This window comes from Chryseobacterium contaminans (assembly GCF_001684955.1).
Lineage (GTDB): Bacteria > Bacteroidota > Bacteroidia > Flavobacteriales > Weeksellaceae > Chryseobacterium > Chryseobacterium contaminans.
In genome coordinates, this window is record NZ_MAYF01000079.1 from 1 (window position 1) to 50,407 (window position 50,407).

A 50,407-nucleotide genomic window follows, 5' to 3' on the forward strand; every position below is an offset into this window, starting at 1 on the left:
AGGCGGATCTATATAAATAAGCTTCACTTTTCCTGCAAATTCCTTTTTCAGAGAATGTAGTGCTAGCAGATTATTTCCTTTGATAATTAAATTATCGGTAATCGTTCCATTTTCATCCCTATTAAATTGATCAAAATGATGTTCTCCATTTTTATCAAACCGTTTGACATTCGTCAGGACTTTTGGATCCAATAGTTCTGTAATTTCATCCTGCGCCAGCACTTCATTAAAGAAGATCTCTTCTCGTTTATCTTCTTCACGGCTTTGGCCGCCTTCCAGAATACAGTCTTTGAATGGCCAGACCAATGAAACTTCGTTGCGCTGCTTCAAATGCTTACCATCAATTGTTAAACCTACTTTGTTTTTGAATTGGGTATAACTGTCATTCAGATAGTTTTTCTGCTCAAGGAACTGAATAAAAAGATTTTGTTTAAATACCCAGATATCTTTTACTTTGATGAAAAATTTTTCTTTCAGATCTGTGTCTTCCAAAAGTAATCCGATGAGTTCTTCATCAAAATTTTGTGCCTTGTTGAGGACTACCCATTTTTTAATTTCTCCGTTATCAGAAACGTAATTAGGTTCTTTCTTGATTTGGTTTTCAAGGGTTTGATAGAGTTTCATGGTATTAAGTTTTATTTCCTCAAATCTACTATGGTCAGGTGATCAGACATTACGGCTTCCCGTAAATCCAAATATCAATAGTGAATTTTGCTTTGCAAGTGAATGCTCAAATTGTTATAGTATAAAAAACCGCAGTTCTGATGGGTAGCCAATTATCATTAAAACCTCACAAAAGGCTTCGACTCCGCTCAGCCTGACAGTATACTCATCAACAGGACAGTACCAGAGTTGTCATGCTGAGCGGAGTCGAAGCATCTCGCTTTATTAAAAATTGAGATTCTTCACTTCGCTACGCTCCGTTCAGAATGACAGCAATTCTAAATTAAAGAAGGGCAATAATTCATCCTCACTCTCAAACTCTATCATTCTCAAACCCTCCCACTCTAGAACTCTCAAACCCTAAAATTCACTACCTTTGCAGCATGGAACTACAATCAATTTATCAAAAGCTGCAGATTCAGGATATGAATCAGATGCAGAAATCTACTTACAAAGCCTCTGAAAACAATACGGATATTGTATTGCTCTCTCCTACCGGATCAGGAAAAACGCTTGCTTTTTTATTTCCGGTGCTCAGAAATCTGAAAAAGGATGTTCAGGGTGTTCAGGCATTAATATTGGTTCCTGCCAGAGAATTGGCCTTGCAGATTGAGCAGGTTTTCAAATCGATGGGAACAGATTTTAAGGTTTCCGTTTGCTATGGTGGACATGATAAAAAGATTGAAGTCAATAATTTAATTGAAGCTCCGGCTGTTCTAATCGGAACTCCGGGAAGAGTTACTTATCACGTAAGAAACAATAATTTTGACCCGAAAACAGTTAAGACTTTGGTTCTGGATGAGTTTGATAAAGCCTTGGAATTGGGCTTTCATGATGATATGGAGTTCATCTGTAATTCTTTAAAAGGACTTTCTCAAAGAGTTTTAACATCTGCAACAGCGATGGATGAAATTCCTGCCTTTACAGGATTAAAAGATGAGAAAATCATCAGCTTCCTTAAAGAAAATGATGTGAAACCGGATCTTCAGCTGAGAAAAGTAATGACCATTCCGGAAGAAAAACTGGATACCTTATTCAATCTGGTTTGTAAAATCGGGAATAAAAGGACGCTGATCTTCTGCAACCACCGTGATGCGGTAGACCGTATTTCTGAGCTTCTTCATCAGATGGGAATCGACAGAGAAACCTTCCATGGCGGAATGGAACAGGATGAAAGGGAACGCGCCTTATTAAAATTCAGAAATGATTCTGCAAGGATCCTTATCACAACAGATTTAGCTGCCCGCGGACTGGATATTCCTGAAGTGGAATCTATTGTACATTATCAGCTTCCTCCAAAAGAAGATGCTTTCATCCACAGAAACGGGCGTACCGCAAGGATGAATGCCAAAGGTTTTGTATACCTCATCATGAATGAAGATGATAATTTTCCGTTCATCAAGAATGATACTCCTGAAGAAAGTGTTGCAGGATTTACTAAGGTTCCGCAAAAAACACCTTTCCAGACGATTTACATCAGTGCAGGAAAAAAAGATAAGGTCAATAAGGTAGATATTGTAGGATATCTGCTTAAAAAAGGAGAATTACAGAAAGAAGATGTGGGCGTTATTGAAGTAAAAGACACTACTTCTTATGTTGCAGTTTCCAGAAATAAGGTGAACGCTGTTCTGAGAAAACTTCAGAATGAAAGGTTGAAAGGGAAAAAAGTGAAAATGGAAGTAGCTTATTAAAGCTTCTACTAATAATATGTCATTGCGAACGAAGTGAAGCAATCTCATCTTTATAATCATGTTTAATAATAAGAGATTGCTTCGTCGCTAATGACAAAAAATTATTTTATTCCTCTTACTCTCATCGGAAAAGTATATACCGATTTTGAAGCGGTAATGAATAGAATATCATTATTTTCTCCTCCGAAAGTAACATTGGAGGTCCATTTTTCAGGAATGGGAATATGATAAATCTTCTTTCCTTCTCGGTTAAAAACATGTACTCCGTCTCCGGTTAAATATAGGTTTCCGTGTTTATCCAATGTCATTCCATCTGAACCCATTTCACAGAATAATTTTTTCTCGGATAGTTTTCCTTCTCCCAGAATATCATACACATAGGTTTTGCCAGCATCAATGTCTGAAAGGTATAATTTTCTCAGCTTTTCACTTCCTACAATTCCGTTAGGTTGGGTAAAAGTATCTAACTTACTGATTTTACCATTCTTATTCCTGTAATACAAACTTTTATTAGGGATTTCCTGTTTAAAATTGATCCAGTAATCTCTTTCATATAAAGGATCTGTGAAATACATCCCACCAAAAGCATCATTCCAGACATCGTTAGGCCCATTCAGCCTTTTGCCTTCAAAACCTTTGAATAAAACTTCTATTTTTTTATCTTTTGAGATCTTCCACATCTCTCCGTTATCATCCGAACAGGTAATCAGGAAACCGTCTTTATCAAAGTGCGTTCCGTTTGCCCTCCCCGTTTTATCTAAGAATTCTATAATCTGATTGCTTTTCCAGTCCCAGTAATAGATCTTATCATTAGGCTGATCGGTAAAATATACATTTCCCTCCTGATCTGCTGATGGGCCCTCTGTAAAGCTAAACTTATCAGAAACCATTTTGGGTTTTACACCTTCATAAAACATTTTACTACTATTTACTGATTGACAGTTTACCAATGCGAAAACCAAACCAATCAGTCCTACTTTACTGATATGCTTCATTATTTATTTTTAGATCTGCAATTTACAACATGCTTTATCGGTTTCAAAGGTATTTTCTCATTTTGATTCAATATATTTTAAAATACAAAATGTCCTAATTGTCCTATTTTTGAAGTAGATCATATTAGGAGTCGACAGATATAATCCAGAGCTTTGCAGTTGAGGAATCGATACCGTTTAGTTATAGAAATTCAGTTGAGGAAACAGGTATTGATCCGGATGAAGAATATTACCAAAATACTTTTATAGCATACGATAATGAGCGCAGAGTCCAACAACATCAAATCCCTGGAAATTGAAAATGAAGATTTCAGAAATTCGGTAGGAACAATGGATGAAACCGGAAAAAGAAAATGGATCTTCCCCAGAAAACCGAAAGGAAAATATACGAATTACAGAAACTACACCAGCTACGCTTTATTGGCTCTTTTCTTTGGATTACCTTTTATAAAGATCAATAACAATCCGTTCTTTTTATTTAACGTTATTGACAGAAAATTTTTTATCATCGGGCAGCCGTTTTACCTTCAGGACTTTTTCATTCTTGCTTTGGGAGCGGTTACTTCTGTGATCTTCGTCATGCTGTTTACGGTGGTTTTCGGAAGAATATTCTGCGGCTGGCTGTGTCCTCAGACTTTATTTATGGAAATGGTATTCCGTAAAATAGAATACTGGATTGAAGGCGACCGAAATAAACAAATGAAGCTCGACAGACAGGAATGGGATGCTGAAAAGATAAGAAAAAGACTTACAAAATGGGCTGTATTTATCCTCATTTCTATGGTCATCTCTACCTTTATGTTCATGTATATTGTAGGCTATGAGCAGGTTTTTCAGATTATGATTGACGGTCCTGCTGAACATCCTTTAAAGTTCATCACGATGATCTTTTTCACGATGACTTTTTATTTTGTTTTTGCGTGGCTACGTGAGCAGGTATGTACTCTTGTTTGCCCTTACGGAAGGCTTCAGGGAGTTTTAATTGATAAACAGACGATCAACGTATATTACGATTTCAAAAGAGGAGAAGGCCGTTCCAAATGGAGAAATAATGAAGACAGAAAAACGGCTGGCAAGGGAGATTGTATAGATTGTAATCAATGCGTTGTAGTCTGTCCTACAGGAATTGACATCAGAAACGGGCAGCAATTGGAATGTGTGAACTGTACTGCATGTATTGATGCCTGCGATGAAGTAATGGATAAAGTTGGTCTTCCAAAAGGATTAATCCGTTATGCGACTGAATCTGAAATTGAGAATCAGGAGAAATTCAAATTCACTTCGAGAATGAAGGCTACTACGGTCATTTTGGTTCTGTTAGTTGGTTTCCTTGGCTTTTTAATGTATGACCGTGGATCTATGGAAGCGAAATTTATTAAACCGGCGGGTTCTACGTTCTTCATTAAAGATGGTAAAATCACCAATACCTTCATTTATACTCTTCTGAATAAATCGAACGAGAAAAAGACGCTAACCATTAAAGTTATTAGTCCTGAAGATGCTGAGATTACTTATTTCGGATCTGAAAAAATTATCCTGAAGGGTGACCAGATCTTAAAAGGAAACATCAATATCTCTTTCCCTGAAGACAAAATCAAATTTTCAAAACAAAATATGGTTATTGGTGTTTTTGATGAAGAAGGAAAAATGGTAGATTCATTTGAAACTACATTTGAAGGACCTTTTAAACTAGCGCTGTAATATAGAGAGAAATACAGGATTTGGGGTTCTAAGTTTATAAAACCATTAACTAATAACCTATTGTACAATAAAAGAATTAAAGACCTGCCATTATACAACCTTTAAGTCTTGAGCTTCAACCCAAATTAGGCCTTATATTTCCTCATAAACTGAGTAGGAGTCATTCCGGAATTTTTCCGGAATACTCTTACAAAGTAAGAATACTCTTCATACCCTAATCTGAAAGCAATTTCAACAAGGTTTTCATCAAGGTACATCAACATTCTTTTGGCTTCCAGCACTACCCTTTCTGTAATCACTTCTGTAGCTGTTTTCTGTACTACCGCCTGTACGGTTCTGTTCAGATGCTTGGATGAAATACCTAATAAAGAAGCGTAATAAGCTATTGATTTATGTTCTGTAAAATGCTGTTCAATAAGACTTTCAAAATCCTGATAGTGTTTAAAATAAGAAAGTCCGGCAGAAGAGGTCAGTGTATCGAAATCCTTTGAAAACAAACGGGTTGAATTGATGAAAACCTGAGACATTAGTGATAAAATAAGTCCGTTTTTCATCAAACTATTAGATTGATGTTCTCTTTCCAGCTCCTGAAATAAATAAATGTTCTTCTCTAATTCTACTGCATCCAGCTGTAATTTTCTTGGAAAAGACACGGATCCGAAAAAAGGAAAATTCCTCAGCTTCTGATTCACATAATGCATCTCATAAAATTCCTGGGAACAAAAGAAAATGTACCCATCTATATCTTCCGAAAGCTCCCAACTGTGAATCTGCCCTGGTGAAAGAAAGAATAAGCTTCCTTCTGAAACCTCATATCTTTGGAAATCAATTTCATGGACACCACTTCCCTGGGTGAAAAGAACAGTTGCGTAAAAATTATGTCTGTGAGGCTTTTCTATGTGCTGATGCCCCACAATCAAATGGTCTTTCATGGTATTAAAATAAAAATCCGAAGGATCATTACCCTGAAAAAGATCAATATGAAGAACAGAAATAGAATTCATCCTGAAAATAAATGAATGATAAAAGTACTATAAATAAAGCCAAGCCACAAATCCAATACAAAAAAGGACCGGCTATTGCCGATCCTTTTCATTCTATGTAATACTTATTTATTTAATCACCAGTTTACTATTGTAGACTCCTTTTGAAGAGCTTATGCTGATTACATATACTCCTTTTGGTGCATTAATATTCAGTTCTTTGGTATTATTTCCTTCACTCTGATAAGCTGATGAATGAATCAGTCTTCCGCTTGCATCCAATACATTCACTTTCACTTCACCTTTTATATTCTGAGATTTAATAAAGAAATGACCATCACTTGGGTTTGGATATACTTTAATATCATCGGCTAAAGGAGAAGATGCTTCTCTTGTGGCCAAAGTACCTGTCTCACGGGTACATACCTGAAGACTCCATCCTGTAATGGTTCCTGCATCTCCTGTAAAATTATCTGATGCGAATAATTTCCACTGTCCCTGTGCTGGATGTCCTACAAAAATACCTAATGTTTCATTAGACTTCACTTCCCCCTGAATTGGAGTTGCACAGGTAGCAGCAGAACCTGCATCACTAAAGGTAGCTTGAATATTATCCTGGGAGCCACATTGCCTGTTCCAAACAAGAGCGGATGTTCCCATTGGTCCCTCTATTCCTATTGACAGATCTTTTACATAAGGGTGGGTAACTACAGGGCTAACTTTAATTTTGGTAATAATTCCTGTATTATTAACCATTAAAGGAACTGAAACCATAGGTGATGAAATAGCTGCATCTCCACCCGGGCCATCAGTAATTGGTACCGGATTACCATTATAGGTATATGTTGCACAGCTTTCTCCTGTAACTGAATAATCAATTACAAAACTTGGGCTCACAGCATAGTAAATATTATTAACGGCTTCTATCAAAATAAAAGCATTCGCTGAGGTAGAACCTGCAGGAATAGTTATTTGTTCAGTACCATCGTTAGGAGTATTAGCTGCAATAACAGTAAAAGTCTGCCCTCCGTCTTTTGATAATTTAATATTAACATTTTCCGTATTAACAGGAGCCTGATTGGTATTAGCAACACCCCAGGTTACAGTAAATACTCCTCCGGAACTCAATGACTGTCCAAATGTTGGTGCAGTAACCTTAAATGGTCCAGAATCTGCGTTTACAGTCACAAGCATTCCATCTCTATTTGTTTGCGGATCTAATGGACTATTATTTCTTACCGTAATATCAAAATTAAGACTTCTTCCTACACTAGATACGGTTTCCCATTTTGTCGTTAAGACTCCAGCCAATACTTTATTAAAGTCCGGAAAATATCTTGTTAAGGAACTTATGGGTTTCACAGATCTAAAAGTAGGCCCAGATGGTTTTGCAGCATAAGGAATGGAATTACTAGCAAACTGGCCTGCCGCCGGGTCCATTTGTTCCCATGTATAAGTGTATGAAGAACTATTAGTATCAGCCGTGGTTCCTTTTAATACAAAAGGTGTAGATTTAGGAATTGTATAATCTGCTCCAGCACTTACAGATGGAGCTGCCCCAGTAAAAGGAGTATTAACCCCACAAGTAATACTGTTGATTTTATTTTTTATTTCAGTGATATTGAAAGATTGATAATAATCATCCGAATTAAACTGAACATCATAGCTATTAGTAATCCCTGTATAAGCCATAATTGAGGAGCCGCTTCCTGGCTCTACCAGAGAGTTCGGATCACCTGAGCCATTTTTATAACTGTAAGAGTGATTGGCTCCCAGCTGATGCCCCATTTCATGAGCTACATAATCTATGTCAAAGTTGTCTCCTTCCGGATAGTTACTTGCCGTCCATCCTTTTGCTTTTGTAGCATTATCACATATATCTCCCGGCGCATAACCATTTCCATCTTCTCTATCAAATATATGCCCCATGTCATAATTTTCTGACCCTATTTTTGTATCAATATCACTTTGTACACCTGATATTTCGTCTCCTTGAGGATAGGGGTCGGTAGCTGCACTTGTATAAATAATAAGGTCATTATTGGCAACTAAATTGAAATGAAGGGATAAGTCTTTTTCAAAAACGCTGTTCATACGCGTAAGGCTCGCATTCATTGCAGCTAGTACAACTGCTTTCTTCTCAGCTTCAGTAGCTGTGGCAGGAAGAGCTGCTCCGGTTATATGATATTCTGCGTACTCATGGGTACAAGCTATAGCCAATCTGAAAGTATTAAAACCGGCCGTCTTTTTATTTACAGCATTGTTTTTTTTTTCAAGAGTACTTTCTATTGCTTTCTCTGTTGTGGAGCATTCAAAAGGTTCTTTATCCTGCCCTCTTCTTGCATTGGAATCGAAAACAGCATATACTGTTCTGTCTTCTGTATAAGGTTCAATAAACTCTGACATTCCTGAACGGGTGATCATGGAAGAAAATCCCACTGGTGAGAGGCTGAATCTTAAATATACGCTAGGATCTTCCAAAGCAGTTCCTACATAGGATTTAATATCAGGATATTTTGCCTGTAATTCAGGAGCCATATTAGAATACTCCCAAACCTGGAACTTTTCCAGCTTACCTTTAGCATTAGGAAGAGAAATAACTGCTCCTTTTTGACCTGAAAGACGGGCAGGTGCATTTTTCAGAAGTTGTTGGAGCTGATTGGCATCAAGTGAATAAAGTCCTGAAAATTCGAGTTTTTCCTGAGATTTTTTAACTTTTTGGGCCCTAATTTCGGTCCTCTTCCACTGTGAAAATCCCAGGAAAGGAATCATCAGTGCGAAAATAAAGAAATAATGTTTCATATCATTGTAGTTTTTTGTGTTTCATTAAGTTATAAAAAATATCATTTATTTTATATTTTTTTCACAACATAAGGATATTTTTATTTACTGATTAAAAATTCAGGTTATAGCAGTACTTTGCAAGATATATTTGGATGAAACTTTAAAAAATTTTTATCTTTGAAGTTTAGGAGCTGTAAAATGAAAATAAACTTACCTGATAAACTGTATTATTCCATAGGAGAAGTCGCTAAAGCATTCGATGTAAACACTTCATTAATACGCTATTGGGAACAGGAGTTTCCTATCATCAAACCTAAAAAGAATAAAAAAGGAAACCGCTATTTTACTCCTGAGGATATCAAGAACCTGCAGATGATCTATCATTTGGTTAAAGAAAAAGGATATACGCTGGATGGAGCGCGTGTTGCTTTAACTACCAACAGTAAAATTTCTGAAACCATCACTATTATTGACCGCCTTGAGTTTGTAAAAGCTGAACTTTTAAAGCTGAAAGAATCACTGGGTGATAGAGACACTGAATAATTTCTTCTACTTTTCTTTAAATCATTCTACGCCAAAGAATATAAGGTATTAATTTTTAACAGATTACACTTTTCTATATTCTAAATTCAACCATTTCAACAGCCACTATTGTCATGTGTGGTTTTTATCAATATGTTTATGCTTTATACACATAATGAGAAAAAACTATTACCAAAAACTGGCTTTTATGGTCATTTTACTGACTATTTTATTGGCTTTTCAGAAGTATACCAGCAGGGATAAAGAATCTTTTCCTGAGGCAAAATTTATTACCACTTCTTCAACTACTCACAATCTAGCAGATTTTGATCCTAATGTTTTAACTCCGGAACGGTGGCAAAAGCTTGGCTTTTCTGAAAAACAGGCATCTATTATTCTTAAATATAAAGAGATTGTAGGCGGAACTTTCACATCGAAAGAGCAGCTCAAAAAATGCTATGCAATTTCTGATGAAAAATTTGAAGAAATAAAACCTTTCATACTTCTTCCTGAGTTTTCTGCAAAGGATAATTCAAAACGCTTTAACAGCTTTGAAAAGAAAGAGATCATAGTAACCGGAAAGTTCAACCCTGATCTCAAAACTGTTCATGATTGGATCAAAATGGGGTTCAGTGAAAAGCAGGCCGAAGCTATTCTAAAATATAAAAGTTATCTTGGCGGAAGCTTTATCAGCAAAGAAAAATTCAGAGAATGCTTTATCATTTCCCCGGAAAATTACAACAAACTAGTGCCTTATTTATTGTTACCTGCGAAAACTCCTGAGAGTTTTAAGATGTCTGCCACTCAATATTCTGAAAAAATAAAAGTAAAATATTATAATTTTGATCCGAACCGTTTGGATGCTGAGGGTTGGAAAGCACTTGGCTTTTCTGAAAAACAGGCCCAAACTATTGTTAATTACCGTGATAAAAATCTCCGCGGCAGTTTTAAAAATATAGATGATATTCAAAAATGTTTTGTGATTTCTTCAGAAAAATTCCAGGAGATGAAATCTTTTATAAAGCTTAATCCGGAAACTATAAAGAAAGAGGATATACAGCAGGAAAAAACGGATTTTTCAAAAACAGATCTCAATACTATTACTTTTAAACAGCTTATAGAGTTTGGACTGGATGAAAAGAGTGCCGGTTCCATGATTGGCTTTAGAAAAAAGCTGAGAGGTTTTGTTATCAAACAGCAGATTCTGGACACTTATGATATTGATAAGGAATTGGTTCAAAAATTAATATCCATTGCACCGTTAGATGCTTCCAATGTGCCTAAATATAGCTTAGTGGAAGCTCCTGAAGATTGGCTGAAAGACCATCCCTATTTCAAATATTCTGCAGATAAAATTATTTTCTACAGGACAACCTATCCTGATGATAAGAAAATTCTAAAGTTTTTGAAATTAAAACCTGAATATGAAGAAAGAATGAAACTATACTTAAAATAAGACGATCACTAAATATATTATTTAAACAGTTAATCATATCAACAAAAAACTCCCCAAACAAGTACTTTTATTTTGGGGAGTTTTACTCTGAAATATTCGTTTATTTTTAATGATGCATATAATTACTGGGGCCATTGGTTCCTTCGATGGATTCCGGAAGCATTCCGTATTTAGAACGTAAGTTAACAGTTCCCAGCGTTTTTCCCGTTTCAATCTCAATGACACTAATGGTTCCTGAATTCAGGTTAGGAAGATCCAGCAGGTTATTTTGTACTGCTACTACTTCTTTTCCTTTTTTGGTTTTAAAGAAAACCATATGATGGGCTCCTTTATCTGCAGTAAGAGTTTTTAAAAGTTTTAGATTGGGAAGATTACTGATATCAAATACCAGAACTTTTCCAGGATCTGCAAAGCTTACATAAAGCCGGTTGTTATCATCAATATACATTTCGAGTGTCCAGCCTAATCCCTGTTTACTGCCATCAAATATTTTGGTAAAAGCATCATATTTCTTGGTTGTAGCATTGTAGGGAGCAATCCAGATATCACCGCCAAGCATTGTTGTGGCAAGGGCATACTGCGGAAACTTACCACGGAGTAATAACACTTCGACAGGGCTGGACAAATCTGTTGGAGAGTCGGCAACCTGATAAGTTTCTTTTAATTCATATGTATTCAGATCTATTAAGGTACAGGTATTTCCAAATCCGCTGGTAAGATCCGGATGAATGGTAGAAGTAACCATCATGAGTCCTTTTTCTTCATTCACAGAAATACCATGCGGATACATGATAAACTTATTGGGATTATCCTGAATTGGAGCCTTAATGGTTTTGATAAGCTTATTATTACTGGCATTAAAGACCCCTACACTCCCATCTTTCAGACCTCCTGCTCCCCCCATAAAAGTCATAAAGAATCTTCCGTCATTGGTGAAAAATAAATTTTCTCCTACTGTATTCTCACCTGTATCAATAGGGGTTGCGCTTACTAATTTGGGCTGTCCGATCTTGTCTTTTTCCGCTTTTATTTCGTAGAGATAACTGCCTCCCAAAGCAGTTGAATACAATTTATTTTTGCTCTGGTTATAATAAAGGTGGTGAGGCAGAACGCCAACTCCTAATTCAAGTTTGCTGCTGATGTTTCCAAAATCCGGAGCTTCAGGATCAAGCTCTATCACAGCTATACCGTCCGATTGCCCTGTGAGACTTCTATAGTCAATAAAAAAAGCAGTGTCATGGGGAATCTCCTGATGATTATCGTCCTGACAATTAGATAATATCATCAGCATCATGAGGAATAAGGGAACTTTGTTGAATTTTAATTTCATGATTTTCAGTTATTTAGTTATTTACATTATAAATATAACATAATTTATACGAAAAATAGAAAATATTACACCAATATGGGAATTTTGTAAATAGTAATTCCAAAACACTCTATTCAATCTTTTACTCTATAGCTAAATAATAATCATGATGAAAATTGTATGTTGCAAAAAAATAAGCAGGAAATAATTTCCTGCTTAATAATTATAATTTTAATCGAATGTTTTACTTGAATCTGTTAACAGAGTATTTAATGTGTTCAGTTCATCCTCTGTTAAGTCTCTCCATTTTCCGATAGGGAGATCTAGTTTTATATTCATGATACGAATTCTTTTCAGTTTTTTCACTTCGTATCCCAGATATTCACACATTCTACGGATCTGTCTGTTTAAGCCTTGTGTAAGAATAATTCTGAAGTTCATTTCATCAATTTTCTCCACCTCACATTTCCTGGTAACTGTGTCCAGAATTGGAACTCCATTTCTCATTTTTTCAAGAAATCTTGGAGTAATCGGCTTATCTACACGTACCAGATATTCTTTTTCGTGGTTATTTCTTGCACGAAGGATTTTATTCACGATATCACCATCACTGGTTAAAAGAATAAGTCCTTCACTAGGCTTATCAAGTCTTCCGATCGGGAAGATTCTTTTCGGATGGTTGATATAATCTACGATATTATTCTTTTCACGCTTAGTATCTGTAGTACACACAATTCCTACAGGTTTATTGAAAGCAATATAAACAGGTTTTTCCTGTGGCTCCCTGATAGGTTTTCCGTCTACTTCCACAAGGTCTTCATCAGAAACTTTTGTTCCTAATTCAGGTATTTTACCATTAATCTTTATTCTTCCTTCCTCCAGCAGTTTATCAGCCGCTCTTCTCGAACAGTACCCTACTTCTGATAAATATTTATTAATACGTGTCTTTTCCATTAGCTTCTACCGTAGTTGGTATGATTTTTCATTCACCTTGAAATCTGAAATCGTTATTTAAAAACTGATCTGTAGCATCTTCAATTTTATAGTCTCCGATTTTGGTTCTTCTTAATTGGGTTAAATAAGCTCCTACTCCCAGTTCCTGACCAATATCATGGGCAAGACTTCTGATATAAGTTCCTTTTGAACATCCAACCGTAAAGCTTACCAAAGGAAAATCAATTTTGATATCGCTGATATAATGAATGGTTGTTTTTCTGGATTTCATTTCCACTTCCTCTCCTGCCCTTGCCAGATTATAGGCTCTTTCACCATCAATCTTTATGGCTGAATACACCGGGGGTTTTTGTTCAATCTCTCCCACAAATTTTTCCAACGCTTCTTTTACCTGCTGTTCTGTGATATGCGAAATATCCTGATGAAGAATTTCCGGTTTTTCAGTATCATAGGATTCTGTCTGAACTCCTATTTTAATCTCAGTCCAATATTCTTTCGGGGCATCCTGAATTTCAGGGATCTTTTTGGTAAATTTTCCGCAGCAGACAATCAGAAGACCTGTAGCTCTTGGATCCAGCGTTCCTGCATGTCCTATTTTAAATTTTTTAGGAAGGTCAAACTCCCTTTTCAATTTGTATTTCATTTTATTGACAGCCTGGAAGGAAGTCCAGTCCAGAGGCTTATCCAATAAAAATATGTATCCTGATTTCAGTTCTTCCGCCGTCATGAATGGATATATAAATATTTTTTATTTAAAGAAATAAAAATAGATTAATAAGGCAATTCCTACGAAAATACGGTACCATCCCCAAGGTTTGAAACCATATTTGTTAAGTACTCCGATGAAGGCTTTGATCGCGATAAGTGCTACAATAAATGCAACAACATTCCCAATTACAAAGATCATAATATGATCCTGTGAAGCCATAATCATTTCGTATCCTTTCTGAGGATTAGCCGTTTCTTTTCCCCATGTTTTTACAAAAACGGAATACACCGTTACGGCCAACATCGTAGGCACAGCAAGGAAGAAAGAGAATTCTGCAGCAGCTTTCCTCGTAAGTCCCTGTGCCATCCCGCCAATAATGGAAGCAGCACTACGGCTTGTTCCAGGCATCATAGCCAGACACTGCCAGAATCCGATGGTTACTGCATTTCTTATGGTAATTCCTTTTTCATCGTCAATCTTAGGATTTTTAAACCATTTATCAGCAAATAATAAAACCACTCCGCCTAATACCAGTACTGAAGAAATAGCAATCTGGTTTCCCAGGACGGCTTCAATTTTATCATCAAATAAATATCCAAGAACTAAAGCCGGAACTACTGCAAACGCCAACTTAAAGTAAAACTGAATATTTTTAAGATCGAAAAACTTTTTCCAATAAGCTACAACAACAGAAAGGATTGCTCCAAACTGTATGGAAACCTGAAACATTTTTAAAAATTCATCATCGGGCATTCCCAGTAAATTGGCAGTGAACCCCATGTGTGCTGTAGATGAAATAGGAAGATACTCTGTCAATCCTTCTACAATGGCAATGATAATTGCTTTAATTAAATCCATGTTCTTATAAAAAAATTAAAAGATTAAGAGATTGAGATATTTAAAGTACTGGACTCTAAATGTCTTAATCTCTTAATCTCAAAATATAAATTGTTATTTATTTTCTTTTTAAAATAGCGTAGACTTCTATAACGAAACCTATCACAACAAATAACGGAGCGATTCTGATCCTTCTGATAGAAAAGATATCGTCATTCCATGAATTGGGATCAAGCTTACCATCCACGGTATTGGCGTCAGGTCCCATCATCAAAAGAAATCCGACCACAATAAATGCCAGCCCGATCAGCATCCATTTAAAGTTCTGCTGTCCGAAATAGAACGTATTTTCCTGTGGCGCTTCTGCTTCACGTCCGAAGTCTGAAGCAGAAAATTTATTTGTTTTTTTGCTCATTATTAAGAGTAGTATAAATCGTCAACGTTTGATTTTAAGAATCTCCAGGTAGCAAATATAGTACTTAGTACGGAAATAAAAATTCCTACACCCAATACTAAGATCACTAACCAGAAATACTGATTGTTGTCCTGTACGAAAGCTGATCCGATCTGACTTGTGAAATAATACCAAACACCTCCCAAAGCAAGAAGACCAATTAAAGAACCGATAGCTCCTAAAACAATTGCCTCAATGATAAACGGTTTAAGAATAAATCTTCTTTTTGCCCCTACCAGCTGCATGGTTTTGATAATAAATCTCTTGGAGAAAATTTTCAGACGGATGGAATTGTTGATTAACACTACAGCCAATACAAGGAATAGTAATGAAAATCCGAAAATCCATTTTAAGATTCTGCTCAGGTTGTTGTAAACGTCAACCATCAAAGTACTGTCATTTTTCACATCAATGATGCCCGGAACAGACTTGATCACTTTAATTGCTTCATCAATTTTCGCAGGATCTACATATTCAGGTTTTAAAGCCACTTCAATAGATGATGGGAAGATGTTTTCCTCAAACAATGCATCACTATCAATCCCCATACTCTTTTTAGCTTCAGCAGCTGCCATGCTTCTTGAAATATAGGTTGCTTTTTTTACAGGAGCTAACGTCTGTACCTTTTTAAAAGTTTCTTCCTCCAGTTTTGCAATTTTTACAGAATCTTTAGCGTCATAGTTTTCATCAAAGTAGGCGTTCACCACCAACTGCTCTTTGATATAGTCAGAATATTTCTGGGCATTAATTAAAATAAGCCCCATTAACCCTAACAAAAATAACACTAAGGCAATACTTATCACTACTGTAATATTGCTGGACCGAAGCCTTTTCTTATTAAACTCATCTACAGATTTAGCCATTAATATTAAAATTTTTGGCTAAAATAGAAAAAATCTTCCGAAATTTGGGAACGAAAAAGAGAAAATCACTGTTAATAAAATCATAAAAAACATTGAGTGTAAAAGCAAAAAAGCATCTTGGTCAACACTTTTTGACGGATGAAAACATCGCAAGAAAAATTGTAGAAGGTCTTAGTTTTGAGAACTATAATAACATCATGGAAGTAGGCCCCGGAATGGGCGTTCTTACCAAATATCTTCTTGAAAAAGATCAGAACATTTATCTAGCCGAAATTGATACGGAATCTATAGAATACCTTAAAAACAATTATTCTAAGGTTACGGAAAATACTTTTGTGGGAGATTTCCTAAAACAGGATTTTAATTTTATCAAAGATGAGCAGATTGCTATTATCGGGAACTTCCCGTATAATATTTCGTCACAGATATTATTCCAGATTATTGACCACTATGAGCTTATCCCTGAAATGGTGGGAATGTTCCAGAAAGAGGTAGCTGAAAGAACGGCTGCTGTTCCAAGGACTAAGGATTATGGAATACTTTCTGTTCTTATCCAGGCCTATTATGATGTATCTTATATGTTTACAGTGCATGAGAATGTCTTTAATCCGCCTCCAAAAGTAAAATCAGGTGTTATCCGGATCACAAGAAATCCTAAAGAAGGTCTTGCCGGCAACGAGGTTCTTTTCAAGCAAATTGTAAAAACGGGTTTCAACCAAAGAAGAAAAAAGCTTTCCAATGCATTGAAAACGTTGAATATTCCTGAAGCATTAAAGGGCCATGAATTCTTAGATAAACGAGCGGAAGAACTGAGCGTATCTGATTTCATCCACTTTGCGAATCTTTGGAAAGAAAACCAATAGATATATAACAAAAGCTCCTTATCCAAGGAGCTTTATGTTACTGTACGGGCATTGCTGTAATGATATTTTCACTCCAGTCTGCTCCCCCAAACAATTCAAACCTTGTAGCCTTACCTGTACCGGCTGTAAATTCACTGTCACACAATCCTGCCACATAGAAATAGGTTTTGTCTGCCCCTGTATTGTTAATGATAACCACAGATCCTGTCATCATATTAAATTTGGGATTTGCTGAGTTATTCTTAGGACCTGAAAAAAGTCCGCTAATTAGTTTTCCACCAACAATATCAGCAGATAATCCTGCAATTCCAGAAACATTGGCATTAGTATCTGAAAAGGAAGACTTCAGCCATACCCAATCAGATGAAGTTAATGTTCCCGTATCCACTGGCAGCAACATAGAAACACTCACCTCCCATTTTCCCGGAGAAAGCGTAATGGATGTTCCTGTTGTTCTAAAATTTGTTGCATTAAATGGAATATTCACTCCTGCACCAATAGTTCCGGATGTTTTCTGTACTCTGTACATCTGCCAGCGTACGTTACCATTAGTATCAGAAAGTAAAACTTTACCTTCACCCTGTCCTCCGTCTACAATTTGCAGGGGTGATTTTTGTTGAGAAGAAGTACCTGAAGTATTGATAAATTTATTAGCTCCTTCTGCCGTCCCTGTAAAGGTAAGGGTATTTCCATTTTCAGTAATCGTTCTGTTAGCTGCCAAAGTACCATTATTGGTATATAAACTAATATCCCCGCTGGTATCTTTTATTTTTTGCCACAATGAGCCATTAAAATAATAATATCCTACACTGTCTATATTTACTCTCTGCCCTAAATTATTTCCGGAAGAGCTATCTGTAATATATATTAATGCTCCGTTTTGGTCTGTAGTATAGCTTGATGTAATGGCAGTAAGCTCACCGCGTGTAAGACGGGGAGCCTGTAAGCCTATCCATTGCGAGTTATTGACAATATCACCGGCAGCGTTTCTTACAACACTTATGTCCATTGTACTTTTTGGAGATGGAGTATTTATGCCCACTTGGGCAAATACTGATGACGAGAATACCAATGCAATCATGCATGACGAAATAGCCTGTTTTTTCATTATGTTTTTAAGTTAAGATACGTATGTATTTATCCTGTTCAGGTTTATATTCGGAATAATAGCCCAGCCATTACAATTGGCTTTATGAATTTCTTTAATAAACAGGAATTATTATTTTACAAATGTTTCATTTATCAGTTTAAATTGTTCTACATGTTGTAAAATCTGACTAATAAATAATTGTGTTTTTTTATAGTTTGTTAATAATTTTTGATGCAATATTACAGTGCGAAGACCGCAATGCCAATTTCAATCCGGAAGATTTAAAGAAATTATTCGATATTAAGGTTAAATTCCCCGAAATTGTCAACACAAACACAATCAACTGAAAATCAATATAAAAACACATTTTCAAATAAAAGGAATACTGAAATCATGCTATAAGAAAAAGAACAATCATCAAATAAGTCTCTTTTTTTAGACATATAAAATCAACTTGAATTTAACGTGTATTTCAAAAAATCAATACCTACTTACCAACATATTTTATCCGGCTATTAACCGCATTCCTATTTTTTTCAGGGAATAGTATAAAGGTGAAATAATTTTCAGAAACAGATATACTTCCCAGCATTCTAAAGTAATCTCATGGATAGTCAGATATCATATTCTCAAAACAAACAATATATTGGCTTCCGGATTTTTAATATCATTCTTTACCCAATTAACTTACCTGATCTTATTTATGCTGGTCTGAAAGCCAACCTATATATACAACAAAAGCTCCTAGACAGGAGCTTTATAAGTAAAAAAGCCTTTCGTTTGAAAGGCTTTTTTTGTGCATTATTCTCTGTTTTTCAACATGATCCAGCCAGACCAGTTCATCTGAGTTTTAGATTTTGGATATTCGTAAGTAAACTTATACCAATAGGTTGCAGTTGGCAGTCTTTTACCAAGTAAAGTTCCGTCCCAAACCGGAGTTTCTTTTGAGAACCTGAACACCTCAACTCCAAATCTGTCATAAACAGAACCTGTGAAATTTTTAAACTGCCCCAAAGACTTCAGATCCAAGACATCATTGATCCCATCATTATTAGGGGTAATAAAATTATTGATCTGTAATGTAAAGAAGTCAAAAGTTCCTATACAATGAGTCCCTACTCTTCTCACCAGAATTGTATAATTGGTATTATCCAGAAGTCCGGTAAACACATTAGACTCCTGCCATGTAATCCCTTGGTCAATAGAATATTCAAGACTACTTGGAGTATTGTTCATTGGAGGGTTTATTGCAGTAACTGTCAGTGTTTTTTTAGATGTCTGATAGTCTACCCCGGTCACATAAGGGATAGCGGCTCCCATCACTTGAGCTGAGAAGATCTTTTTACAGTATCCGTTATCAATTTCAACTGTATAGATTCCCCATTTATCAACGTCTATCTTTTGTGTAGTAGCTCCAGTACTCCATTTATATTTATAATTTTTTCCTGCACCTGCATCCAGGGTTACAATATCTCCGTCACATATTTCGACATCTTTTAACGGACTTTTAATTTCAGGAACTACTTCAATTCGTATAGTGGCAGGATTAAGGGATTTACATCCTTTTGCTCCTATTGCATATACACTGAACACAGTAGTCTGATGTAGTGTAACCGTTTGTATATTGCCTGTTCCCGAGAAATTATCCCAAAGATAGGTATCTCCACCTTCAGCGGTAAGTGTTACACTTTCTCCCGGGCATATTTGTATAGCGGATGTTTTTAATTTGGCAACCGGTGTCTCTTCTTTAAATAATTTTAATTCAACTATTTTTCTACAGAAACCACCATTTGAAACCACTACATATAAAATCTGGCCGTCAGTACCGTCATAATTCAGAATATTCTGGATATAATTATTATTTTCAGCCAAAGCATCTGCTTGATCTTCATAAAACTTAAATACAGCTCCCGGTGTTGTGCTAATTGTTGGTTTAATGGTACTTAAATCAAAAGTAGTAATATCGGGTGTGCTGCAGAGCAGTAATGTAGCATCATGTGCTTCCGGAGTGGTTCCTCCGTGAATTTCTATGGAAGCTTTACCCGGACAAGGGTTTCCGGGAACACTTACTTCAATAGTATAAGTTCCCGGCTGTATGGCAGTTACAACGTTGGTTGTAGCGTTAGGAATCAATGTTCCATTATAATACCATTGGTATTGCAGGTTGGGATCATTTACAGAAGCAGTAAGCACCTGAGGTACATTATCACATACATTAATGTCACTAGGTAATTTTGTTCCTCCAGGACCTAAAAGATCTACCCCAATATTAAAAGAACCTCCTTCCAGAAATACTGCGGAATCGTAACTATTGTCAAGATAATCTGCAATAACCATTTTAAAATGATATTGCTGTCCAGCTACTACGTCTGCAACAGCTGTAAGCGGAACTGTTCTTCCATTAAAATTGGTAACAACACTGGGATTATTATACCCTCCAAAATATTGCTCATTAACAGCACCACAAGAAGTTCCTATCGCCGGGTGAATGTTGGTGATACTTACCGGTCCGGCACCTCCAGGCAATACTGCCATGTTCGTATAAGGGCCGCCTGCTGTAGGTTTCAATAATATAATAAATGCATCTGCATATTTACAGGGAAATGTCCCTGTATATTCGTCAGAGGCAATCAAATAATTAAATTTAATTTGAGAGGTTGTAGGAACAAAGTCAAACTCCAGAATCACTGCATCATTCAAATCATCTGCAGGCACTCCAATAACCTGTGCAAGATCACTGTCAGTTCCTCCTCCATTGGTATCATTGTTACTGGCTTCAAAACTATTGCCTGCCTTTCTTGCATACCCTGTAGAAAGTACAATCCCGTCTTTAAAAGGAAAATTTGTAGTTCCTTTATGGAAATATCCCCAGGCTCTATCAGCTTCTCCTACAGCATGATTAGGGGTTATTTTCACATTGGTAACGTTAGGGGTAACACAAGTGTTTGTTCCTGATGAAATCAATACATCTTTCACCAATTTTTCTATTGTAAAACTGGATTCCGGATATCCAGGAGCGTTCACATCAATAAAAGCTCCTGCCTTTTTAGACTGGGCAGATGCCTGCTTTTTTATGGGCTGTCTGGGTTGTTGATTTTGAGAAAACGAAAAATTCGAGATAAATAAAAAAAACAAACAAAGCGGTAGGTATCTTGTCATAATATTTTTGTTTCAACAAATTTAATTTTTTTTTAAATATACAATACACATATTTATATTTTTTATAAAAAAACTACAACATTTCAAACAACAATTAGCAATTATAAACAATATAACCATTTTTAACAAAATGATAATTCAAATTCAAAATATAATTTATAAAATTCACCACTATTCAAAAAAACATAATAAAAATATTATCCTTATACAAAACAATAAATAGCAAAACCCCTCATCAATGAAGGGTTTTGCTATTTATTAAATATTTTCTTAAATAATTTTAATTTCTATTTTTCAATAAAATCCAACCTGACCGTTGTTCCAGTTTTTTATTTGCAGGATTTTCCCATTGAACCCTATACCAATAAGTTCCTGTAGGTAAATTAATTCCTTTCAGAGACCCTCGCCATATAACATCTCCTTTGGTTGCCTTGAAGACCTCAGCGCCATATCTATCAAAGATAGAAGCAGCAAAATCTTTATATCCACTGATTCCGCTAAAGTCTATTGTATCATTTTTACCATCCATATTAGGAGTAATCGCATTGCTCAATACAAAGGTGAAGTAATCTATGGAAGTTCCACATTTTGCATTTTTCACCCTAACCATCAAATGATACATTGTATTATCCAAAACTCCACCAAATACATTTGAGTCCTGCCACGTCAATCCATTATCTATAGAGTATTCCAATGTTCCTCCTGTTGGATTACTTGCTGTAAGCGTAAGGGTATTCTTATTATGTACCACATTGATAATTTCAGGAAGATCAGGATTAATAAGCTGCGCCGTAAAGACCTTAGAGCATACTCCATTACTGATGGTTACAGAATATGTTCCCGCAATTTTTGTAGTAATCGTCTGTGTAGTAGCTCCTGTACTCCATAGATAGGTGTAGTTTGGTCCCGCTCCGGCATCAAGGGTTCCACTATCTCCTGCACATACATATACATTTTCCAATGTAGAAACAATAGCAGGAACTACTTCAATTTTTATTTTGGCAGGATCAACAGAGCTACATCCATTCCCTCCCAGTGCATATACGGAATACTCTGTTGTAACTGTAGGGGTTACCACCTGTGTATCTCCATTTCCTGTAAGCCCTACCCAATTATAGGTAACTCCACCTGTAGCAGTAAGTGTAACAGATTCACCAGCACATATTTTAACTTTATTCGCGGAAACTCCAGCTATTGGTGGCCCTACCTGAACGGTAACAGTTGCTGGTGTAGCAGAGGCACATCCATTAGCTCCAATAGCCGTTACAGTATATGTTGTAGTGACTGTTGGAGATACAGTTTGTGTATTTCCTGTACCTGTAAGTCCATTGCCCCAAACATAGGTATTTCCGCCAGAAGCTGTTAATGTTACGGATTCTCCCTCACAGATACGGGACTGAGATGACACAAGCGCTGCAACCGGTTTTACAGTATCCTGAGTTACAGTTACCGTTGAAGTATATGAACAGTTTAGATTTCCAGGCTGAAATACATTGGTAACGGTTAATGTATATGTACCACCTGCATTAACTACAGGAGTAAGGGTATTAGCCCCAGACACAATACTTCCTCCCACAGTAGTCCAGGTAATAGTAGATCCGGCCGGTACTACAGAAGCAGATGCATTGAGTGTAACTTGAGGTGTTGTACAGGTAACAGTCTGCGGTGCAGCTATTGTTAAGGTTATTTCTGCAGTTCTCAGTAATTGAAGGGAAACTACATAACTACAACCTCCATTACTCACTCTTACATAAATTGTCTGGTTTGCTGATGTAGGTGAATAGCTTGTAGGAGCTACAATAAAATTACCATTACCGGCATTTGCATCGTTTTGGTTTACATAATAGGTAAACGTAACTCCTGTTGCTGTAGTGATCTGCCCCTCTGATTCTTTAAGATTATACGTTAATCCCGGCTGATAACATTTATGCAATATGGCATTTTGTGCTGTAAATGGTTCGGACACTTCAATAGTGATAGTAGCCGGAGTTTGAGAAGCACATCCATTAGCCCCGATAGCGGTTACACTATATGTTGTAGTAACTGTGGGAGATACGGTTTGTGTATTTCCATTCCCGGGAAGACCGCCACCCCAATTATAGGTTGCCCCTCCTGAAGCGGTAAGTGTTACGGATTCTCCTTTACAAATTTTTAACTTAGTAGCTGTAAGGGATGGATTAGGCGGAGCACTATTACCCGTCACCGTTACTGATCCTACAGCTGTACAATTAATATTTCCAGGCTGATATACCTGAGATATTGTTAACGTATATGTTCCCGGTGCATTAATGACAGGGTTTAAAGTATTTCCTCCTGAAACTATATTCCCTCCTGTAGTAACCCAGTTAAATGTTGCTCCGGCGGGATAAACTGAAGCTGAAGCATCCAGTGTAATCTGAGAATTGGCACAAGTCAATACTGTAGGAGGTACAACGGATACCGTCATTTGAGGAGCCTTCACCAAAGTCAGCTCTGCTACTTTGGCACAGAACCCATTCAACACTCTTACATATACCTTTCCTCCTGCACTCTGATAAGCTGCAGGATTAGGAATTGTATTGGCATTACCTGCATCTGCATCTGCCTGTGTTGTATAATAAGTAAAGGTTGCACCTGGTGTTGTACTTATTGCAGGCTGTGCTACAGGTAAATTAAATGTTGCATTTCCCGCAACATAGCAGGCTGTTAATGTAGCATTCTGCACAGTAGGAGAAGTTCCGCCCACAACAGTAATACTTGCTTCTCCGGGACACGAACTTCCCTGTATATACACTTTAACTGTATATACACCAGGTTGTGTTGCTGTATAGCTGGCATTGGTTGCTCCGGCAATAGGATTATTATTCAAAAACCATTGATAGGTTACATTAGGCACCTGTACAGAAGCGGTAAATGTTTGCGGTGCATTATCACACATATTTACTGAGTTGGGAAGCTTTACTCCACCCGGCCCAAGAATATTTACTCCCAAATCAAATGATCCCGCATCCAAAAACACTGCCGAATCATAATTAGCATCCTGAAAATCAGCTAATACCATTTTAAAATGGTAAGTCTGCCCAGGAACTACGGTTGCTTTTGCAGTTAAAGGAATAGTACGACCTTCAAAATTAGTTTCAATTTTAGGATTACTGTTTGTACCACCGTAATACACTTCATTCTTAGGTGAGCAATTCGGATATCCCGGACGAATATTCGTTACACTCACTGGCCCAGCCCCACCTGGAAGCACTGCTAAATTGGTATAAGTAGGGTCTCCCACTTTTTTCAAAAATAAAGCAAAACCATCTGTAATATTACATGGGAAGTTATCCTGATATTCTTTAGAAGCAAATAAATATTTAAAAGTAATTTCAGTAGAAATTGCAACAAAATCAAACTCTATATAGGTAGCGTTATTCAGTTTATCAGGAGGAATACCTAAAGCCCCTGCAAGGTCACTATCACCGCTTGGTCCAAGATCATCATTAAGATCTGCAACTGGAAAATTCCCCGCATTTTTCGCAAATCCTGTGGAAAGAATAATCCCTTTATTGAATGGGAAACCGGTAGTTGCCTTATTAAAATATCCCCAGCTTCTGTTTGGATTAGATGGTGGTAAATTAGGATATACCACTACATTGCTTACGTTGTTACTGGCACATCCCCCACCTGAAATGAGGACATCCTTTACAAGCTGAGTAATACTGTAAGATGACTCAGGATAATTGGAAGTGTTTATATCTATAAAAGCTCCGGATTTGGCAGTGGCACCATTATTTTTGGGGAGCACACTTTTTTTCACCACTCTGTTCTGGGCAAAAATAAAGCTTCCTATAAAAACAAAAAATAACACTAAAAATAAACTTCCTTTCCTCCTATTTAACATTTTATATTATTTTAAACAAAAATACTATTTTTTTTGATTGAAATTCAATTTAACATTATTTACATTATTACTAATTCAAATTTATTTATCGTAGAATATCAACTTTATTTATTTTAATATCACAAAAAAAGACTGACAAAACAGTCAGTCTTTTAATTATCATTTTAAATTATTCTATATTTTTAAGCAGGATCCAACCTGTTTTCACTGTTGGTAATTTGCTTGCAGGGTCTTCAAAGGTAACCTGATACCAGTATGATGAGGACGGCAGTCGTTTCCCCTGGAAAAAGCCATCCCAATATGGCCTTACTTTTTCAGCCCTGAACACTTCTTTTCCGTAGCGGTCAAAGATCATCCCACTGAAATTCTTATATCCGATTATTCCTCTGAAATCAATAATATCATTAATATTATCACCATTTGGAGTAATTACATTTTTCATCACAAAAGTAAAGTACTCAATAAAACCTACACAGCTTGTATTTTTCACTCTAACACGAATTGCGATGATTTCATTTTTAGGCACATTGGTAAACGTATTTGAAGTCTGCCATGTAAGCCCGTTATTCACAGAATATTCCAATATCCCATTACTAGGATTACTTGCTGTAAGGATCATGGTTCCTCTGTCATTATAATTAACATTGATAATTTCAGGAACAATAGCTTTTATAACCTGTGTTTTAAATTCCTTAGAACATACTCCATTATTAATGGTTACTGTATATTCTCCTGGCTTATTCACTGAAATAGACTGTGTTTTTTCACCAGTATTCCATTCATATGTATATTCCGGACCCGCTCCTGCATCCAAAGTAATTCTGTCTCCTTCACAGATATGACCACCCTTTAATGTAGAAACAATAGCAGGTACAACTTCTATAGTTACTTCTGCAGGTTTTGCAGACTTACATCCCTGAGCTCCGATGGCATACACAGAATACGTTGTTGTTTTCGTTGGGCTTACCGTTCTTGTTCCATCTGTAACAGAAGCGGTATCTTTCCATTCATAGGTTACTCCTCCAGTTGCTGTCATCAATACAGATTCTCCTACACAGATCTTCACTTTTGCAACATTAAGACCAGCAATCGGTGTTGCTTCCTTTTGCAGGGTTAATGTTGCCATTCTGCTACAAAACCCTCCATTCGTAACAAGAACATGCAATACCTGGCCATCTGTTCCGTCATAGGTAGTCGGATTTTTAATATAGTTGTTATTTTGAGCCTGTGCATCTGTGAGTGTAGTATAAAAACGGGTTACTGCTCCCGGTGTTGTAGTAATCATTGGGATTGCAGTCTCTAAATTAAAAGTAGTAACGGTAGGAGTTGTACAAAGCTTAAGCACAGCATCCTGTACTGTAGGGCTTGTTCCTCCAATAACAGTAATTTTAGCTTCTCCCGGACACTGACTTCCAGGGACCATTACTTTTATGGAATACACTCCCGGCTCAGTGGCAATATATGCAATATTGGTTGCTCCTGGAATTAAAACTCCATCTTTATACCATTGGAAAGTCATCCCCGGAACCAGTTCCATATGAGCTTTTAAGGTCTTAGGGGTATTATCACACATATTGATGGTAGGAGGCAGATTTGCTCCGGTTTCATCTACAATTTTAACTCCGATATCAAATGATCCTCCTTCCAGGAAAACAGCAGAATCTAAGCTATGATCTTTAGCATCTGCAATAACCATTTTGAAATGATAAGTTTCTCCGGGAATTACAGTTGCAATTGCAGTCAAAGGAATAGTTTTCCCAGCATAATTGATTCCTAAATGCGGGACATTAATCCCTCCAAAATATGCTTCATTGATTGGGCCACAAGGAAAGTTAGGTCCTGTCGGAACAATATTCGTAGCGCTCACGGGCCCTGCACTTCCAGGTAAAACCGCTAAATTAGTATAAGTAGGGTCTCCCACTTTTTTCAGTAAAAGGGCAAAAGCATCTGAGAAACCAGTACATGGATACCCGCCGGAATATTCCTCGGAAGCAAATATATAATTAAATCTTACCTGAGTAGAATTAGGAACAAAATCAAATTCAAGTGATACTGCATCTTTTAATTCTACAGTAGCGTTAGTGGCTGCAACAAGATCAGGATCACTCTCTGAACCCGTTTCTTTACTCATACTATCATTAAAGGCATTTCCTGCATCTTTTGCATAACCGGTAGTCAGTACAATTCCATCCTTAAAAGGGAAATTTGCAGTTCCTCTGTTGAAATACCCCCAAAATCTATTGGGATCAAAGATTGTATGATTAGGAGATACGGTAACGTTAGTAATATTTGCTGTTGTACAGGTACTTCCTCCATTAATCAGAATATCTTTTACCAGCTGTTCCGGAAAGTAACCTGTTGCCGGATAGGGAGGTACATTTACATCTATAAAGTTTCCGGCTTTCAAACTTGCCCCTGTAGGTTTTATTTTTGCAGGCTTTCTGCTGGGACCAACCTGTGAGAATACAGAAGAAGAAGTCAGTAAAAAAGCCAAAAGAAAAAAGTAGTGTTTAAATCTATAATGCAACATTTTAATTTGATTTTGTTCAAATGTAGCAAAAATAACAATATCAAATCAGCATTCCAGACACTTATTATTCAATTTTACATAAAAATTCACAATAAATATATTTTATTTTTAAACTAATTGCAAATAAAAAGATATTCAATCATAAAAAAGCAGACCAATAAAATTGATCTGTCTTTCTATATTTTAGAATTTTTTTTGCTAATTCCCTATTCTTCTTTTTTTAGTTCGTCAATCTCATTCCTTAATTGAGCAATAATATCCTTTAAGGCTTTTATTTCATTTTTATTTGAATTCACATTGCTTTTCAGGATAACATTTTTGGCTTTTTCATTGTGATCTTCCTCATCTTCCTCATCATTAATTTCTTCTATATCTTCCTGGATGTCTTCTATATCTTCATTAATCTCTTCAATATCCTCACTGATCTCCTCAATGTCTTCGCTGATTTCCTCGATATCTTCCTGAATATCTTCAATATCTTCACTGATTTCTTCAATATCCTCCTGGATATCTTCAATTTTTTCGTGGCTTTTATTAACCGACATCTGAATGAAAATCGCCAGATAGATAGCTTCCAGGGAAAGCACTGTGGTAAGGATCAGAAGCATTTTATCAAAATCCACAATGTTCAGCATCGGAAGAAGAAAGGAAGTAATAAACAACAAGGTGTGCACGATCAAGGATTGAATAGATCCTATCCATGAGGTTATACTGTCTGCTATTTTTTCCAGAACTTCTGTTTTTTCGTTATATTTTTTCATCCTTTTAATTTTTACAACAGTTCTTTGGTTACTCCTAATCCAAACAGGGCAAAATCATATTTTGCAGGATCTTTATCATCAAATTTCCTGATGGTAATATCCAATTCCTCCACTGTTTTCCAGTCATTCTGCGTCCTTTCCAGCAATCCCAGCTTTCTTGAGATATTTCCGGTATGTACATCTAACGGAATAGACAGGTATTTCTGATCAATATCTTTCCAGATTCCAAAATCCACTCCCCGTTTGTCTTTACGCACCATCCATCTCAGAAACATAATAATTCTTTTGGCGGAAGAGTTCTTGTAAGGTGAACTGATATGTTTATGGCTTCTATGCTTTTCCTGTTCAAGAAAACCGCTTCTGAATCGTTCTATGGCATGCTGGAAATTGGTTTCAGATTCTTTTACTTTAAACAGTTCTTCCAGGCTTTCATTTTCTTGATAAACCCTATTGAACTGCTTGATAAAATAGGAAAAATCTTCTCCGTTAAAGGTCCTGTGAATGCTTTTATCCTGAATATCTTTCAAATCTTTTTCAGAGTAATTCATTACAAAATCGTAAGGAGAATTTCCCATAATATCCAGTATTTTATTGGCTGAGTTGATGATAGATTTCCTGTTACCCCAGGAAATGGTTGCCGCCAAAAAACCTGCAATTTCAATATCCTGTTTTAATGAAAAACGATGCGGAATCTGTATCGGATCATTTTCTATAAAATCAGGAGCGTTATATTGGTCTGCCTTTTCATCCAGAAAGCTTCTAAGCTCTTCAAACTTCAACATATTCTTTTAAATTTTTACACTTTCCAGAGCTTTTGGAAGGAATGAATTAGGGAAAATGTTTCTTGCTTCATCTGTAAACACCGTTAAATCTGCGTATCTGTTGGAGAAATGTCCAAGGATCAGTTTTCCTACCTGAGCTTTTTGTGCAATGGTTGCTGCTTCCAGGGCTGTGGTATGCCCGGTATAATCTGCCATTTCCTTCAGATCATGCAGGAAGGTAGATTCGTGATATAGAACCGTAGCATTTTTAATGATAGGAATAACACTTTCCAGATATCGGGTATCACTACAAAACGCATAAGATACGGATGGAGCCGGATCAGTAGTTAGCACTTCGTTTTTAAGGACATAACCATCGCTTAAGACAAAATCTTTTCCTGCTTTTATATTATGATAATCACATGATTCAATTTCGCTGTACTTCGCAATTTCCTTCATATTCAGATGTCTGTCTTTTGGTTTTTCTTTAAAAAGATACCCGTTACAGTAGATCCTGTGATCCAGAGGAATGGTATACACCTCTACTCTATTATCTTCATAGATCTTTTCTGAATAATCTTTATCTAATTCATGATAAACCACTTCAAAACCACGATGGGTTTCTGTAATCTGAAAAATAGTTTCCAGCATCTTTTTAATTCCTTTCGGACCATAAACATGCAATGGATTTTCTCTTCCCAAAAGGCGGAAAGAAGCAATAAGTCCGGGAAGTCCGAAACAATGGTCTCCGTGAAGGTGAGAAATAAAAATATGGTTAATTTTTGAAAATCTGGCTTTTGCTTTTCTCAGCTGTACCTGTGTTCCTTCTCCACAATCGATCAGAAAGTGTCTTTCTTCCATCTCCAGCAGTTGGGCTGTGGGCGAGGAATTGATGGTCGGAATCGCAGAATTAAAACCTAATATTGTTAAATAAGTACTCAAATCAATAGTTTCTTGTAACAAATGTACGACAGAATTTTTAAAACATATATTTTCCCTTTACATTTCAACAGGAAATGCATAAAAAAAACCACTTCTCCATAAAGGAAAAATGGCTTTTACTTATCTGTAATATTGGCTACTTTACTTTTAAAAAGTCCATAAACAGATCTAATGCCTGCTTACGGTGGCTGATCTTGTTTTTATCTGCTGGTTCCATTTCTGCAAAGGTTCTGTCATATCCTTCAGGAACAAAGATCGGGTCATATCCGAATCCTTTGAACCCTTTATTTTCAGTTAATAGATTTCCGTGAACTCTTCCTTCAAAATATTGTGCTCCATTTTCATCATAATAACATAAAACAGTAACAAAGTAAGCTTTTCTGTTTTCTATTCCCTGCATTTCCTCTAACACTTTTTCGATATTTTTAGCGAAATCGTGATCTCCTGCATAACGGGCAGAAAATATTCCCGGTCTTCCATCTAAAGACTCTACAACAAGTCCACTATCATCACCCAAGCTAGGAACTCCTGTCTTTTCAAAGCAGTATTTGGCTTTAATAAGAGCATTGGCATGGAAAGAATCACCATCTTCAACAATTTCTTCGTGAATATTATAATCTGTAAGGCTTTTCACAATACAGTCATTCCCTAAAATCTGCTGAATCTCTTCTTTTTTATGCTCATTGTGGGTAGCTACCAATAATTCCATTTCTATATTCATTTTCAATTTTACTTATTAACTGTGGCTGATTACATTTCAGCGTAATGTACTTTATATTTCTTCATAAAAAGATAGTAGAATAAAGAAAAAAGTACAGCTCCTAAGGCTAAGATCAGCCATTCTGAAACATGAAACACTTTGGCAAAACTTTCATCTTTACCATATAGCACCAATAATGACAATGTAAGATTATTAAATGCATGCAGGAGTATCGGCATCAGTAAGGATTTTGTTTTATGATATACTAATCCAAGCACACATCCCAGCATCACAGCACTGATAAACTGCCATGGATTTCCGTGAACAATTCCAAAAATAATGGATGCATATACAATAGCTTTCCACGGCTCTACCCCTTTATTTATGAGCCCTTTCTGAATAATCCCCCTGAAAATAATTTCTTCAAAAATAGGAGCCATAATTACCGTCATGATAATCATCACTACCGGATTATCTGTTAATGAGCTCATAAGCTGAGTAAAATATTCATAGAAGTCTCCGAAAAAAGGGCCTGTTGTAGGAATCAGCGTTGTTGTAAACTCTGAGATAAACATCATCCCGGCCATCATCGGAAAAATAAGAAGATAAGTGGAAAAGTTAACAGAGGAAAGATTAAAATTAAGTTTCTTTTGGGTAGTCCTTCTCACAATAAAAAAATCGAAGAAAGCAATTGCAGTAACAAATCCTACAGAATTGGCAACCATAAGAAACCAGTCTTTCAATTCAAGGTTTTCTTTGAAAACCACTTTCCAAAAGGTACTGAATAAAGACACAGCCATCGTTCCCACAAATAATCCAACCACTAAAGTAACAGCGCCCAGCCATGTGAAAGTAAACTTCGGATACCTGCTATTTTCCATTCTTTTTCTCTGTAAAAGTTTATGGAAACAAAGATAATTTTTTTGAATGCCACAGGCAACTAAAAAAGAAAATACTTAAATTAGCCTAATTGCCATGAATATCACAAAAATAAATACAGAAATACCTTTTCCCAGTCTTGAATCTAAAGTTAACGGGTCGGCTACTTCCCTTCTCCAGATCACATTCTTTGGATTATTCCTGCTCTTCTTCTGTCTTTTTGTTCTTGGCCCTGCTTATGGGATTTATAAAAGAGGATGGGAAGCTATGCTTTCGGCAACCTTAGTATGCTGGACCATTTCATTGTTGATTTTGATTCCCGTTATCCGATATTATATTATTAAAAGAAAAAGGCTATCTAATAAAATTGTAGTGAATAACCTGGGACTTTTATTTTACAATTCAAAAAATGAAGTGACAGAACAGATTTTATATGCTGAACTTCGTTCTTCAAAACAAAATTTTGACATTTATATGGTTACCCCGATAGGTTCAAGCATCAATCCTTTCCTGGAGGTCATCCTACAACAAGAGAAAAAGGATAACGATATCAAACGTATTGATATGAATCTACCTCTGCATGTTGTAAAGAATAAAGTTGCATTATATGCCCATTTTATTCATGGAATTTCTGTTTTTCGCCCTGATTTAAAAATAGATCCAATGACTCTCAGAACTTTTTCTATTGATCCGAATACATGGGAAATTAACAGACGTAAAGGAATTTCACGGGGGAGCTGGCTTTTCATTTTAGCAGTGATTGTCGCTCTTGGTATCATTACAGGGCTTACATTTTTAATCATTGAAATTAAAAACTGATATGACAGAGAAATTCCAGACCGTTGTCTCTAAAGTTAATAAGCCCATTACTTATCTTCTGACGGGAATGTTGTGGCTGGTCATCATCATTATTGTGACCGTCATGGGAGTAATTTCCGAAAATATGTATAGTCATTTCAGACGCTATATAGAAGATGATCTCAGTACTTTTTTCATTCTTATTTTTGCCCAGCTTCTATTACTATTTTGCGGTATAGCTCTGGTAATGTCTTTGACTTATCGAAAAAAAGAAAAGATCCGGAAAGCTGTTATTGATGAAAAAGGAGTTACTTTTTACAACAGTGAAGACCATGTAGTTCATACCATTTTGTATAGTGAACTCCAGCAGTCTAAGCAGTCATTAAGTGATGCCTCTATGCATACAACAACAGGAAGACATTCTAAATCCTATCTGAAAATTTATCTTAAAAATAAAACAGGTGACATTGTATTAACCAATATAAATTTCAATTTTGAGTATGTTATCCTGAGTAATCAGTTTGAAATGTACCGTCAGTTTTTAAGAGGAATCCAATGTTTTCGTCCAGATCTGACGATAAGCCGGCAGACTATTGAAGAGTACCATCTCACACCAGGCTTCCCCCCAGTAAAAAACTTTGAAGCATTTGAATATATTATAGCCGGGTTCTTTACGCTTACTATTCTTGGATTAATTTATACTATTTCGTTGCTGTTTTAAATTTCTATTTAAAGATAATGATATCTTTCACTACATTATCATAGCATCCGGGCCATATTGTATGAATTTAAATTTGAAAACCTCGTAAAAAATCACGATTTTTGCAACTTCAAAATACGATATGTCAGACTTAATCAAAGAAATACAAAAAAGAAAGACCTTCGGGATCATTTCCCACCCGGATGCCGGAAAAACTACCCTTACGGAAAAACTACTTCTTTTCGGGGGTGCAATCCAGGAAGCGGGTGCGGTAAAATCCAACAAAATAAAAAAAGGAGCTACTTCCGACTTTATGGAAATTGAAAGACAGAGAGGAATCTCTGTAGCCACTTCCGTCCTGGCTTTTGAATATAGAGACCATAAAATCAACATTCTCGATACCCCTGGTCACAAGGACTTTGCTGAAGATACGTACAGAACTTTAACAGCTGTAGATTCAGTAATTGTTGTAATTGACGTTGCAAAAGGGGTTGAGGAACAAACTGAAAAATTAGTTCAGGTTTGTAGAATGAGAAACATTCCGATGTTGGTATTCATCAACAAACTTGACCGTGAAGGTAAGGATGCTTTTGATCTTTTGGATGAAGTAGAACAGAAATTAGGATTAACGGTTTGTCCACTTTCTTTGCCAATTGGTATGGGAAGCGACTTCCAGGGAATTTATAATATCTGGGAAAACAATATCCAGTTGTTCCTGGAAGAGAAAAAACAGAAAGTTGGAGATTCTATTAAGTTTGATGATATTAACGATACTTCAATAGATGATGTTATTGGTGAAAAAGCAGCTGCTACTTTAAGAGAAGAGCTTGATCTGATTCAGTCTGTTTACCCGGAGTTTAATCGTGAAGATTATATGAAAGGTGATTTACAGCCTGTATTCTTTGGTTCTGCTTTGAATAATTTCGGAGTTCGTGAATTACTGGATGCGTTCATCGATATTGCTCCGATGCCACAACCTAAAGAAAGTGATACCCGTTTAGTGAAGCCTGAAGAAAGCGCTTTTACAGGATTTGTTTTCAAAATCCACGCGAATATGGACCCTAAACACAGAGACAGATTAGCTTTCGTAAAAATTGTTTCCGGAACATTCAGAAGAAACGAAAACTATCTGTTGGTAAGAGAAGGTAAAAAGATGAAATTCTCTTCCCCAAATGCTTTCTTTGCTGATAAAAAAGAAGTTGTGGAGGAAAGTTTCCCTGGAGACATCGTTGGTTTACATGACACAGGAAGTTTCAGAATTGGTGATACTTTGACTGGCGGTGAAAAACTGAGCTTCAAAGGAATTCCAAGCTTCTCTCCGGAACATTTCCGTTATATCAACAACAACGATCCGCTTAAAGCTAAGCAATTGGCAAAAGGTATCGATCAGCTGATGGATGAAGGGGTTGCGCAATTATTTACTCTGGAGATGAACGGAAGAAAGATCATCGGAACTGTTGGAGCCCTTCAGTATGAGGTTATCCAGTACCGTCTGGAACATGAATATGGTGCAAAATGTACTTATGAACCTCTATCTATGCACAAAGCATGTTGGGTAGAAGCAGATGAGAAATCTGAAGAGTTTAAAGAATTTGCGAGATTAAAGCAGAGATTCCTTGCCAGAGACAAATACAATCAATTGGTATTTTTAGCGGATTCTTCTTTTACTATTCACATGACCCAGGAGAAATTCCCGAATGTGAAGCTTCACTTCATTAGTGAGTTTAGAGAGAGTTAATTAAAAGCTAAAATTGCTTAAAAAATAGGTCCGCAGAAGTTTTTTCTGCGGATTTTTTATTACCACCCCGTCAAAAATTCTTTGAATTTTTGCCATCCCTCCGAAGGAGGGGAATTATCACGTCTTCAATTGTAATACTTGCCACTGCTGGAATGTTCAAAATCTAATATTCAATATAAAAACATTTTGTAAATCTTTTGTAAAATAAATACAAAATACTGAAAACATTACAGTTATCATTTTACTATTAGAATACACTCCATTTACAAGTGCATCGGAAACTTCATCGCTAATTTTACTTCATCAAAAAAAATAATGTTATGAAAAAGTACATATTACTCGCTGCTATATCAGGTGCTTTTATTGCATGCAGTCAAAAAGGTGAAGTTTCCCAATCTAAAATTGAAGAAGCTATACATAGTGCAGACAGTGCCGCTACTGTTGCTTCAGAAGCTATTGATCAAGCACATAAAACCGCTAATCAGGCTCTTGATTCAGCAAGTATCCGAATACAAGATATTGAAGGGGCTAAAAACGATATTCAGGATAAAATAGAACGTACTTCCAAAATGGTGGATTCATTATCGGATAAAATTGCGGCTACCAAACTAGAATCAAAGATTGAGAAAAAGGATTCTACTGATAAGAAATCCGAGAAAGCAGTAACACATGTTACAGCTCCAAAAGTAATTAAGGAAACCAAAATCATTTACAAAGAAAAACCACAGAATGACAGCTACGAACTGAGTATGCCAAAAGATAAAATGGTGAAAACAGGATATCTTGTAGTGCGTGCAGATAATGCAGAAACGGTAAAAGAAATTATCAGAGAAGAAGCCATTAAAAACAATGGATATGTTAAAAGTGAAAACCAGTCTTATACTGAATCAGCGAATCCGCGTGATGAAAACCAAAAAGTTTACAGTCTGAACATTAAAGTTCCCATTCAGCATTTTGATGGATTAATGGAAGCTTTAAACAGCAATATAGGAGATATCGAAACCAGAGATATTCAGGTTACTGGAAGGAATTACGCAGACAATACTATTTGCAGTATCGATGTCAATATCACCGATAAAACTGAAGCAGAAAAGGAGCCTAAAACTTTTGGCGGAAAATCACTGGCTGCTATTGAATCCGGCTGGGATGTAATTACTTCAATCTTCCTGTTTCTTCTCCCATTATGGCCGGTATTTCTGATTGGAGGTATTGGATACTATTTTTATAAAAAGAAGCAAAATAACATTCCTAATAAAGATTCTCATTAGGATTTCAAAATCCATCCTTGTGATGGATTTTTTGTTTTTTGGGGTTGATTTTTATTTTTAACCACAGATTTTACGGATTGTCACAGATCTTTTTGCTTTGATTATTGGATGAGATTGCTTCGCTACGCTCGCAATGACAAGCTTGTGATATTTGTGAAGTGGGATTTGTGTTTTAATTTTAGGTTTTGGCTAAAGCCAATGGAATTTGATGATTTATTTATTTGGCTGGGCTAAAGCCCACCCCTATTGATGTTGATATGTGGATGGATAGCTGATGATTAATAACAACATTGGTCCTACTTATCTTTTTAAAATGTATGAGATGAGATCCTTACAGGATGACAAAATTCGGGGGAGATACAGAAGTTGTGATGCAAAAACTCTTCGATTAATATAGTAAAGCAAATATTGATACTTAACAGTAATATCATTCATCATTCATCATTCATCATTACTTATTACTCATTACTTATTACTCATTACTTATTACTCATAAAAATAGCCCCGATAGCAACGGTTACCCCGCAGCATGGATTGGACACGGTCCGGCGCGAGGAGTATGAGTGGATAGCGGGAAAAGCTCCTAAAAAGAAAAGGCCTCCAAAACGGAAGCCTTTTGCATTATTTCATGTTCACAACTTTGTCTACGACAAACTTTGTATTTCCTCTCCACGGAAGAGCACCATTGTATTCTTTGTAATGAAGGTCAAAGGTTTTACCACTGTTGGTTTCCAATTGTTTGAAAACTTCAGGGTCGTCTACGGAGAATTCAAACTCATAGCTTGTAATACCTCCTGTTTTCCCTTTTCCAAATCCTTCCTGAATCAGTTTACCTTCATAGGTTTTGAAGATATAGCCTTTTTTCATGGCATAATTCAGGTATCCGGATTTTACGCCTTCTCCAAATACGAAGAAGAACTTATACCATACAAATACTCCTAACAATAGCAGTATAACGCCGAGGGTAATCCACAAAGATTTTTTCATAGAGTGTGTGTTTTGTTAATTCTTATTTTGCGATGCTTCTTGAGATCACTATTTTCTGGATTTCAGAAGTTCCTTCGTAGATCTGAGTGATTTTCGCATCTCTCATTAATCTTTCTACGTGGTATTCCTTCACATATCCGTATCCACCATGGATCTGTACCGCTTCAATAGTAGTATCCATTGCCACCTGAGAAGCATATAGTTTTGCCATAGCTCCACTTTCAGAGATATCTTTTCCAGCATCTTTCTCACAAGCTGCTTTGAAACATAACATTCTTGCTGCAGTGATCTGAGTAGCCATATCTGCTAATTTGAATGCGATAGCCTGGTGATTGATGATCTCAGTTTTGAAAGCTTTTCTTGTTTTAGCATATTTAAGAGCCAATTCGTAAGCTCCTGAAGCAATTCCTAACGCCTGAGAAGCGATACCGATTCTACCTCCGTTCAATACAGCCATTGCAAAATTGAAACCAAACCCGTCAGCACCAATTCTGTTTTCTTTTGGAACTTTCACATTGTTGAAGATCAAAGAGTGTGTGTCACTTCCTCTGATTCCCAGCTTATCTTCTTTTGGTCCGATTTCAAAACCTTCCCAACCTCTTTCTACGATGAAAGCATTGATTCCTTTATGTTTTTTCTCAGGATCAGTCTGCGCAATTACGATATAGTAAGTAGCCGTTCCACCGTTAGTGATCCAGTTTTTAATTCCGTTTAGAAGATAGTAATCTCCTTTGTCTTCAGCAGTTGTTTTCTGAGAAGTGGCGTCAGAACCAGCTTCAGGCTCAGATAAAGCAAATGCTCCGATAACCTGTCCGCTTGCCAATGGAGTAAGATATTTTACTTTTTGCTCTTCAGAAGCAAATTTTTCAAGACCGGCACAAACCAATGAATTGTTTACAGACATTACAACCGCCGCAGAAGCATCTACTTTTGCAATTTCTTCCATTGCCAGCACATAAGAAACGCTGTCCATACCTGCACCACCGTATTTAGGATCCACCATCATTCCTAAAAGTCCCATTTCTCCCATTTTCTTCACCTGTTCTACAGGGAATTTCTGGTCGCGGTCTCTTTCAATAACTCCAGGTAATAGTTCGTTCTGTGCAAAGTCTCTTGCCGCCTGCTGAATCATCAGCTGTTCTTCCGATAAATTAAAGTCCATAAAAAAAATAATTAGATAGCCGTAAATTTACACTTTTTAACCCAATCTGAAAAAATAAATTAAAAGCAGGGAAAAGACTGACAGAAAGGGAGATGGAAGAGATTCGGGATACGAGGTTCGAGATGCAGGATTTTGTGATATTGATGACATACAAAATAGATGTTAAGTTATTGACAACTCCTCTTAATGATGAGGAAATATTATCTGGTCAGTAAGATTTTGAAAACCCGGTTGTATGGCTTCCAGAGCACTTTTACACAAAAATTATTATGGTACACATTCAACTTATCTCCAATTATCTGTTTCAGATCTATACAATTAAAAAAAATGCTTATATTTAGATTTCTTTATAAATTATTTAAAAAATCATGACGATCAAGAGATTATTCGATATTCCGCACTACGCTTTAGAGAAATATCCTAAAACGGATATGTTTGCAACGAAGTATCATGGTGAATGGAAAAAAACTTCCACACAGGAGTTTATTAATGAGGGAAATAAGATATCCAGAGGACTACTGAAGTTAGGTATAAAACCGGGTGATAAGATCGCTTTAATAACTACCAATTCGCGTACAGAATGGGCAATAATGGATTTTGGGCTTTCCCAGATTGGTGTTGTTTCGGTACCGGTTTATCCAAGTATTTCTCCGGAAGATTATGAATTTATCTTCAACAATGCGGAAATACAATATTGTTTTGTCTCAGACAAAGAATTACTCAATAAGGTAATGAAAGTAAAGCACAACATCCCAACTTTACAAGGGATCTTTACTTTTGATAAAATAAGCGGCGCTGCCAACTGGAGTGAAATTCTTGATCTTGGGGAGGATGAATCCACCCAAATTGAAGTGGAAGACCTTTCCAATGCTATCAATACGGAAGATTTAGCTACGATTATTTACACTTCAGGAACTACAGGAAGACCTAAAGGAGTAATGCTTACCCATAATAATATTGTTTCCAATGTACTGGGATCTATTCCAAGGATTCCTAAGAAAAAGAGCCTTGATTATAAGGAAACAAGAGCATTAAGCTTCCTTCCAATCTGTCACATTTTTGAAAGAATGCTATTCTATCTTTATCAATACAATGGTTTTTCTCTTTACTTCGCTGAAAGTATTGAAAAAATGGGGGAAAACGTAAAAGAAGTGAAGCCTCATTATATGACTGTAGTCCCAAGACTGGTAGAAAAAGTATATGATAAGATCTACAATACCGGCTCTTCTGCAGGCGGTTTAAAATCAAAAATATTCTTCTGGGCTTTAAATTTAATTACCAAAAAGAAATCTGTTTCCAAGCCTTCGGGCATTCAGGAACTTATTGCTGACAAACTTGTATTTTCGAAATGGAGAGAAGGTTTGGGTGGCGAAATTGTTACTTTGGTTTCCGGATCTGCAGCCTTGTCTACCAGACTCAATTTAATGTTCCAGAATGCAGGAATTCCTATTTTGGAAGGATATGGATTAACGGAGACATCACCTGTAATTTCTGTAAACAGCTTTGAAAAAATGAAAGTAGGAACCGTTGGGATTCCTTTGGATAACTTACAGGTAAAAATCCAGGAAGACGGTGAAATTACAGTAAAAGGACCTTCCGTGTTTAAAGGTTACTTCCAGAATGAAGAAATGACCAAAGAAGCATTTACTGAAGATGGATTCTTTAAAACAGGAGATATCGGGCACATTGACAGCGATGGTTTCCTACAGATTACTGATCGTAAGAAGGAAATGTTTAAGACTTCCGGCGGAAAATATATTGCGCCTCAGACTATTGAAAATTTAGCTAAGGCTTCAAAATTCATTGAGCAAATTATGGTTGTAGGAGATGGTGAGAAAATGCCTTGCGCTCTGGTACAGCCTGATTTTGAGTTTGCAAAAAGCTGGGCCATGAGAAACAACCTCAACATCGGCTCTACTCCTGAAGAAATTGCAAAAAGTGCAGAATTAAAGCAAAGAATTGAAAAAGAAATTGAAGGAATTAATGAACACCTTGGAAACTGGGAGAAAATTAAAAAGATTGAGCTGACTCCTGAGGTTTGGAGCATTGAAACCGGACTTCTGACACCTACACTGAAATTAAAAAGAAAAGCGGTAAAAGAGAAGTTTATTGCCCTTTACAATAAGATGTATGATCATCAGAATTAAAAATTATACCAACCGCTTCAAATGAGGCGGTTTTTTTTGGAGTTTCCACCATGATGGATAATTAGGTTTTGGCTAAAGCCAGAGGAATTTATTATTTTTTTAATGGGCAACTTTATATTTTATTCTGGTTGTGGAGATTCCTCATTCGTCGGAAGGATAAAGCAAAGGGACTGCCGGATAAATTGTTGTATTTGTGAAAACATTTGTGGTATTCATGTTTCAACAAAACAAAAAAGCTGTCTCAAAATGAAACAGCTTTTGTATTATTTAAAATCAATAATTAAAATTTAATTACAGATTTCATTTTTTCGTTTTCTTCCATTACCAACTCATCGTCAACAAGGATTTTCCCAGAGTGCTCATCAATAATGATTTTCTTTCTCTGAGCAATTTCCATTTGCTTTTGTGGCGGAATAGTGAAGAAAGATCCTTTTGGAGCACCTCTCTCTAATCCTACTACAGCAAGACCGTTGATAGAGTTTGTTCTGATTCTGTTATAAGATGCTAATAATCTCTCATCGATTTTACCTGCAAACTCTTTAGATTGCTCTAATAAATATTCTTCTTCTTTTTGAGTTTCAGAAATAAGACCTTCTAATTCTTCTTTTTTGAATTTCAGGTGGTTTTTCAAATCGTTGATCTTTGCGTTCAACTCACTTAAAGTTTCGTTTTTGTGAGCAATTTTAGCTCCAAATTCTTTAATTCTTTTTTCAGCAAGCTGAATTTCCAGATCCTGGAATTCCATTTCTTTTCCTAATGCTTCAAACTCTTTATTGTTTCTTACATTATCCTGCTGAGATTTGTATTTCTCAATTAAAGTTTTTGCATGGTTAATCACTTCATGCTTTGTTTTGATCTGATCTTCCTGATCTTTGATGTCTGCATGAAATTTTTCAGCTCTTTTTTCAAGACCTTCAATCTCTATTTCAAGATCTTCAACTTCAATTGGCAATTCTCCTCTAGTATTTCGGATTTCATCCAATCTTGAATCAATGATCTGTAAATCGTATAAAGCTCTTAATTTTTCTTCAACTGAAATATCGTTGGTTTTTGCCATATTTAAATGAAATAATTTACTGGGTTTGTTTTTTCAATAGATTTTGAAATTGCAAATGTACTAAATTTTTGTGACAAAATTTCAAATAATTGTTGACTTACAAATTGTTCTGATTCATAATGCCCTATATCACAGATCAGCATTTTAGACTCAGCTAAAAAATAATCGTGATATTTAAGATCTCCGGTAAGGTAAGCATCACATTTTTTGGAAACTGCAGCACGAATTCCGCTTGCTCCGGAACCTCCAAGTACTCCTACTCTTTTAATTTTTTTATTATTAAAGGCAGAATGTTTGATGACTTCAAGACCAAATTTTTCTTTTACAAATCTTAAAAAATCCTTTTCATCCATTTCTTCTTCCAGCTCACCATACATTCCCAAACCAACATGATGGTTTTTATTGTCAAGACTGTATATCTGATGGGCTACTTCTTCATATGGATGTGCTGTTCTCATTGCACTTACAATCTGTCCCTGTTTAAATCCTTCAAAAATCACTGAAATCATATCTTCATCTGCGTTTTCCCTGATATTCTGCTGTCCTGAAAAAGGGTTTGAGCCTTCAACAGGCCTGAATGTTCCGTTTCCGTTAACGGTAAAGCTGCATTCGTCATAAAAGCCTATACTTCCGGCTCCGGCCGAGAACATTGCCTCTTTTACCTTTTCTGAATACTCTTTAGGAACAAAAACAGTAAGTTGTTTCAGGTTATTTTCTTTAGGCTGAAGGATTTTCATATTCTTTAATCCAAGTTGGCTGCAAATGCCATGATTTACTCCAAAGAAATCATTATCAAAGGCTGTGTGAATGGCATAAATAGCAATTTTATTTTCTATAGCTTTTAAAACAGCTCTTTCTACATAATTTTTCCCGGTTAAAGATTTCAGCCCGGAAAAAATGATAGGATGAAAACATACAATCAGGTTACAGTTTCTTTCAATGGCTTCATCCACTACATTTTCCAATGCATCATGGCAAACTAAAATTCCGGATACATCACGGTCAGGAACTCCACATAGCAACCCTACATTATCAAAATCTTCTGCTTGTCTGATACTTATTTCTTCCTCTATCTTTGAAATTACAGCTCTTAACTTCATTCGTCTATATTTACAGTTACAGCGAAGATATTAATTTTAGAAGGATTCAGAAAAAAATTCAACCTAACAAAAAAAACCGGTTGATGAAGACCGGCTTTAACATGAAAAATAATGCAATGTAATTTAATCTTTAAAAAGTGATACTCTTGTGAAAGAATCAATCTGAACACTACAGTTTATGTCTGATTCCATAAAAAGTTCATACCCTCTCCCCGGATCGAGGCTTGCAGGGTCTGCAATGGTATAGAAATAAAAGGTAAGAATATTACCTACTCCATTGGACCCACTTGGTACAAGCTGAATAGAGTTAACTTCAAAACCTGAATCAGGGTTTTTGAAAGTGGCTTTTACAGAACCCAAAGAATTTGAATTGGGCATAATATTGGCAATCAGTCTCCAGACATGAACCTGGCCATAAATTTCGTTTTCCCTCCACTTATTGGCAGCAGTATAGATATTTGATGTAACTCCGGGAAACGGAACGGTTGTTTCCGGCCAGCTTGTTGTAGGGCTGGCTGCGAAGATCAATGGAGTGGTATAAATTACCTGTTGTCTTGCTCCATATCCATTTCCTGATGCTACTAAACTAAGAGTGGGTTTTACATTTGCGTTTCCAGAATTCACCTTAACGACACCGTCATTACCAGCCTGAGAGGATGTGGGAACAAAAAGCTGTTTCCAGAGGGAACCATCCCAATACTGGAAATTATTCGTTGTCGTATTAAAAATAAGCGTTCCTGCAGTAAGACTTGCATTTACAACACCTGCAGGAGGCACCGTTAATGCATTATTATCAGCCAGATATGTATCCCGGTCTGAGTCTGTAAGCCGAGGGATAAGAATACCTTTCTGATGAGAAACAATATCCAATACTGTAGCTCCATTGGGAGTGGTAGTATCAATACCAACCTGTCCACATACAAAACCATATATGAACATTGGCACTAACGAAGTTAATATTTTTATCATGATCGTAGGTTTTGTAGAATAAAATTACAAAGTAAAATCAAAAACATGTTAAAAAATAAATTTTTATTTCTCATATTTTATTCGTATTTTATTACATACAATACACTGATAAACAGATTTTTAAATACAAATAATTCACATTTTAATGACGAAAATAAATTTAACATTTATAAGATTCTTTTAACAATCATATCTTTACACACTACTTGATATAAATTATTAACTTCGCCGTGAAATAAACCCATTAAAAATGGAAAGAGAACACAACCTTGTTCCAGAGGACACTTTATGGAAAAGATACCTTTACCGAATCATTTACCGCTCAGATACCAGACTCGGAAAACTTTTCGATATTACTTTACTCTCTTTAATTCTCGTGAGTACAGCCATTATTATGATGGAAAGCGTGCCTCAGCTTGACAAAAGGTTTCATTATACATTCCTGATTCTCGAATGGATTATCTCTATTTTTTTTACAGCAGAATATTCTATGCGGATTGCTGTGGTAAAAAATAAAAGGAATTACATCTTCAGTTTCTTCGGAATTATAGATTTTCTCGCTCTGGTTCCATTTTACCTTAGTTTTTTCTTTCCTGTAACCAAATATTTCCTGATCTTCAGAATGCTCAGAATGTTAAGAATCTTCAGGATCTTTAATTTACTGGATTTCATGAATGATGGCTATCTTATTGTAAGGGCTCTTAAAAACAGCTCTAGAAAGATTTATATATTCCTTTTGTTCCTGATTATATTTTCAGTGATTGTAGGTTCTCTTATGTTCATGGTGGAAGGTGGCCGACAGGGGTTTGAAACTATCCCACAATCTATTTACTGGGCCGTAGTAACAGTAACTACCGTAGGATATGGAGACGTCTCTCCTATTACCCCGATGGGAAAATTTTTCGCAGTTGTGCTGATGCTTGCCGGTTATTCGATTATTGCTGTTCCTACAGGAATTGTAACAGCGGAAATGCGAAACAAAAGACAGAACCTTGAAAAGGTATGCGACCGTTGTGGTAATGAAGATATTGATGATGATGCAAGATACTGTAAGCAGTGTGGCAAGAAATTAGCTTGATCTTGGATATTAGTTTAATCTATTCACCAAATACCACAAAGTCATGGAACCAAAAAAGAAAAACAAACCGAATAGTTTAGTAATTATTCTTTTTGCATTAATCGTGCTAATGATTATTATTTACTTTATCCTCGTCATGTTCTTCCCAACTGTTTTTGACCTGATGAATACAGGAGATATACAGCCAGTACCTGACAAATAATGAGTAATAAGTGGCAGATCATTTAAAAATAAAAAGATGAGCGAAAATTTCGCTCATCTTTTTTTAATATGTAGGATTTTAATACTGTAAAGCAGCCATTCATAAAAATAAAAAAGGCCAACCTAACGGTTCGCCTTTTTCTGTTCATAACATTAATTATTTTTTAATTGCTTTCACGGTTTGTTGAGTACCGTCTTTCATATTCAAGACCACAACATACAGACCTTGTTTCAAATCTCCTAAATGAAGAGTGGAAGAAGGGCTTTCAATTGTTTTCACCAGCCTGCCTGAAATATCCATAACAGAAACTGATTTTACCTGATCTGCTTTTGCAATATTCAGTACATCTGCAAATGGGTTTGGATACACTCTAATTTCATTCTTAGATTTAGATACCTCTGAAGTACCCAGTGTTTCTTTATTAATGGTAAGAGTAAATGCTCCCTCTAAATAATCTGTATAGCCACTATAATGTCCTACATTTACATAGTAGGTCGTTCCTGCAACGGTTGGCACCGAGATTTGTTCTACACTACCCGCTCCATTACTATCAACAGCGCTCTCACATACCAAACTATCACAAGCACCACTAAACACTCCTATCTGCGCATCAAAATTACTTCCTGCTGGCATTGATACCTTAATATTGTGAGTAGTGCCATCTCCTATAAATTTAAACCAAGTTCCGTCATTCATACTATTAGAGCAAGTTTCAAGAAATCCGCTATTATTAGTGGCTCCTGCTGCATCTGATTGTGTGTATGTATAAGGGAATGATGAAGCAAGCAATGCTCCTGAGCAATCATCATTTATTGGCGTTGGCGGAAGTGTTCCTATACAGATATCAAAGCTCTGAGCTTCCCCTGTTCCTCCATCAGTATATACTCTTATATAATAGGTTGCCCCTACTGTAAGCCCAGAAATCACCTTAAGATCATCATAATCTGAGCACTCAACATTTGCCAGTGTAGAACAATCGCCACTTAAAACCTGGAACTGAAGTGAATAACTTTCTTCAGATCCTATAGAAATCATATTACTCAATGAAACTACATGAGATGTGGAAGTTGCAGTAAACTTATACCATACATCATCATCTGCTTCCCCAGAACAAGGATCTACAGCCACACCCGAATCAGTGGCTCCAAAGGTATGTCCAAATGTTTTAGTTCCACAATTCATATCCGGATTTACGGTTAATATAGCAGCCGTTGCACATTCATCGTTCAAAGGAGATGAGAGTGTTGTTGAAAATTTTGTTTCAGTACAGCCTAAAGATTCTCCTCCTGCTCCCACTGCTGTCACTCTTACATAATAAGTGGTATCTAAAGAAAGAGGAGATGATGGAGTAAAACTTGTTGTAGTTACCGTTTGCTGATTTACAATATTAGACCCGCCCGGAGTAGTTCCTATAGATATTTTATAGCTTGTAGCTCCAGGTGATGGATACCAGCTAATATCAGGTGATAATGGAATCATAACCGCATTATTAGCCGGTGACATTACAGAAGTACAGGCTGGTATGACGCTAGCTGTTAATCCCATAAAACTTACAACTGATCTATAGTCAAATAAACTGCCATACCCAGGATCTGATGGATCAATATCCGAAAAGCCTATAATCCCAATAGAGCTTTTAGGTACATTATTAAGATGATGTACATAAAATACACGGTCATCATCGTAAGCCGGGTTATTTTCATCAACCGCAATCACCAGGTTCTGAGTATTGTTATAAGGAAAAGGAGTAGTAAAAGTAAGTTCTACCATTCCGTTTACATTATTAACTGTACCAGCATATACCTCTGTAAGATCCGAAGCAGGAATCCAATCAGTATCAGATGTAAATTCAGTTTTAGAAGTATGTCCCAGATAAACCACCCAGTCTGATGAATTTGTTATATCTCCAGCAGGATCAAGATAAAATTTGAGACCTGTAATATTTCCTGCAGCATTAGCATTGATTTCCTGTTTTGTAAATATTTGTTGAGAATAGGAATATTCCCAATAGCTGTCGACTGGAACTTTTCCAACCATAGTGCTTCCTTCACCTAAGGTAATTTGAGCACTTAGAAACATACTTACCATTAGTAAGCACAAGAGTAAGATTTTCTTCATATACAATTTTTTAAGGTGTTAATATATTTACCAAATTAACAATAATTTCAATACAACATTAAAAAAATATTAAAAAAAAGCAGCAACTATTAAGTTACTGCTTTAAATTATTATATTAATCGGTTTTATCTCTTAATAACTTTAACGGTTTGTTTAGTACCATCTTTCATATGAAGAACTACTAAATACATCCCTTGTTTAAGGTCTGCTAATTGAAGTACAGCAGAAGGACTTTCAATTACTTTTACTATTCTTCCTGCCCCATCAATAATCTGAAGAGTTTTCACTTTAGAAATGTCCGCAATATTAAGTACGTCAGAGAATGGATTAGGATATACTTTGATGTCATTCTTAGTATTTGCTACTTCAGAAGTAGAAAGATTTCCCAGCTGATACGTAAAATCATCAATTAACAGACTATACGCAGCTGAACCGGTATGTTTAAATACAAGCTTAGTAACTCCTGCAGGAACACCAGTTATATTTAATGAATAATTATCTAACACCGAAGTACTTGTTGCCGTATATGTACCTAATACAACAAAGCTGGAAGTACTAGCCGGATCTGCTAAATAACCAATCTGAACAGTTCCGTTAGCATTAGAATTAGCTCTTCCTTTGAAACTAATCATTGCATTGTTGCTATCTAAGCCTACTAAGTCCGGAGTAGATACCATGCCTATACTTGTTCCACTAGTATAAATATATAAGGCATTAGATGCACTTGCCACAGTTCCCGAATAGCTGATTACTTTTGCATAACCAAGATTGGAACCTATGCTTGTCCAACATGGAGGAAGACTATCAACAGGAGTATTATCAAAATTTTGTGAATAGGTCTGTACCGGAACACAGTTTGTAGCGAATATCTTCACTGGTGTCCAGACACTCTTATCAGTAGGGCTACATGAAGATCTCACCCACAGATAATAAGTGGTACCCGACAATAAATTAGATAAAGACGCTGAAGTACCTGTACTGGTTCCCGAAGGAGCAGTAGAAGCATTAGGAGTAAGATTAGTTGTAGAATAATAATATTCATATCCGTTTCCAGGCACAAGTGAAGGCGCTGTCCAAGAAATATTAGCTTCAGTTGCGGTAATAGCAGAAACAGTAACCCCTGAAGGCTCAAAACAAGTTGGCGTAATATCTATATTAATATCATCAATATAAATTTGATTCATATCCGCAGCAGAATAAGCCTGGAAGCCGAAATAATAAACCCCTGATGCAGATGGAGTAAAGTCTGTAAAGGTACTTGTAGGAACTCCATTGGTGGTAATATTTGAATGATCCGCTATTGTATTTGTCATTTCTGCAGCCGTTGCTGAAGATCCGTACGCAACTTTTACTTTTTCTGGGTAAACAACTCCTGATGAATTGGCATATTTATATTTAATTCTGTAGCTGACTCCTGCAGTAAGGTTAAGTCCCTGTGTAAAGAACCATGTGTTCGCTGCATTAGAAGAGTTATATGGATAATTAAGCACCTTACCTGTAAACCCTGTTGGTGCAGAAGCAGTCTTCCATACATTTCCATTACCACTGTTAATTACAGATGTACACATTGGCAAGGCTGGAGTCGTAACATTATCAAAATCTAAAGTATATGGCAAAGTAGTAGAGGTACAAACAGTCTGGAATGATCTCACTGTACATGCAGTAGCAGGTCCTGCTGTTGTTGCTGTATATGCTGTCACAGAATAATAATAAGTGGAGGAATTATTTAAAGAATTTGCTAATGTGTAAGAATTATTAGTTCCTCCTGTAATATCGGTATCAAGAACATCATTACCTCCCGAAGTTGTTCCTATTTTTAATTTGTAACCAGTAGCACCATTAATTACATTCCATGCTATTGTAGGTGTAGTACTTACACCACTTGCGTTTGATGCAGGAGCTGTTACAGTAGGACAAAGTCCCAGTGTTGTAAAATTGGCAGAACTGGACCAGGCTCCTTTATCTGTTCCATTACAGTTTGATCTTACCCAATAATAATACTGAGTTAAAGGAGTTAACCCTGATAAATTTACCGTAGTCACTCCTGCCCCTACAGAACCTGAAGGTGAAGCAGTAAGAGCCGGAGTAGTAGATGAAGTGGAATAATAATATTCATAACCACTGCCCGGAGCCGTAGCAGGAGCTGTCCAGCTAATCGTTGAAGTTTCAGGAGTTATTGCGGAAGAAGCAAGACCGGTAACAATACTTGAGCAAGTAAGAGCTGTTGTAAAAGATCCTGTTGTTGTATATCCACTTCCTGTTCCTGCCAAATTCGGAATATGAGAATAGATAGATTGTGCAGTACCATTTAATGCCTGAACCTGAACCTGATAGGTTGTATTTGCCTGCAATCCTGTAAGTGAAACAGAATTAGCAGAAACCGGATTCCCACTATAGTTGGTCCAATCACAGCTTCCAGGAGTTCTATACTGAACGTTATAAGCTGTTGCACCAGCTGGGGCTGTCCAGCTTAAAGTAGCACCGTTATTAGTCACTGCAGTAGTAGCAGCAAAAGTTCTTACCGGAAGTAATGTTCCTGGAGTCCATGAATACTGCAGCCCTGCCGGGATTTTAATATTAGCATTTGTTCCGCTGGAAAAAGTCAATGTACTGTTATTAGCACTAGCTGTAACTGCTTTAGACCAGTCACATGTACTTCCAGTTGGTACATTTCCAATCGTCAATGAACTTACATTAGTTGCAAAAGCATTACTGTTTCCTCTAATCCCTACCTGTGGACTTCCGGACGTACTTGTTCCTGGATCAGTACAGTCTCCATAGATAATCTTTATTTCGCCGGTAGCATATACTAACCGGATTTGAAAATTAAGTCTTTCGGTAGATCTGTTACTGTAATTGGCGTGATCCTGCCACTGCACTACAAACTCAGTCCCTAAATCTTCATATCTGACTTCGTGATTTCCTGGCGGTAAAGCTTCTGACGCTGAAAAACCACCGTCCTGCCCAAAAGCAGAAATTGCCCCTGTAGTTGATCCGACAGTTGATAACGGGGTATAGTTTGAACCTGAAGGAGCAGCTCCAAAAGTTATGTAACCATTTGCACTCACATAGCACGTCGTCATTGCTACACCTCCAAAATTAAAAGGTGATGACAAAGGAATTGCCGCAGAAACCTCATTATCATAAGTAAAAGTAGTGCTGGTTGCTGTAGGAAATAATTTAGTACCTCCTGTAATGGGTACATAAGCTACTCCTGTGCTTTTTGAAAAAGCATAACTCGCAACATTTGTTTGTGCGTAGACTCCCATACTCAAGAGAGCCCAACACGACAGTAAAATTTTTTTCATGTAGTTATAATAATAGTTAGGGCAGTAAAAGTAATTAAATATTTAATAAAAAATCATAATCTATCTTAAAAAACCAAACCAAAAACAATAAAACAATGAATTAATTTATCAAAAATTAAACAATTATTTGATTTTAACAAATAATTCACAATATTGATACAAAATACAATAAATTGATTTACAGTGTATTAATATCAGTGTTTGGAAAAATTCGAAACACAATAAAACACTACTTAACATAATATATTTCTTGATAATTTTTATAGACTAATCGTATATAGCAGATTGGAAACAATAAAAA

Annotated in this window: 37 protein-coding genes; 11 read left to right on the forward strand and 26 right to left on the reverse strand. The window is 36.3% G+C overall.

Translation table 11 applies throughout. The features are described from left to right. On the reverse strand, window positions 1–624 hold a 624-nt coding region (locus BBH99_RS06240; protein WP_262487192.1), incomplete at its 3' end, for a site-specific DNA-methyltransferase. A 422-nt stretch (window positions 625–1,046) separates the two neighbouring features. Between BBH99_RS06240 and BBH99_RS06245 the strand changes: the two genes are divergently transcribed. Next, complete coding sequence (locus tag BBH99_RS06245) at window positions 1,047–2,354, forward strand: DEAD/DEAH box helicase (RefSeq protein WP_066693437.1); 1,308 nt, start codon at window positions 1,047–1,049, stop codon at window positions 2,352–2,354. Window positions 2,355–2,455: 101 nt separating this feature from the next. Here BBH99_RS06245 and BBH99_RS06250 read toward each other — a convergent pair whose 3' ends face one another. Further along, complete coding sequence (locus BBH99_RS06250) at window positions 2,456–3,349, reverse strand: SMP-30/gluconolactonase/LRE family protein (protein WP_066693439.1); 894 nt, start codon at window positions 3,347–3,349, stop codon at window positions 2,456–2,458. A 258-nt stretch (window positions 3,350–3,607) separates the two neighbouring features. Between BBH99_RS06250 and ccoG the strand changes: the two genes are divergently transcribed. Next, the gene (ccoG, locus tag BBH99_RS06255) at window positions 3,608–5,050 is read left to right on the forward strand and encodes a cytochrome c oxidase accessory protein CcoG (protein WP_066693442.1); all 1,443 of its coding nucleotides are present in this window, start codon (window positions 3,608–3,610) and stop codon (window positions 5,048–5,050) included. A gap of 125 nt (window positions 5,051–5,175) precedes the next feature. Here ccoG and BBH99_RS06260 read toward each other — a convergent pair whose 3' ends face one another. Both BBH99_RS06260 and BBH99_RS06265 read right to left on the reverse strand, forming a co-directional pair. Further along, entirely contained in the window at window positions 5,176–6,054 is an 879-nt protein-coding gene (locus BBH99_RS06260) for an AraC family transcriptional regulator (RefSeq protein ID WP_066693444.1), read from the reverse strand. A 108-nt stretch (window positions 6,055–6,162) separates the two neighbouring features. Continuing rightward, entirely contained in the window at window positions 6,163–8,835 is a 2,673-nt protein-coding gene (locus BBH99_RS06265) for a reprolysin-like metallopeptidase (protein ID WP_066693447.1), read from the reverse strand. A 180-nt stretch (window positions 8,836–9,015) separates the two neighbouring features. Here BBH99_RS06265 and BBH99_RS06270 point away from each other — a divergent pair, with 180 nt between their 5' ends. Next, the gene (locus tag BBH99_RS06270; RefSeq protein WP_066693449.1) at window positions 9,016–9,360 is read left to right on the forward strand and encodes a MerR family transcriptional regulator; all 345 of its coding nucleotides are present in this window, start codon (window positions 9,016–9,018) and stop codon (window positions 9,358–9,360) included. A gap of 187 nt (window positions 9,361–9,547) precedes the next feature. After that, complete coding sequence (locus tag BBH99_RS06275) at window positions 9,548–10,795, forward strand: helix-hairpin-helix domain-containing protein (RefSeq protein ID WP_228390751.1); 1,248 nt, start codon at window positions 9,548–9,550, stop codon at window positions 10,793–10,795. A 106-nt stretch (window positions 10,796–10,901) separates the two neighbouring features. Here BBH99_RS06275 and BBH99_RS06280 read toward each other — a convergent pair whose 3' ends face one another. From BBH99_RS06280 to BBH99_RS06305, 6 genes are all read right to left on the reverse strand, one after another. Further along, entirely contained in the window at window positions 10,902–12,125 is a 1,224-nt protein-coding gene (locus BBH99_RS06280; protein WP_066693455.1) for a YncE family protein, read from the reverse strand. Window positions 12,126–12,335: 210 nt separating this feature from the next. After that, window positions 12,336–13,058 (reverse strand): 23S rRNA pseudouridine(2604) synthase RluF, encoded by a 723-nt coding sequence (gene rluF, locus BBH99_RS06285; protein ID WP_066693458.1) that lies wholly within the window; start codon window positions 13,056–13,058, stop codon window positions 12,336–12,338. Window positions 13,059–13,086: 28 nt separating this feature from the next. Further along, window positions 13,087–13,785 (reverse strand): tRNA pseudouridine(55) synthase TruB, encoded by a 699-nt coding sequence (truB, locus tag BBH99_RS06290; protein WP_066693461.1) that lies wholly within the window; start codon window positions 13,783–13,785, stop codon window positions 13,087–13,089. A gap of 21 nt (window positions 13,786–13,806) precedes the next feature. Continuing rightward, window positions 13,807–14,625, reverse strand: a complete 819-nt coding sequence (locus BBH99_RS06295; protein ID WP_066693464.1) for an undecaprenyl-diphosphate phosphatase — start codon at window positions 14,623–14,625, stop codon at window positions 13,807–13,809. A 97-nt stretch (window positions 14,626–14,722) separates the two neighbouring features. Continuing rightward, window positions 14,723–15,019, reverse strand: coding sequence for a DUF3098 domain-containing protein (locus tag BBH99_RS06300; protein WP_066693466.1), 297 nt, complete (start codon window positions 15,017–15,019; stop codon window positions 14,723–14,725). Between the two features lie 2 nt (window positions 15,020–15,021). After that, on the reverse strand, window positions 15,022–15,921 hold the full coding sequence (locus BBH99_RS06305) for a cell division protein FtsX (protein ID WP_066693468.1): 900 nt from the start codon (window positions 15,919–15,921) through the stop codon (window positions 15,022–15,024). A 92-nt stretch (window positions 15,922–16,013) separates the two neighbouring features. Between BBH99_RS06305 and rsmA the strand changes: the two genes are divergently transcribed. Beyond that, on the forward strand, window positions 16,014–16,784 hold the full coding sequence (rsmA, locus tag BBH99_RS06310) for a 16S rRNA (adenine(1518)-N(6)/adenine(1519)-N(6))-dimethyltransferase RsmA (protein WP_066693470.1): 771 nt from the start codon (window positions 16,014–16,016) through the stop codon (window positions 16,782–16,784). 37 nt (window positions 16,785–16,821) lie between these two features. On the opposite strand, the gene BBH99_RS06315 is transcribed toward rsmA, so the two are convergent. The 9 genes from BBH99_RS06315 to BBH99_RS06355 all read right to left on the reverse strand — a co-directional run bounded on the left by BBH99_RS06315 (window position 16,822) and on the right by BBH99_RS06355 (window position 31,476). Continuing rightward, window positions 16,822–17,892 carry a hypothetical protein gene (locus tag BBH99_RS06315; RefSeq protein WP_123873040.1) on the reverse strand — a complete coding sequence of 357 codons (1,071 nt, stop codon included), beginning with the start codon at window positions 17,890–17,892 and terminating at the stop codon, window positions 16,822–16,824. A 783-nt stretch (window positions 17,893–18,675) separates the two neighbouring features. Next, on the reverse strand, window positions 18,676–21,033 hold the full coding sequence (locus BBH99_RS06320) for a choice-of-anchor L domain-containing protein (protein WP_066693481.1): 2,358 nt from the start codon (window positions 21,031–21,033) through the stop codon (window positions 18,676–18,678). A gap of 280 nt (window positions 21,034–21,313) precedes the next feature. Further along, a complete protein-coding gene (locus tag BBH99_RS06325) occupies window positions 21,314–24,901 on the reverse strand; it encodes a choice-of-anchor L domain-containing protein (RefSeq protein ID WP_066693484.1) in 3,588 nt (1,195 codons plus the stop codon). A gap of 169 nt (window positions 24,902–25,070) precedes the next feature. Next, complete coding sequence (locus tag BBH99_RS06330; protein ID WP_228390752.1) at window positions 25,071–27,395, reverse strand: choice-of-anchor L domain-containing protein; 2,325 nt, start codon at window positions 27,393–27,395, stop codon at window positions 25,071–25,073. Between the two features lie 242 nt (window positions 27,396–27,637). After that, window positions 27,638–28,192, reverse strand: a complete 555-nt coding sequence (locus BBH99_RS06335) for a DUF1003 domain-containing protein (RefSeq protein WP_066693489.1) — start codon at window positions 28,190–28,192, stop codon at window positions 27,638–27,640. An 11-nt stretch (window positions 28,193–28,203) separates the two neighbouring features. After that, complete coding sequence (locus tag BBH99_RS06340) at window positions 28,204–28,974, reverse strand: TIGR02757 family protein (protein ID WP_066693492.1); 771 nt, start codon at window positions 28,972–28,974, stop codon at window positions 28,204–28,206. A gap of 6 nt (window positions 28,975–28,980) precedes the next feature. Next, window positions 28,981–29,895, reverse strand: a complete 915-nt coding sequence (locus BBH99_RS06345; RefSeq protein WP_066693528.1) for a ribonuclease Z — start codon at window positions 29,893–29,895, stop codon at window positions 28,981–28,983. A 136-nt stretch (window positions 29,896–30,031) separates the two neighbouring features. Continuing rightward, entirely contained in the window at window positions 30,032–30,616 is a 585-nt protein-coding gene (rdgB, locus tag BBH99_RS06350) for an RdgB/HAM1 family non-canonical purine NTP pyrophosphatase (protein WP_394333781.1), read from the reverse strand. Between the two features lie 29 nt (window positions 30,617–30,645). After that, window positions 30,646–31,476, reverse strand: coding sequence for a CPBP family intramembrane glutamic endopeptidase (locus BBH99_RS06355; protein WP_066693495.1), 831 nt, complete (start codon window positions 31,474–31,476; stop codon window positions 30,646–30,648). Window positions 31,477–31,570: 94 nt separating this feature from the next. Between BBH99_RS06355 and BBH99_RS06360 the strand changes: the two genes are divergently transcribed. The 4 genes from BBH99_RS06360 to BBH99_RS06375 all read left to right on the forward strand — a co-directional run bounded on the left by BBH99_RS06360 (window position 31,571) and on the right by BBH99_RS06375 (window position 35,978). After that, window positions 31,571–32,293 carry a hypothetical protein gene (locus BBH99_RS06360; protein ID WP_066693497.1) on the forward strand — a complete coding sequence of 241 codons (723 nt, stop codon included), beginning with the start codon at window positions 31,571–31,573 and terminating at the stop codon, window positions 32,291–32,293. A gap of 1 nt (window position 32,294) precedes the next feature. Further along, complete coding sequence (locus BBH99_RS06365; protein WP_066693499.1) at window positions 32,295–32,993, forward strand: hypothetical protein; 699 nt, start codon at window positions 32,295–32,297, stop codon at window positions 32,991–32,993. 121 nt (window positions 32,994–33,114) lie between these two features. Further along, window positions 33,115–34,710, forward strand: coding sequence for a peptide chain release factor 3 (locus BBH99_RS06370; RefSeq protein ID WP_066693501.1), 1,596 nt, complete (start codon window positions 33,115–33,117; stop codon window positions 34,708–34,710). 320 nt (window positions 34,711–35,030) lie between these two features. Beyond that, the gene (locus BBH99_RS06375; protein ID WP_066693503.1) at window positions 35,031–35,978 is read left to right on the forward strand and encodes a DUF4349 domain-containing protein; all 948 of its coding nucleotides are present in this window, start codon (window positions 35,031–35,033) and stop codon (window positions 35,976–35,978) included. A gap of 621 nt (window positions 35,979–36,599) precedes the next feature. On the opposite strand, the gene BBH99_RS06380 is transcribed toward BBH99_RS06375, so the two are convergent. Beyond that, window positions 36,600–36,965, reverse strand: a complete 366-nt coding sequence (locus BBH99_RS06380) for a hypothetical protein (RefSeq protein ID WP_066693506.1) — start codon at window positions 36,963–36,965, stop codon at window positions 36,600–36,602. A gap of 22 nt (window positions 36,966–36,987) precedes the next feature. Further along, a complete protein-coding gene (locus tag BBH99_RS06385; protein ID WP_066693509.1) occupies window positions 36,988–38,127 on the reverse strand; it encodes an acyl-CoA dehydrogenase in 1,140 nt (379 codons plus the stop codon). Between the two features lie 368 nt (window positions 38,128–38,495). Between BBH99_RS06385 and BBH99_RS06390 the strand changes: the two genes are divergently transcribed. Beyond that, a complete protein-coding gene (locus BBH99_RS06390; RefSeq protein ID WP_066693512.1) occupies window positions 38,496–40,274 on the forward strand; it encodes an AMP-dependent synthetase/ligase in 1,779 nt (592 codons plus the stop codon). Window positions 40,275–40,554: 280 nt separating this feature from the next. Here BBH99_RS06390 and BBH99_RS06395 read toward each other — a convergent pair whose 3' ends face one another. The 3 genes from BBH99_RS06395 to BBH99_RS06405 form a co-directional block, all read right to left on the reverse strand. Beyond that, the gene (locus BBH99_RS06395; RefSeq protein ID WP_066693517.1) at window positions 40,555–41,331 is read right to left on the reverse strand and encodes a zinc ribbon domain-containing protein; all 777 of its coding nucleotides are present in this window, start codon (window positions 41,329–41,331) and stop codon (window positions 40,555–40,557) included. 2 nt (window positions 41,332–41,333) lie between these two features. Further along, the gene (locus BBH99_RS06400) at window positions 41,334–42,431 is read right to left on the reverse strand and encodes a Nif3-like dinuclear metal center hexameric protein (protein ID WP_066693520.1); all 1,098 of its coding nucleotides are present in this window, start codon (window positions 42,429–42,431) and stop codon (window positions 41,334–41,336) included. 123 nt (window positions 42,432–42,554) lie between these two features. After that, window positions 42,555–43,400 carry a hypothetical protein gene (locus BBH99_RS06405; protein WP_228390753.1) on the reverse strand — a complete coding sequence of 282 codons (846 nt, stop codon included), beginning with the start codon at window positions 43,398–43,400 and terminating at the stop codon, window positions 42,555–42,557. A 250-nt stretch (window positions 43,401–43,650) separates the two neighbouring features. Here BBH99_RS06405 and BBH99_RS06410 point away from each other — a divergent pair, with 250 nt between their 5' ends. Next, window positions 43,651–44,478, forward strand: a complete 828-nt coding sequence (locus BBH99_RS06410) for an ion transporter (RefSeq protein ID WP_066693522.1) — start codon at window positions 43,651–43,653, stop codon at window positions 44,476–44,478. 358 nt (window positions 44,479–44,836) lie between these two features. Here BBH99_RS06410 and BBH99_RS06415 read toward each other — a convergent pair whose 3' ends face one another. Then, the gene (locus BBH99_RS06415; RefSeq protein WP_083188761.1) at window positions 44,837–46,798 is read right to left on the reverse strand and encodes a T9SS type A sorting domain-containing protein; all 1,962 of its coding nucleotides are present in this window, start codon (window positions 46,796–46,798) and stop codon (window positions 44,837–44,839) included. A 125-nt stretch (window positions 46,799–46,923) separates the two neighbouring features. Beyond that, a complete protein-coding gene (locus BBH99_RS06420; protein ID WP_083188762.1) occupies window positions 46,924–50,106 on the reverse strand; it encodes a fibronectin type III domain-containing protein in 3,183 nt (1,060 codons plus the stop codon). Between the last annotated feature and the right edge of the window lie 301 nt (window positions 50,107–50,407).

Bases quoted from the DNA above. Each gene is read 5' to 3' on its own strand.
- BBH99_RS06245 (WP_066693437.1), top strand. From the start codon at position 1,047: ATGGAACTACAATCAATTTATCAAAAGCTGCAGATTCAGGATATGAAT.
- BBH99_RS06250 (WP_066693439.1), bottom strand. From the start codon at position 3,349: ATGAAGCATATCAGTAAAGTAGGACTGATTGGTTTGGTTTTCGCATTG.
- ccoG (WP_066693442.1), top strand. From the start codon at position 3,608: ATGAGCGCAGAGTCCAACAACATCAAATCCCTGGAAATTGAAAATGAA.
- BBH99_RS06260 (WP_066693444.1), bottom strand. From the start codon at position 6,054: ATGAATTCTATTTCTGTTCTTCATATTGATCTTTTTCAGGGTAATGAT.
- BBH99_RS06265 (WP_066693447.1), bottom strand. From the start codon at position 8,835: ATGAAACATTATTTCTTTATTTTCGCACTGATGATTCCTTTCCTGGGA.
- BBH99_RS06270 (WP_066693449.1), top strand. From the start codon at position 9,016: ATGAAAATAAACTTACCTGATAAACTGTATTATTCCATAGGAGAAGTC.
- BBH99_RS06275 (WP_228390751.1), top strand. From the start codon at position 9,548: ATGGTCATTTTACTGACTATTTTATTGGCTTTTCAGAAGTATACCAGC.
- BBH99_RS06280 (WP_066693455.1), bottom strand. From the start codon at position 12,125: ATGAAATTAAAATTCAACAAAGTTCCCTTATTCCTCATGATGCTGATG.
- rluF (WP_066693458.1), bottom strand. From the start codon at position 13,058: ATGGAAAAGACACGTATTAATAAATATTTATCAGAAGTAGGGTACTGT.
- truB (WP_066693461.1), bottom strand. From the start codon at position 13,785: ATGACGGCGGAAGAACTGAAATCAGGATACATATTTTTATTGGATAAG.
- BBH99_RS06295 (WP_066693464.1), bottom strand. From the start codon at position 14,625: ATGGATTTAATTAAAGCAATTATCATTGCCATTGTAGAAGGATTGACA.
- BBH99_RS06300 (WP_066693466.1), bottom strand. From the start codon at position 15,019: ATGAGCAAAAAAACAAATAAATTTTCTGCTTCAGACTTCGGACGTGAA.
- BBH99_RS06305 (WP_066693468.1), bottom strand. From the start codon at position 15,921: ATGGCTAAATCTGTAGATGAGTTTAATAAGAAAAGGCTTCGGTCCAGC.
- BBH99_RS06315 (WP_123873040.1), bottom strand. From the start codon at position 17,892: ATGAAAAAACAGGCTATTTCGTCATGCATGATTGCATTGGTATTCTCG.
- BBH99_RS06320 (WP_066693481.1), bottom strand. From the start codon at position 21,033: ATGACAAGATACCTACCGCTTTGTTTGTTTTTTTTATTTATCTCGAAT.
- BBH99_RS06325 (WP_066693484.1), bottom strand. From the start codon at position 24,901: ATGTTAAATAGGAGGAAAGGAAGTTTATTTTTAGTGTTATTTTTTGTT.
- BBH99_RS06335 (WP_066693489.1), bottom strand. From the start codon at position 28,192: ATGAAAAAATATAACGAAAAAACAGAAGTTCTGGAAAAAATAGCAGAC.
- BBH99_RS06340 (WP_066693492.1), bottom strand. From the start codon at position 28,974: ATGTTGAAGTTTGAAGAGCTTAGAAGCTTTCTGGATGAAAAGGCAGAC.
- rdgB (WP_394333781.1), bottom strand. From the start codon at position 30,616: ATGAATATAGAAATGGAATTATTGGTAGCTACCCACAATGAGCATAAA.
- BBH99_RS06355 (WP_066693495.1), bottom strand. From the start codon at position 31,476: ATGGAAAATAGCAGGTATCCGAAGTTTACTTTCACATGGCTGGGCGCT.
- BBH99_RS06360 (WP_066693497.1), top strand. From the start codon at position 31,571: ATGAATATCACAAAAATAAATACAGAAATACCTTTTCCCAGTCTTGAA.
- BBH99_RS06365 (WP_066693499.1), top strand. From the start codon at position 32,295: ATGACAGAGAAATTCCAGACCGTTGTCTCTAAAGTTAATAAGCCCATT.
- BBH99_RS06370 (WP_066693501.1), top strand. From the start codon at position 33,115: ATGTCAGACTTAATCAAAGAAATACAAAAAAGAAAGACCTTCGGGATC.
- BBH99_RS06375 (WP_066693503.1), top strand. From the start codon at position 35,031: ATGAAAAAGTACATATTACTCGCTGCTATATCAGGTGCTTTTATTGCA.
- BBH99_RS06380 (WP_066693506.1), bottom strand. From the start codon at position 36,965: ATGAAAAAATCTTTGTGGATTACCCTCGGCGTTATACTGCTATTGTTA.
- BBH99_RS06385 (WP_066693509.1), bottom strand. From the start codon at position 38,127: ATGGACTTTAATTTATCGGAAGAACAGCTGATGATTCAGCAGGCGGCA.
- BBH99_RS06390 (WP_066693512.1), top strand. From the start codon at position 38,496: ATGACGATCAAGAGATTATTCGATATTCCGCACTACGCTTTAGAGAAA.
- BBH99_RS06395 (WP_066693517.1), bottom strand. From the start codon at position 41,331: ATGGCAAAAACCAACGATATTTCAGTTGAAGAAAAATTAAGAGCTTTA.
- BBH99_RS06400 (WP_066693520.1), bottom strand. From the start codon at position 42,431: ATGAAGTTAAGAGCTGTAATTTCAAAGATAGAGGAAGAAATAAGTATC.
- BBH99_RS06405 (WP_228390753.1), bottom strand. From the start codon at position 43,400: ATGATAAAAATATTAACTTCGTTAGTGCCAATGTTCATATATGGTTTT.
- BBH99_RS06410 (WP_066693522.1), top strand. From the start codon at position 43,651: ATGGAAAGAGAACACAACCTTGTTCCAGAGGACACTTTATGGAAAAGA.
- BBH99_RS06415 (WP_083188761.1), bottom strand. From the start codon at position 46,798: ATGAAGAAAATCTTACTCTTGTGCTTACTAATGGTAAGTATGTTTCTA.
- BBH99_RS06420 (WP_083188762.1), bottom strand. From the start codon at position 50,106: ATGAAAAAAATTTTACTGTCGTGTTGGGCTCTCTTGAGTATGGGAGTC.